Source organism: Sphingopyxis sp. Soil_C_28 (genome assembly GCF_057657055.1).
Genome location: NZ_JBDGJE010000003.1, coordinates 1 through 55,609 on the forward strand (window position 1 = coordinate 1; position 55,609 = coordinate 55,609).

The following is a 55,609-nucleotide window of genomic DNA, read 5'->3' on the forward strand; positions in this document are numbered from 1 at the left end:
GATATCGCATCACCGAGGGCGCCGAAGAAATACAGATGCGAAAGGTCGCAGCTTATCTCTTCGGATATATGGGGCCGCGGAAGGGAAGTTTGGGGTAGATATGAAATTCTCCCTGCCGCGAAGCTGCGGGGAGGGGGACCGATCGCGTAGCGAGTGATGGAGGGGCTGCGGCCCTGCGCCAAAAGCCCCTTCGTCAGCGCTTCGCGCTGCCAACTCCCCAATGGCTTCGCTACAGGGAGGATCATCCGGCTCTCACCGTTTTCGCACAAACTCCGCTCTCAACACCAGCCCCTTGATCCCTTCGTGCCGGCAGTCGATTTCCTGATCGTCGCCGGTCAGGCGGATCGACTTGATCACCGTGCCGACCTTCAGCGTCTGCCCCGCGCCTTTGACGGTCAGGTCCTTGACCAGTACGACCGAGTCGCCGTCGGCGAGCAGATTGCCGACCGCATCGCGCACTTCGGGACCGGCCGACGCGGTGGCATCACGCGCGGCGATATCGCCGGCAGACAGCCATTCGCCGCTGGCCTCGTCATAGACATAATCTTCGTCGTCATTGGTCATCAAATCATCCCGGTTTGCGGAAGCGAAGGGCGAACTGGTCGGTCTTGCCGCGGATTTCCTTGTCGAAAACATTGGTGGTGTGCGGATCGTCGGCGTGCTTGTAGAGGTCGCTTTCCGCTTCAAACTTGAAGCCCGCGCTGGTCAGTGTTGCGACGACGGCGTCCTTGTCGATCCGGTGAAGGCTGTCGGACAAGGTGGTGCCGCTGCCCTTCGCCGCGCTATGATCGATGACGACCAGCGTGCCGCCGGGCCTCAGCGCCGCGAACAAGGCCGCGCTCGCCTTGTCGCCAGTCCCGGCAGGGAAAGGCTTGAGGTACAGGTCGTGGAAATTCTGTACCGTGACGATCGTATCGAGCGGTTCGGGGAAGGCGGGCGCCGCGAACGGCCCGGCGACGGCATCGACATTGACATAGGCGGCGTCGACCGCGGCCTGATCGTCGCCATATTGTTTCTTGAACGCGATGAATTCGGCGGGCTGGAAGCCATAGACCTTGCCCGTCGCGCCAACGGCCGCGGCGAGCAGGCGGGTGACGTAACCGCCGCCCATCACATAGTCGCCGACCTTTTGCCCCGGCTTGATCTGCGCGAAAGCGAGCAGTTCGGCGGGCTTGCGCGACGCATCGCGTTCGCGATCGGTGGCGGGCCGCGCCGGGTCGGCGAGCGCAGCCTTGTAATCGGGGGTTGCAGCTTCCTTCGCGGCAAGCGGGGTCGCCGAAACGGTGAGCAGAAGGGCGAGGGCAAGCGAGCGGATCATGGCAACGACTCCCGATGATTTTGTCGCGCTACCATAGCGCCTCGTTGCCGTCTCTGCGCACTTATTTGCATCTCGTGATTTTGATGATAGGTTTCTTGGTGAAACTAAAAAATCGGGAGAGCGGACATGCATGATCTGGTGATTCGCGGCGGCACTGTCGTCGATGGTTCGGGTGGAGCGCCCTTTGTCGCGGACGTCGCGATTGACGGCGACCGTATCGTCGCGGTGGGCGAAAATCTCGGCACCGGGCGCGAAGAAATCGACGCAAGCGGCAAGATCGTCACCCCCGGCTTCGTCGACGTCCACACCCATTATGACGGCCAGGCGACCTGGGATGCCGAAATGGCGCCGTCGAGCTGGCACGGCGTCACCACCGTCGTGATGGGCAATTGCGGCGTCGGTTTTGCTCCCGCCAAGCCCGACCGCCACGAATGGCTGATTTCGCTGATGGAAGGCGTCGAGGATATCCCTGGCACCGCGCTTGCCGAAGGCATGTCGTGGGACTGGGAAACCTTTCCCGAATATATGGATGCGCTCGAAAAGCTGCCGCGCACCGTTGATGTCGCGTGCCACGTCCCGCACGGCGCGGTGCGCGCCTATGTGCTGGGGGACCGCGAAAAACCCGGTGCGATCCCGACCGATGCCGACATCGCCGAGATGTCGCGGATCGTCGAGGAAGGCGTGCGCGCGGGGGCCTTGGGCTTCTCGACCAGCCGCACCGTCCTCCATAAATCGATCGACGGCGAACTCGTCCCCGGCACCACCGCAACTGCGGAGGAGCTGATCGCGATCGGCCGCGCAATGGGCCGCGTCGGTTACGGCGTGTTCGAAATGGCGAGCGACATGAAGCGCGAGTGGAACGAGTTTCAGTGGATGGGCGACCTCAGCCGCGAAACCGGTCTTCCGGTGACCTTCGCCGCGCTGCAATCGATCGCCAAGGAACTGCCGCTCGAGGAACAGATTTCGGAAATGCGTCGCCAGAATGCGACCGGCGCGAACATCGTCGCGCAGATCGCGCTCCGCGGCAACGGCATCATCATGGCGTGGCAGGGTACCGTCCACCCGTTCCGCTTCAAGCCCGCGTGGAACGAGATCATCGACCTGCCGTGGGACCAGCAGCTCGCGAAGCTGAAGGACCCCGCGTTCAAGGCGCGGATGATCGCCGAAGAAAATGTCTGGCCCGAAAGCGACATCCTCGATTTCCTCAAGATCGTCGCCGAGGGCTGGCCGGTCCATTTTGAAATGGATCCCGACTTCAATTACGAGCCGAAGATGGACGAAAGCATCGCGGGCCGCGCCGCGGCGGCGGGCGTCTCGCCGGCCGAATATGCCTATGAGTTGCTGATGAAGGACGATGGCAAGGGCTTCATCTATTTCCCGATCCTCAACTACCGCGACGGCAACCTCAATTTCCTCGAGGATCTGCAAGCGGCCGACGACACGGTGAACAGCCTCTCCGACGGCGGCGCGCATTGCGGGACGATCTGCGATGCCGCCTCGCCGACCTTCATGCTCCAGCATTGGGTACGCGACCGCAAAGGCCATCGCATCGCGCTCGAACATGCCGTGAAGCGTCAGTGCCGCGACACGGCGTTGCTTTATGGCCTCGAAGATCGCGGCGTGCTCGCGCCGGGCTATCTCGCCGATTTGAACGTCATCGACATGGACGCGATCAAGCTTGGCAAGCCCTGGCTCGCCTTCGACCTGCCCGCGGGCGGCAAGCGCCTGCTACAAAAGGCTGACGGTTATGTCGCGACGGTGAAGTCGGGTGTGGTGACCTTCAAGGACGGCGCGATGCAGGGGCCGACCCCCGGCGGCGTGATCCGCGGCCCGCAGCGCGTTGAGATGGCGATGGCCGCAGAGTGATGCGCAGCGTTCAGCTTCGTTCGCCCGCCTCGCTCGACAATCTGACCCCGACCGACATGGCCGATCCCGGCGATCCGGGGCCGGGTGAAATCCGCGTGCGTCTGAGGGCGTCCTCGCTGAACTTCCACGACTTCGCGGTCGTGGCAGGGATGATCCCCACCGCCGACGGACGCATCCCGATGTCTGACGGCGCCGGAACGGTCGAGGCGGTGGGCGAAGGCGTGACCCAGTTCAAAACCGGCGACCTGGTGGTATCGACCTTCTTCACCGACTGGGACGACGGCCCGGCACCGTCCGCTGCGGCGGCAAAGGGTGTACCGGGCGACGGAATCGACGGCTATGCGCGTGAGGCGGTGGTCGTACCGCAGCATTGGTTCACGCGCGCTCCACACGGTTATTCTGCTGCAGAGGCGGCGACGCTGACCTGCGCGGGGCTCACCGCGTGGCGGGCGTTGTTCGTCGATGGCGTGACCCAGCCAGGGTCGACGGTGCTGGTACAGGGAAGCGGCGGGGTGTCGGTCTTCGCGCTGCAGTTCGCCAAGGCGGCGGGCGCGCGGGTGATCGCGACGAGCTCATCCGACGCGAAACTCGAACGCTTGAAAGCGCTCGGCGCCGATGAACTGATCAATTACAAGGACGTGCCGGCGTGGGGCGCAAAGACGCTCGAGCTGACCGGCGGGCGCGGCGTCGATACCGTGGTCGAGATCGGCGGCGCGGGCACGCTCGATCAGTCGATGGTTGCGACACGCGTGGGTGGCCATGTCGCGCTGATCGGTGTGCTCACGGGAATCGTCGGGCCGGTGAAGACCGCGCTTCTGATGAGCAAGAATCTTCGCGTACAGGGGCTGACCGTCGGCAGCCGCGCGCAGCAATTTGCGATGATCGCGGGGGTCGAGGCGAATGGAATCCGGCCGATCCTCGACCAGCATTTCCCGCTCGAAAATCTCGCCGACGCGTTTCGCCATCAGGCTGCGAACGCGCATTTCGGCAAGATCATCGTCGATATCTAGCGGCTTAGCGTGCGAGCAGGTCCGAGGGCAAAGTCGGTTCGCTGACGATCTTCGCCATGCGCCGCCACATCTCATCGCGGCTGGGTTTGCCGCGCTCGACATAGGCGCGCACCATCGTCTCGCCGAGGCCGTAGTTGATCACATAGCTGCGATACTGGTCGGTGAAGCTGATCGATTGTTCGGCGCGCTGGGCCGAGACGAGCAGATATTTCTGGGTCAGTGCGACGGCCGTCGGGCGGTCGATGACGCCGTCGAGATATTGCTGTGCGATCGTCAGCCGCGCGCCCGATGCGCGCTTGATCGCCGCGAGCAGCTGCCAATAGCGGTCGTTGGACGGCACCGCGATCTCGGCGATCGGCATCAGTATGTCGCGTTCGGTGTCGGCCTTGCTGCTTTCGGGGAAGGCAAGGTCGATGCCGTAATTGGCGCTGCCCTCGGCAATCAGACTTTGCGGGCTGTACAGCGGATAGATGCTGAATTCGGCCCAGCCGCGCTGTTTGACCAGCCCCTCTTCGAGCTTCATGTTGAGCAGATGGTGCCCCGGATACCCCTCGTGGCAACCGAGATCGAGCGCGCGCGACAGGCGGATCGGCAGGTCGGTGTTGACCTGAATCAGGCTGTGATAGCCGCCCTGATAATAATTATAGCCGCTCCAGCTTTTGCCTGTGACGAATTCGAGCCGGAAGCTCTCGCCCCCAGGCATCGGAATATGCGCCATGCTGCGTCCGCGGCAGCGCGCGATCGCGGCGTCGAAGGTTTTTTGCAGCCGCTCCTTCGGGATGGTGAAGGCATCGAGATAGGCTTCGACGCGGTCCGCCAGCGCGCCGTCGCCGGGGACGAGCGCGTCGATCTTCGCGAGTTCGGGGTCGTAACTGGCCAGCGGTTTCAGCCGCGGGCGGACGCCGAACAGTCGCTCGGCTTCGTCGGCGAAGGCGAAGCGCGTGCCCTGCATCATTTGCAATCGCGTTTCGGCGGCGCGGAGCTGCGCGCGGAGGAAGGTCGAGCGGCGGCGTTCGAGCGGATCGGGAAGGCGCCGCGCCGCGAGGTCGATCTGCGCCATCAACGCGCGCACCGCCGTGAGCAGCGCGGCTTTGTCGCGCGGTGCCGCCTCGGCCGCCTTTTGCAGCTCGACCGGGCCATAATAAGCGTCGATATAGCCCGGCTCGTGCGTCCCGATTTCGAGCGTCAGATGCAGATAGTCAGCTGCAATCTCGTCCAGCGCTTTGGTCGACGCGGCGGTGCGGCGAACGTCGATGGTGGCGATGCCCGCCTTGGCGGGCGCTTTGATCTCGCTGGTGGCGCAGCCGGACAGGGCAGCGATCAGCGACAGGGCGATAAGTTTGCGCATCACCCCGACATAGCGCCGTTTTCGGAGGTGTCACGCACGTCGCCATCGGCCGCGATTTCTGCGTCAGACTCGCTTTCGACCGCGGCATGCTGCGGATGGAGCGGCGCGAAACGCAGCACGGCAAAGCCGACGAGCGCGGCGGCGAGCGATCCCATCAGGATGCCGATCTTGGCCTCTTCGACCCGCAATGCGTCGCCCGGAAAGGCAAGCCCGCCGATGAACAGGCTCATCGTGAAGCCGATGCCGCACAGCATCGCGATGCCGTAAACCTGCAACCATGTCGCGCCGCGCAACGTGCCCGCGATGCCGAGTTTGACCGATAGCCAGACGCTGCCGAAAATGCCGACCTGCTTGCCGAGGAACAGCCCCGCCGCGATGCCGAGCGGCAGCGGCGCGAAAATCTGCTCGGCGGTAAGTCCCCCGACGTCGACCCCGGCGTTGGCGAAGCCGAACAGCGGCACGATGGCGAAGGCGACCCATGGGTGGAGGCCATGTTCGAGCCGGTGCAGCGGAGAGTGCTCGCTGTCGGGGGCGCCCGGCGTGCGCTCGAACGGGATCGCCATCGCCGCGAGCACACCGGCGATCGTCGCATGCACGCCCGATAGCAGCATCGCGTACCAGAGGAAGGCGAACATCAAGAGGTAGAGCGGCAGGCTTTTCACGCGCAGGCGCCCCATCGCGAACATCAGGCCAAGGATCGCGGCGGCGGCCCCAAGCGCTAAAAGGTTGATCTTTGCGGTATAGAAAAGCGCGATGATCGCCACCGCGCCCATATCGTCGACGATCGCGACGGTGACGAGGAACAGCTTGAGCGAGGTCGGCGCGCGTTTGCCGAGCAGGGCGAGCACCCCCATCGCAAAGGCGATGTCGGTTGCCGCCGGGATCGCCCATCCCTGCGCCAGCCCCGGTTCGCCGCCCGCGAAAGCCATGTAAAGCAAGGCGGGAACCGCCATGCCCGCCGCCGCGGCGATGAAGGGCAGCCGCCGCCGGTCCCAGCTCGCGAGCCGCCCATCGACGAATTCGCGCTTGATCTCCAGCCCGACAAGCAGGAAGAAGATCGCCATCAGCCCGTCGTTGATCCACAGATGGACCGTCATCGGCCCCAGCTTGTCGGTCAGCACAGGACCGGTCACGCCATGGATTATGTCGTGATAGAGCGTCCCGAGCGACGAATTGGCAATAATCATGGCCAAAATGGCTGCGAAAATCAGCAATATCCCGCCCGCGCTCTCGCTCGCAAGGAACTCGCGCAAGGCGGACCGGGGCGGAAAACTGCGATTCATGAGTAAGCTATTCCCTTAGTTTGTCAGGATATTTGACGATTGTCCCAAGGCCGGGGGCCGTCTTTACAAATTGGACTCATTCACTAGCACTATCGGTGCAGATGACATTAGGTCATCGGTGGGGGCGAGGCTAGCGCATTGGAGCTGTCGACCGCATGGCTGGAATGGCTGGTGCTGGGTGCCAGTCATGAACTGATGCTGTTCGCGTCGGTTGGAATCTTGCTGATCGGGCTCGATGACCTGCTGTTCGACGCCTTGTGGCTGGCAACGCGCCGTCACGCACCATCGTCGGGCCCCGACACGCCCCCGCTAGAGGGACGTCTCGCGGTCTTCGTGCCCGCATGGGATGAGGCCAAGGCGCTTCCCGCAATGCTGCGCCGCACGCTGGCGGCTTGGGTAGACGAGGATTTCCGCCTCTATGTCGGCTGCTATTCCAATGACGCTGCAACGCTCTTTGCTGTCTCCCCGCTGATCGCACGCGACCGGCGGCTGCGGCTGGTCATCGGCGACCGTGAGGGGCCGACGACGAAGGGCGACAATCTCAACCGGCTGTGGTCGGCGCTGGGCGAGGATGAGCGCGCCGAAGGCCTGCGTTTTGCCGCGATCGTCCTCCATGATGCCGAGGACCATGTCCATCCGGGCGAACTCGCGCTCTATCGCCGTCATCTCGGTGAAAATGCGATGGTGCAGATCCCGGTTGTGCCACTGATCAAGCGCGCGGAGCGCTGGGTTGGTGGCCATTATGGCGACGAATTTGCTGAGGCGCATGGCAAGGAACTCGCCGTGCGCTCGCGCCTGGGCATGCCGCTTCCCTCCGCCGGGGTCGGCTGTGCCCTGACGCGCAACGCGCTCGCGTTGCTGGCGATCGAACGCGGTGGCGAGCCGTTCCGCTGCGACAGCCTGACCGAGGATTATGAGATCGGGATGGTGATCGGCGCCTATGGCCTCGGCGCCCGCTTCATCGAGGCGGCGGGGCCGGCGGGCGACTGGGTGGTGTCGCGCGGCGCCTTTCCGGGCGAGGTCGAAGCGGCGGTGCGGCAGAAGGCGCGCTGGGTTGCGGGGATTGCGCTGGCGGGATGGGATCATCTCGGCTGGCCCGGGTCGCGGCGGGATGACGCCGATCTTCCTGCGATCCGCAACTGGCTTGCGCGCTGGATGCTTTGGCGTGACCGCCGTGCGCCGCTCGCCGCACTCGTCCTCCTTGCCGCCTATGCCGGACTGGTCCTGACCGCTCTGGGTTGGGCCGGACAACTATTGCTGGGCTGGAATGCAGCGCTCATCGGCGAGGAGATGCGGCTGCTTCTCGTCTTCAACCTTTTGCTGCTCCTTTGGCGGATGGGGATGCGCGGCCACTTCACCGCGCGCTGGTATGGTCTGCGTGAGGCGGCGATGGCGCTGCCGCGTTCGATAGTCGCAAACATCATTGCCATGCTGGCCGCGCGGCGCGCGATTCTCCTCTATTGGCGCATGCTACGGTCGGGCCAGGTGGTGTGGGACAAGACCGACCACGGCGAAAGCGAAGCCATTCCGGAGGACGCCTTTGCGCGGACGATGGCGCGATGATGGCGCGCCGCATCAATGCGCGCCGCGATGCGCCAGCACTGCGATTCTTGCTCCTGTGCGTCGGCGGGTGGGTTCTTATACGGGCCATGATGGCGTGGAATCCCGCGCCGCCGTTGCCGCCCCACGACGCTATGCCATGGTCCGCGCCGTCGCCCTTCGTCGCGAGTGAAGCGGCTCCTCCAAGCCGTTTCCTCCGCCAGGAAGATTCCGCGACGCGCGCGCGGACAAGCTCACCACTCGCTTTCGCTGAGGCAGCGGCTCCCCTGTCGGACGCGTCCGCCAAGGCGGCGGATGAGCCCGGATATGGCGCGTTGGGCGCCGATCTCCACAGCCTCCGTCTCGCGTTGATGGCACGGCTGTTGCCGTCGCCGCCGGGCGGTGTCGCGCGCTCTGCCGCCGCGACCGGCGGGGCGCTGTGGTTTCCGCTTGCACCCGCCGCGCACGCCGAGCCGGGGCAGGGCAAGCCCTTCTGGATCCGGCGGCAGCTGTCGGGCTGGTCGCTCGGCGGCTGGCTCTATATGCGCGAGGGTTCGGCGCGCGCGCCCGAAGCCATCGGTGCGGCCAGTCAGCTTGGCGGCAGCCAGGCAGGGCTTCGCCTTGGCTATGGCTTTGGCGACGCTGGCCGGGCGCGCGCCTATGGCCGCGCAACGATTGCGGTGCAGCGGCCGCAGCAGCGCGAGATCGCTTTCGGCCTCGCCTTTGCCCCGCTGGCGCATTTGCCGCTCGACGTCGCGATCGAACAACGCTTTGCGGCGGGAAAAGAGGGCCGCACCGCGCTCGCTATGATGGCCAGCGGCGGCGTTTCCGATGTCGCATTGCCCGCCGGCTTTCGGCTCGACGCCTATGCGCAGGCGGGCGTCGTCGGCTTGCATCGGCGCGACGGTTTCGCCGACGGTGCTGTCGTGGTCGATCGCCGCGTCGGCCCAGACGACACGTCGCCGCTGCGCCTTGGCGGGCTCGCCGCCGGCGCGGTCCAGCCCGGCGCCGCGCGCATCGATGTCGGGCCGCGGCTGACGCTTCGCCTTCCGCAAGTGGGGGAGGGCAGCCGGATCGCACTTGATTGGCGCCAGCGTGTTGCAGGCGATGCGCGCCCCGAAAGCGGGTTGGCGCTGACCCTCGCGAGCGACTTCTGAGATTTCCGATAAATTAGCCGCCGCGCAGATTCCCCGTGCCGCAAAAATGGTTTAGGGTCCTTGGAATCGGCGCTGTTCCGGCGCCGCGGACGTTCGTCGGGGCCCATGGATCTTTACCTCCCAGTCGCCAATCTCTCGGTCAATGCGCTGGTTATCATCCTGCTCGGCGGCGGGGTCGGTTTCCTGTCGGGCATGTTCGGCGTCGGCGGCGGCTTTCTGACCACGCCTTTGCTCATTTTCTATGGCATCCCGCCGACGGTCGCCGCGGCATCGGCGGCGACGCAGGTGACGGGGGCGAGCGTGTCGGGGGTGATGGCGCATCTCGAGCGCGATGGTGTCGATCTGCGCATGGGCGGCGTGCTCGTTGCGGGCGGCCTGCTCGGCTCGCTGATCGGGGCCGGCCTGTTCGAACTGCTCACCGCCTGGGGGCAGATCGATACCGTGATCAACATTCTTTATGTCGCGCTGCTCGGGACCGTCGGCACCTTCATGGGCCGCGAAGCGTGGGGCAGTTTCCGTGCCGCGCAGGCCGGATTGCCGGCGCCCGCGCGCAAGCGTCGCCACCATCCGATGGTCGCAAATCTGCCGATGCGCTGGCGCTTCTATCGTTCGGGGCTCTACATCTCGCCGCTCGCGCCCTTGCTGCTTGGCATGGCGGGGGGCGTGCTGACCATGCTGCTCGGCGTCGGTGGCGGTTTCATCATGGTTCCCGCGATGCTCTACCTGCTCGGCATGGGAACGCAGGTCGTCGTCGGCACGTCGCTGTTCCAGATCCTGTTCGTGACGATGGCGACGACGATGGTCCACGCGCTGACCACCGGCGCGGTCGATATCGTGCTCGCGGGCCTGCTGTTGCTCGGCAGCGTCATCGGCGCGCAGTTCGGCGCCCGTTTCGCGCAAAAGGTGAAGCCCGAATATCTGCGGATGGCGCTCGCGGCGATCGTCCTGCTCGTTGCGCTGCGCATGGGCGTTGACCTGTTCATCCGCCCCGACGAAATCTATACGGTGCAATGACGCGCGCGGGCACCCTGCTGCTTTGGCTCGCGGCGCTGTTGATGCCCGCCGCGGCGCGCGCCGCCGATCCGCGGCTGGTGCCCGACGTGTCGAGCCGCGCGATCGACATCCAGTACAGCTTTACCGGCGAGGAACTGCTGCTGTTCGGCGCAATCCTCTATCCCGGTCAGCGCCTTCCCGATGAACGCGCCGACATTGTGGTCGTGCTCAAAGGCCCGATGCGGCCGATCGTTCTGCGCGAAAAACGGCGGGTCGCAGGTATCTGGGTCAACGCTTCCAGCATCCGCCTGCGTACATCGCCCGGCTTTTACGCGATCGGTTCCTCGCGCCCGATCGACAAGCTGGTCGACGAACGGACCGCCGCGATTTTCGAACTCGGCCTTGCCAATCTGTCGATGTCGCCGACGGGGTTTTCGGGGGCGAAGAAGCTCGAACGCTTCGAAGCGGGGTTGATCGACCTCTATCGCCGCATCGGCCTGTTCTATGAAAATCCGGCGGCGGTCGAAATTACCGAAGGGGTCCTCTATCGCGCGCGGATTCCGGTTCCGGCGCGCGTTCCCGTCGGCACCTACCGCGCCGAGACCTATCTCATCAGTCGCGGTCGCGTGCTCGCGGTCGCATCGCGCGACGTCCAGATCCGCAAGGCCGGATTCGAACGCTTCGTGGCGCTCGCGGCGCAGAGGCATGGCTTTCTCTACGGCCTGGCTGCGGTGTTCCTGTCGCTGGTGCTCGGCTATGGCGCGTCGGCAATTTTCCGCCGCCGTTAAGCCTTATGTTTCGATCCTAAGTTCACGGCCTATTTACCCTCGTCTGCGATAGCCCAAGCCGGGACCACAAAATAGGCGGGGCGGATACATGGACATGCAGGGTGGCGGCTTCAGCGCCGGAGACTCGACGGCGGCACAGCACGTCCGGCTCGCGGGCGGCGGCGTTGCCGCTTCGGTGGCGCCGGTGATCAATCATCATCGCGACGATCTGATGATCGGCGAAGTCATCGATATTTCGGGCTCGGCCTCGCGCATTCTGCTCGACGCCGCCGCAATCGGCAAATTATCGACGTCGGGCGATGCCGCCGTGGCCATGGCCGGACAGGTCGGCGCGCAGGTCAAGGTTCGCGTCGGCAACATCTGGCTGATCGCCAGCATCCGCGACCAGCAACTGCACGAACGCGGCGAAGGGCTGATCCTTGCGACGATCGATTTTCTCGGCGAAGGCGAAGAGGAAAAAATCACCGGCCGCATCCACAATTTCCGCCGCGGCGTCACGCGCTATCCGATTCCGGGCAGCCAGGTCTTCGCCGCGACCAGCGCCGACCTCAAGCAGATCTACGCCGCCGACGAGCGCGCGCATGTCGAAATCGGCACCGTCTATCCGACCAAGGATATTCGCGGCTCGCTCTATGTCGATGCCATGCTGGGCAAGCATTTCGCGCTGCTCGGATCGACCGGTACGGGCAAGTCGACGAGCGCGGCGCTGATCCTCCACAAGATCTGCGAACTCGCGCCGCAGGGTCATATTCTGATGATCGATCCGCACGGCGAATATTCGGCGGCGTTCAAGGGCATCGGCGCGCTGTTCGACGTCGACAATCTCGCCATGCCCTATTGGCTGATGAATTTCGAAGAACATTGCGAAGTGTTCGTCACCGCGGAAGGCCGCGACCGGCAGGCCGATTGCGACGTGCTTTCGCGCTGCCTGCTCCAGGCGCGGACGAAGAACCGGCTTGCCGAAGGCATGACCAAGATCACCGTCGATTCGCCGATCCCCTATCTGCTTTCCGACCTGCTGGGCATCCTCACGAACGAGATGGGCCGCCTCGACAAGGCGACGTCGACCGCGCCATTCATGCGCATCAAAGGCAAGATCGAGGAAATGCGCGCCGATCCGCGCTATAATTTCATGTTCTCGGGTATGCTGGTCGCCGATACGATGACCAGCTTTCTCGCCAAGATTTTCCGTCTGCCGTCGGACGGCCGGCCAATCTCGATCATCGACGTCTCGGGGGTGCCTTCGGATATCACCGGCGTCGTCGTCGCAGTGCTGTCGCGCCTGACCTTCGACTATGCGATCTGGTCGCGCGGCGAACCGCAGCGTCCGATCCTGCTCGTCTGCGAGGAAGCCCATCGTTACATCCCGTCGAAGGACACCGGCCAGGGTCAGGCGGTGCGCAAGATCCTTGAGCGGATCGCAAAGGAAGGCCGTAAGTACGGCGTGTCGCTGGGCCTTATCACCCAGCGCCCGTCCGATCTGGCCGAAGGCGTGCTGTCGCAGTGCGGCACGATCATCTCGATGCGCCTCAACAACGAACGCGATCAGCATTTCGTGAAGGCCGCGATGCCCGAAGGCGCGCGCGGTTTCATCGATTCGATCCCGGCGCTGCGCAATCGCGAATGCATCGTCTGCGGCGAAGGCGTGTCGATCCCGATCCGCGTCTATCTCGACACGCTCGATGAAGACAAGCGGCCGGCATCGAGCGATCCGCTGTTTTCGAAACTGTGGCGCGAAACTGGCGGCGAGGCCGAAATCCTCGAGCGCGTGGTCAAGCGCTGGCGCAGCCAGGGCCGATAAGATTTCTCCCCTCCCTTGCAGGGAGGGGAGGCTTAGCCTTTCGGCGGTTCCCACAATTCGATCGGATTGCCCTCGAGGTCGTGCACACGCGCGAAGCGGCCGATGGCCGGGTCGTTCCATTCGTCCTTGGTGATCACCGCATCGCCCGCCGCATGAAATGGCGCCAGCACGGCGTCGAGGTCATCGACGCGCAGGTTGATCATATACTGGCGATCGGCGGAGAAATATTCGGTGTCGGCCTTGAACGGCGCGAACACCACCGGACCCGCGGCGACATTCCACGTCCATTCGTCGATCGGGCCGGTGTCGTCGGCGTTGCAGCCGGCGCCGATACCCAGCCGTTCCTTGTACCAGGCGTTGAGCGCGTCGGGATTGCGTGCCCGGAAAAACAGCCCGCCGATGCCTTTGACATGTCCCATATCTGCCTCCCTGCCATGTTGCAGGCAGGCTAGCTCGATTGGGTCAGCGTTTCCACTCTCCGCTGCCGCGGAATTCTTCGCGGATCTGACCCGACTGGTTGAGCCGCGGGTCGGCGTAGGTCGGCGCCGGGGTTGGGGCGGCGATGGGCGACGACATGATGGGCGCGGCCGGCGCCATGGCGGCGGGCAGCGGCGCCGCAGCGACATCGGGCAGCGGCGTGCCGGGACCGCCGAGCATTGGCGCGGGGCCGGCGCCGGGGGCGATGCCCTGCCCCTTCAGTATCGCGAGTTGCTGCGCGAGCGGCAGATAGGGGCCGGGAACAGGTTCGCGGCCAAGGTATGGCGCGCGGAACGCGTCGGGCATGCCCCAGCGGCCGCGCCAGCGGTGAAAGATATGCGCACCGACGATGTTGGTCATCACCAGGCTTTTGCCCCAGCGCGGCCAGATCGCCTGCGTGTGATAATGGGTGGCAAGTCCAACCTTGGGGAACACATAGCCGCCCAGCGCTGCCGACGCGACGCGGCTGGCGCGCAGCCAGTTCGGCCGGCTCGGGGCGCGCGCCATCGCGCCGTCGCAGCTGAAGGTGAACTGGCACACGCCCGCGCGCTGCGACCCTTGAAAGACGACTCCGCACACGGTGTTCGGAAAGCTCGGGTGGCGGACGCGGTTGATCACCGTCTGTGCGACGCCGCGCATTCCGTCGTCGGTTTCGGAGGCGGCTTCATAATAGATGGCTGCGGTCAGGCAATAATGCGCGCGCTCGCGGTCAAGCGCGGTGACCCCGCGAAAGACATAGCTTTTGGCGGGCGGGCCGACGAAGGCTTCGTCGCGGAGCAGCGCGGGATCGGCGGGCGGCAGTGCCGCGGCGTCGCCATAACCGACGCTGTCGGGATTGGGCAGGCTGGGGTCGATCTTCAGCGCGTCGGCATAATCGTCGGCATTCATGATCGCCCAGCGTTCGGGGTCATAGGCGCGGAAGTTCAGCGGTATCGAGACGCTGTACGGTCCAAAGACCGCGGGCGCGCGGAGCTGCCCGCTCGACAGCAGGAACGCAAGACACGCCACGGCCATCACCCCGGCGATCGCCGCCCAAAAGGCGCGGCCCGGCCCCGCCGGCTTTTCCGGCGCCGGGTCGCGCCACGTCGAGCGGGCGGTCAGGTTCAATTCGGGCTTCATGCGTGTGTCTAAATTCCATGGCGCCGGCCGCGCACGATTCGCGCAAATGGGGCCAGTCCGCCTTATACGCGGAAACGCCAACAAAATGTTGCTATCGATCCGGGTGTTTCCCGCGGGTGCGAAACCGCATGACGGGCGTTATCCAAAAATTTGGAACAGGGGCTTAGGATTATGCGCGATGACCGACGCCATCCCCCCCTATCGGCGCAGCGCGCGCACCGATTACCGGATGTGGCTGTTGCTCGCTTTCGGTCTGTTTTTCCTCTGGGCCGGGTCGACGATCGACCCCGCCGACAACTGCAGCGAGGATCGCAGCGAATGCGCGCCGTGGCTGGTGCCGCTGGCGCAGGGTCTCGGGGCGCTCGTCGCGCTCGGGGCGGGGCTCAACATGCTCGCCAACCCGAACCGCGGCAGCTTGATCGACCCCGCGACGGGCGAACTTGTGTGGTGGCAGGGCCGCATCGGTACGAGTGGAGGCGACGAAGGGCGCATCCATCCCACGCAGATCGGGAAGGTCCGCATCGTCCGGGAGGACGAAAGCGACGACGCGGTGCATCTCTATGATCTGGAAGGGAGCCGTCTCTTCTGGTTCGACCAGGAGGTGATCCCATGGCCTTATGACAGTTGGGCGGAGCGGCTGGCGGCGCGCTGGCCGCACATCGAGGTCGAACGGGTGGGTTAGGCGCCGATGACCGGTGCCGTTTCGGAGCGGGCCGCTTTGGGAAAATATCTGCTCATGCCGCGGCGCGCGCGATAGGCGTCGATGCGGTCGGCATAATGACCCGAAAGGTCGAAATCGGCATGGCGCGCGCTGGCGCCGCGTCGGCGGGTGACAGCCATCAGGGCCATCTGGTGCCGGTAGAAAAGCTCGTTCATATCCATAGGAAGCTCCCTTGGTAGCTGCACGAGCCTATGTGCCGAATGGATCGGCGGATGGTCCGGCCCGGCGCCCCGAAAGACGCCAGGCCGGATATCACTTATGCAGGCTGGAGGTTGACAGCCGACGTCTTGCCGCGCTGGTCGGTTTCCAGCTCGTAAGAAACGCGCTGTTCCTTGTTCAGCGTCGCCATTCCGGCGCGCTCGACAGCGCTGATGTGGACGAAGCTGTCGCCCGAGCCATCTTCATTGGCAATGAAACCATAGCCTTTGTCGCTGTTGAAGAATTTTACGGTGCCGATGGGCATGGGGTGTTTCCTTTCACGAAAACAGATAATCAACCGGCAAAAGCACCGGAGGAGCTGGTAGCGCGTGAAGGGAAGTATCCGCCGGTAGGCATCAAATTTCCGTCGCAGGCGACGTTAGCCGGAGAATATTGGAATAAATTTGCCGAAAAGTCAAGGTTTCTGGGAATATCCGTAATTCTCGCACGTTTGCTGGGGAAATAATCGGGCCGAATTGCCGTATCGCGCCGGATGGCGATCGATCCTGGCACAAAGCGGACTCAGCGTATCTCGACCGTCAGATGTTCGATCCCATGCACGGGTTTGACCCGGGCGCAGATCGCTTCGCGCGTTGCGCCGACGACGCTGATGATCGCCGAATGCGCGGCGGGGCCGACGCGCCAGACGTGCAGGTCGATGATCCTTGCATCGCCCGGTTCCTCGACGCGGGTGCGGATTTCGGTTTCAAGCGCGGCGTCGGTGGCGTCAAGCAGCACCGCCCCGGTATCGCGCATCAGCGACCACGCCCAGACCGCGATGACGATCGACCCGACGACACCCATCGCGGGGTCGAGCCACACCCAGCCGAGATAGCGCCCGCCGAGCAACGCCGCGATTGCGAGCACCGAGGTCAGCGCATCGGCGACGACATGCAGATAGGCCGAGCGGAGGTTGTTGTCCTTTTCCGGTGGGTGATCATGGTCGTGATCGTGCGTGTGGCCATGATGGTCATGGCCATGGTCATGGCTATGCCCATGGCCGAGGAGCAGCGCGCTCGCGATATTCACCCCCAGCCCGATCACTGCGATGATCGTCGCCTCGGCAAAGGCGACGGGGCTTGGGTCGAATAGCCGCGTCAGCGATTCATAGGCGATGCCGAGTGCGAAAAGCCCGAGCACGAGTGCCGAGGCGAAACCCGCAAGATCGCCGACCTTGCCGGTGCCAAAACTATATCGGCGCCCATGGGCATGGCGCTTCGCATAGGCATAAGCGATCGCCGCGATGCCGAGCGCGCCCGCATGCGTCGCCATGTGAAAGCCGTCGGCGAGAAGGGCCATCGAATTGAACGCGATCCCCGCGGCAATCTCGCCGACCATCATCACCGCGGTCAGCGCGACGACCCACAAGGTGCGCCGCGCATTCTCGTCGTGCCGCTTGCCCAAGAAGACATGGTCGTGGGTCAGCGTATCGATTTCGGTATCGAACGACATGAATACTGCCCTTATTTTGCGTAACGGCGGATCGCGGCGAGGAGTTCGTCGGCACCCGCGGCGCGCTCGGTGTCGGAGAGGGCGGGGGCGATGACATGCTCGCGCATATGATCTTCGACCAGTTCGTTCATCAGCCCCAGCACCGCGCCGCGCACCCCCGCCACCTGATGCAGGATCGCCGCGCATCCGGCTTCCCCGGCAATCGCGCGTTCGATCGCGCCGACTTGCCCGGCGATGCGCCGGACGCGGGCGAGGAGTTGCTCCTTATTCTTCAACGTGTGGTCCATAGGGTACCCCCCTATACTATAATGGTAGCTGGAGCAATCGATGAGAAAGGCAAACTATCTTCCCTTGAGCGTTTGCCGTGCTATTTGTCGCGGCACGGGCAACGCGGACGCCCGTCCAGACGGCTTGCCGTCCAAGATCCGCTCCACACGCCGCATTTGCGGCAAGGAGCGCGCTTGCCATGACCACCCTTGAACCTTCGCCGCCACCCCTTTCGCTTTTCCAGCTTTTCCTGCGGTTCCTCCGCTTCGGTTTCTTCGCCTTCGGCGGGCCGGTCGCGCAGATTGCGATGGTGAAGCAGGCGCTCGTCGAAGAAGATCGCTGGATATCGCCCGCGCGCTTCAACCGGCTGCTCGCGGTGATGCAGATCTTGCCGGGGCCGGAGGCGCATGAATTGTGCGTCCATCTTGGCATGGTCGCGCGCGGGCGGATGGGCGGGCTGCTCGCGGGGCTCGGCTTCATGCTGCCGGGTTTTGTGCTGATGCTCGCCGCGGCCTGGCTCTATAAAGACTGGATCGTCGGCCATCCTGCGATGGCGACGGTTTTCCTGGGTGTGCAGATCGCCGTACTCGTGATCATCCTGCGTGCGGTGCAGCGGATCGGGGCGCACATCCTCGAAGACCGGCTGTTGTGGTCGCTCGCCGCGGTGTCGCTCGGCGCGACGCTGGCGGGCGTGCCGTTCTGGATCCCGCTGATCGCGGCGGGGCTGATCTATAGCTTTGCCGCGCGGCCGGTCGTGGCGGCGTCGGTGTTTGCTGTCGCGGTCGCGCTGGCCTTTCTCATATCGGGCGCTGTACCCTCAGAAAATGTGAGGGTTGCCACCAGCGAAGCAGGCATCGTTACCCTGTTCATCGCCGGGCTGAAGGGCGGGCTCCTGACCTTTGGCGGTGCTTATACCGCCATCCCATATGTGCGTACCGACACTGTCGGGCGCGGCTGGCTGTCCGACGCGACCTTCCTCGACGGGGTCGCGCTGGCGGGGATGCTGCCTGCGCCGCTCGTGATCTTCGCGACCTTCGCAGGCTATGTCGCCGGGGGGCTTCCGGGCGCGGTGGCGATCACGGTCGGCATGTTCCTCCCGGCTTTCGCCTTTTCAATGATCTTCTTCGAGCGGCTGGAAGCGGTAGTCGAGAATCCCGCGCTGCACCGCGTCCTTGCCGGCGTGGCTGCGGCGGTCGTCGGGGTGATCGCCGCGACTTTGTTGCAACTCGGTTGGGCCACGGCGCTGCGCGTTTCGAACCCGATCGCTGGTGCGCTGATCTTTGGCGGCGCGATCGCAGTGGTCATGCTTCTCAAAGGGAAATGGGTCGCCCCCGCGCTGGTGATCGGCGCCGGCATCGCGGGATGGCTGCTCAATCCATAAAGAGCGCTGGCCATAAAGCGCGCGGGGCCAGCATTCCCCCTTGCCGACTCACCTGCCAAAGCCTATATGCCGCCTACTTCTTGACATGGTTAGCCAGTTGGGACGTCGGGGCCGCGGGCCGCGGCGGCTGTACCCACATGCTTTCCTGTCATCCGAAACGGGAAATTTCTTTGGCCGATCTCGACGTCCTAAATGCGATCATCGCGCCTGAAGCGGAGGCTTTGGGCCTCGCGCTCGTGCGCGTCGCCTTCTTTGGCGGCGAGAGCGATCCGACGCTGCAGGTGATGGCCGAGCGCCCTGACACACGCCAGCTGACGATCGACGATTGCGCCAATCTGTCGCGCCGCATCTCGGAGCAGCTCGACGCGCTCGAGGAAGCGGGCAAGGACCCGATCGACCAGGCGTATCGGCTGGAAGTGTCGTCGCCGGGCATCGACCGACCGCTGACGCGCCCGACCGACTTCGCCGACTGGGCGGGGCACGAGGCGAAGATCGCGCTCAAGGAAAAGCGCGACGGTCGTCAGCGCTTTAACGGCGAGCTGATCGGCATCGAGGGCGATGTCATTATGATTTCGGATAAAGAGGGTGTGGAGCACAAGCTGCCGTTCGATGCGATCGACACGGCGAAACTGGTTCTCACCGACAAATTGATTGCCGCAACCGTCCCGCTTTCAGCCGAAGGCGCCGACGAAATGGAAGAAGAAGGACAGGACTGATGGCCACTGCCATTTCCGCCAACCGCGCCGAACTGCTGGCGATTGCCAACAGCGTCGCCAGCGAGAAGATGATCGACAAGGGCATCGTTATCGAGGCCATTGAAGAAGCGATCCAGCGCGCCGCGCGCGCCCGCTATGGCGCCGAGAACGACATTCGTGCGAAATTGGACGTCCAGACCGGCGATCTTCGCCTGTGGCGCGTCGTCGAAGTCGTCGAAACCGTCGAGGATTATTTCAAGCAGGTCGATCTGACTGCCGGTCAGAAGCTGCAGAAGGACGCCCAGCTCGGCGACTTCATCGTCGATCCGCTGCCCGCGGTCGACCTCGGCCGCATCGACGCCCAGTCGGCGAAGCAGGTGATCTTTCAAAAGGTCCGCGAAGCCGATCGCGAGCGCCAGTTCGAAGAGTTCAAGGATCGCGGCAACGAGCTGATCACCGGGGTCGTGAAGTCGGTCGAATTCGGCCACATCGTTGTGAACCTTGGCCGCGCCGAGGGCGTGATCCGCCGCGACCAGCAGATTCCGCGCGAATTGATGCGCGTCGGTGACCGCGTCCGCGCACTGATCCTGTCGGTGCGCCGCGAAAATCGCGGCCCGCAGATTTTCCTCAGCCGTGCGCACCCCGACTTCATGAAGAAGCTGTTCGCGCAGGAAGTGCCCGAAATCTACGACGGCATCATCGAGATCAAGGCCGCCGCCCGCGACCCGGGCTCGCGCGCCAAGATCGGCGTGATCAGCTACGACAGCAGCATCGACCCCGTCGGCGCCTGCGTCGGCATGAAGGGCAGCCGCGTTCAGGCGGTCGTCCAGGAAATGCAGGGCGAAAAGATCGACATCATTCCCTGGTCCGAAGATACGGCGACCTTCGTCGTCAACGCGCTCCAGCCCGCAACGGTCCAGCGCGTCGTGATCGACGAGGATGACAGCCGCATCGAAGTCGTCGTTCCCGACGATCAGCTGTCGCTCGCCATCGGTCGCCGCGGCCAGAATGTCCGTCTCGCGAGCCAGCTGACCGGCAGCCAGATCGACATCATGACCGAAGCCGACGCCAGCGAAAAGCGCCAGCGCGAATTCGTCGAACGCTCGTCGATGTTCCAGGAAGAACTCGACGTCGACGAAACGCTTGCGCAGCTGCTCGTCGCCGAGGGCTTCAGCGAACTCGAAGAAGTCGGCTATGTCGGCATCGAAGAACTCGCCGGGATCGAAGGGTTCGACGAGGAACTGGCGCAGGAACTGCAGAGCCGCGCGCTCGAAGGTCTCGAGCGCCGCGAGGAAGCCTCGCGCGTGCAGCGCCGCGAACTCGGCGTCGAAGACGCTCTGGCGGAAATCCCGCACCTGACCGAAGCGATGCTCGTGATCCTCGGCAAGGCCGGGATCAAGACGCTCGACGACCTCGCCGATCTCGCGACCGACGAGCTGATCGCCAAGAAGCGCACCGACAACCGCCGCGGCCCGCCGCGCAGCGAACGCGCCGAGGACAAGGGCGGCGTGCTGGGCGAATATGGACTGAGCGAAGAACAGGGCAACGAGATCATCATGGCGGCGCGCGCCCACTGGTTCGACGATGAAGAGTCGAGCGAACCGGCAGAAGTTGCGCCTGAAGCTGGGCCCGCGGCAGAGCCGCAAACCGGGGAGGCCGCCGATGCGGACCCCGCACAATGATCAGCTGAGCGAACCAGACCGCGCTGGACGGCGCGGCCAGCATGTGCCCGAGCGGCGCTGCGTAATTACCGGCGAGGTTGCGCCGGCCGAACGGCTCGTGCGCCTTGCGCTCGGGCCCGACGGCACAATCGCGCCCGACGTTCACGGCAAGGCGCCCGGGCGCGGGGCGTGGATCGGTGTCGATCGCGCTACCCTCGAAGCCGCGCAGGCAAAGGGTAAGCTCAAGGGCGGCCTTGCGCGCGCGCTTCAGGACAGCAATTTCACCATCCCCGACGACCTTGGCGCGCGCATCGAGGCGCAGCTGGAGCGTGCGACGCTCGACCGGCTGGGGCTGGAGTCGCGGTCGGGCAGTCTGCTCAGCGGCAATGAAAAGATCGAAACCGCGGCGCGCAAAGGCCAGGTTCGTTTGCTCCTCCATGCCAATGATGCGGGCGAGGATGGGCGCAAGAAATTGGCGCAGGCGTGGCGCGTCGGCGAGGACGCCGAAGGATCGGGCCGCGAAGGCAAAGTCTTGCCGGTGGACCGAAGCACCCTATCTATGGCATTGGGGCGAGAGAATGCGGTGCATCTGGCGATTATTGACGCCCGCGCCGCAAACCGGGTGCTGGCGCATTTGAGCCGCTGGCAGTTTTTCACAGGATGGAGTAGGGACGCGGCCAACCGCGATTCCGACCCGCATGCCGCGCCCGTTTCTGGCGAGGAAAAAATGGGGGCGTTGCCGACCAGCGACGCCGCTTCGGACGCGTTTTGAAGGAATGATAAGTTTCGATGAGTGACGAACAGGACAAACCGACCCTTACCCGCAAGCCCCTGGGGCTGAAGCGGACGGTCGAGGCCGGGCAGGTGCAGCAGCAATTCAGCCACGGACGCCGGAATACGGTGGTGGTCGAGGTGAAGCGGCGCCGCGTGCTCGGTCGTCCGGGCGAAACCGCGCCGGTCGAGGTCGAAGAGGTCGAGGCCGCTCCGGCGCCCGCTCCGGTCGCCGCTCCGGCACCTGCGCCCGCTCCGAAGCCGGCCGCGCCCCGCGTCAGCGAGAACGACAGCCTGATGTCGCGTCAGGAACGCCAGGCACAGCTGCTGCGCGAGGCCGAAGAGTCGCGCATGAATGCGCTTGAGGACAATCGCCGCCGCGACGAGGCTGCGCGCCAGCGCGCCGTCGAGGAAGAAAAGGCGCGGGCCGAAGCCAAGGTCGAACAGGCGACCCCCAAGGCCGCCGAACCGGCTGCCCCGGCCGCCGTCGAAGCGCCCGCTGCGGCTGCTGCACCTGCCGCCGAAGCGCCTGCCGCCGCTGCGCCACAGAGCGCAGCCGCGCCCACGCCGGCGCCGCGCGCGACGACCAGTGCCGCTCCCGCACCGCGCCGCTTCACTCCGGTCGCGGCTCCGCAGCGCCCCGAACCCAAGCGTCCCGAGCCGAAGGCAACCCGTGGCGGCGATAGCCGCCGCCAGTCGGGCAAGCTGACCGTCACGCGTGCGCTGAACGAAGACGAAGGCGCGCGTGCGCGCAGCCTCGCAGCGCTGAAGCGCGCCCGCGAAAAGGAAAAGCGTTCGCACACCGCATCGTCGGGTCCGCGTGAGAAGCAGATCCGCGAAGTCGTCGTGCCCGAAAGCATCACGGTTCAGGATCTCGCCAACCGCATGGCCGAAAAGACCAGCGATCTGGTCAAGGCACTGTTCAAGATGGGCGTCCCGTCGGCCAGCACCGACACGATCGATCAGGACACCGCCGAATTGCTCGTCACCGAGTTCGGGCACGAGATCATCCGCGTCAGCGAAGGCGATATCGACATCCGTCATGATGAAGATGTCGACGATGCCGAACATCTGAAACCGCGTGCCCCGGTCGTCACGATCATGGGTCACGTCGATCACGGCAAGACGTCGCTTCTCGACGCGCTGCGCGGTGCGAATGTGCAGGCGGGCGAAGCCGGCGGCATTACGCAGCATATCGGTGCCTATCAGGTAAAAACCCCCGACGGCTCGCTCGTCACCTTCCTCGACACCCCGGGCCACGAAGCCTTTACCGAGATGCGTCAGCGCGGTGCCAATGTCACCGACATCGTTATCCTGGTGGTCGCGGCCGACGATGGGCTGAAGCCGCAGTCGATCGAGGCGATCAAGCATGCGAAGGCGGCCGGCGTGCCGATCATCGTTGCGATCAACAAGGTCGACAAGGAAGGCGCCAATCCGCAGCGCGTCCGCGAACGCCTGCTCGAACATGAGCTGGTGGTCGAGGAAATGGGCGGCGACGTCCAGAATGTCGAAGTGTCGGCGCTCAAGAAGACCGGTCTCGACAAGCTGCTCGAAGCTATTGCGGTGCAGGCCGAAATCATGGAGCTGAAAGCCAACCCCGATCGCGCCGCCGAAGGCACGGTGGTCGAGGCGAAGCTGGACAAGGGCCGCGGTCCGGTGGCGACGATCCTCGTTCGCCGCGGGACGCTGAAAGTCGGCGACATCTTCGTCTGCGGCGCCGAAAGCGGCCGTGTCCGTGCGCTCATCGACGATCAGGGCAAGCAGATTAAATCGGCGACTCCGTCGATGCCGGTCGAAGTGCTGGGCCTTGGCGGCGTTCCGATGGCGGGCGACACGCTCACCGTCGTCGAGAATGAAGCCCGCGCTCGCGAAGTCGCGACCTATCGTCAGGAACAGGCAACGCGCAAGCGCACCGTTCAAGCGCCGGTTAGCCTGGAAGGCATGTTCGAGGCGCTCGCCGACAAGACGAACGTCATCCAGTTCCCGGTGATCATCAAGGGCGATGTGCAGGGATCGGTCGAAGCGATCGTCAATGCGCTGAACAAGCTGTCAACCGACGAGATCCGCGTCCGTGTGCTCCAGTCGGGCGCCGGCGCGATCACCGAGAGCGACGTGACGCTGGCGGCGGCGACGAAGGCGCCGATCATCGGCTTCAACGTCCGCCCGAACTCCAAGGCGCGCGACATCGCGAAGCGCGAAAACGTCCGGTTCATGTATTATGACGTCATCTATCACCTGACCGACGAAATCCGGAAAGAGATGGCGGGCGAGTTGGGTCCGGAACGCGTCGAAACCGTCGTCGGCCGCGCCGAAGTCAAGGACGTCTTCCCCGCCGGCAAGCGCGACAAGGCCGCTGGTCTGCTCGTACTCGAAGGCTCGATCCGCAAGGGGCTGCACGCCCGTCTCACGCGCGCCGACGTCATCGTTTCGGCAACGACGATCTCGTCGCTCCGCCGCTTCAAGGACGACGTCGCCGAAGTGCGCGCCGGTCTCGAATGCGGTGTGGTCCTCGCCGACACCAACGACATCAAGGCGGGCGACCACCTCGAAGTCTTCGAAGTCGAACTGCGCGAACGGACGCTGTAAAAAGCGTCCGCTCCGCGCGGATCAGGAGGCGCCGGCATGGCTCGCTATGTGGCATTGTTCGGCAGCATCAACGTAGGTGGCAACCGACTGAAGATGGTCGATCTGCGCGCGGCGTTCGAGGCTGAGGGATTCAGCGACGTCGAAACCGTCGTTGCCAGCGGTAATGTCATCTTCTCGCACCCCGCGCGGCCAACGCGCGGGCTGGAGGAGAAGCTGACGCTGATGGTCGACGACCGGTTCGACATGAGCTGTGCCGCGTTGGTGCGAAGCCGTGACGAGTTGGCCGCGGCGATCGCCGACAATCCTTTTGCGAGCACCAACGAGGACAAGTTCGTCCACACCATGTTCCTCGACGGGCAGCCGACCGCGGAACAGTTCGAGGCTTTGGCCAGCGACAAATGGATCAAGCCGAACGAGCGCGTCGCGCTGGGCGACCGGGCGCTTTTTATCGATTATGGCGACGGTGTCGGCGACAGCAAATTGACCGCGCGGATGATCGAACGCCGCCTGGAACACAAGGGCACCGCGCGCAACATGCGCTCGATCGCCCGGATTATCGACAAGCTCGACCAGTTGGAGAAAGCGGAGCCATGAAAACCGAAAAGGACAAGGGCCCGACGGTCCGTGCGCTGCGCGTTGGCGAACAGGTGCGCCATATCCTGTCGGATATCCTCGCGCGCGGGGACGTGCACGACGATTTGCTGGCGAAGCATCCGGTGAGCGTCACCGAAGTCCGCATGTCGTCGGACCTGCGCCACGCGACGGTGTTCGTGAAGTCGCTGCTCGGCAAGGAAGAGGAGGCGGTGCTGAAGGCGCTGCGCACCAACACCGCCTGGCTGCAAAAGAGCGTCGCTGGAAAGATGACATTGAAATATGCCGCGAAGCTGAAGTTCCTGTCGGACGAAAGCTTCGATGAGGCGAGCCATATCGACAAATTGCTGCGCGACCCGAAGGTCGCTCGGGATTTAGAGAGCGGCGAGGGCGAACCCTGATCCGGCCCTACTTCCCCCCGATCCCCGCCGCTTCCTCCAGCTCGACCAGCGCATCCTCCAGATAGTCGATCAGCCGCTGGACATGCGGCACGCTGCGCCGGCACGCCGTAATCCCGAAATCGATATTCTTGTTGTTCGACACCTGCGTGATGTTCATCGCCATGCCGTCGACCGGGATGCTCGCGGGGTACATGCCGTCGAGCCGCGCGCCATTCCAGTAAAGCTGCTCGCGCGGGCCGGGGACGTTCGAGATGGTGACGCTATACGCCGGGAATTTGTCGGCGGTGCGGGTCAGCGCGGTCAGCATCTGCGGCATCTGCGTGATCGCGGTATAAATCTGGATTTGCTGCGCGGTCATTTCGCGCAGCTGCGCCTTCGCGGCGTTCATCGATGCCTGAATCGTCGCCATGCGCAGCGCGGGATCGTCGATATGCGTCGCGAGGTTTGCGGTCACCGCCGCGACCGAATTGCCCGAATCGATATCGTCCTTCGCCCGGATCGACACCGGTGCCATCGCTTTCAGCGGCTTGTCGGGCAGCTCGTTCAGCGACTGCAGATATTTGCGCATCGCCCCCGAACACATCGCGAGCACCGCGTCGTTGATCGTGCCGTCATAGGCTTTGCCCATCGCCCGCACGCGTTCGAGCGACCAGCTTTGCGCGACGAAGCGCCGCGCGCCGGTGATGTTGCGGTTGAAGCTGGTGCGCGGCAATCCGCCCCAAGGGGTCGCAAGATCGCTGCCGCCCAGCCCGAACATCGCCGCGGCATATTGGTTGAGCGCCTTGGTTACCCCGACGCTGTTGCCCCATTGCTCCTTCAGGAAGCCGCCGATCGCCTTCAGGTCGGTGAGGCTGGGGGTCGGCGTTTTCTTCGGTGCCGGGAATTTACGCTTATAGGCTTCATAGGCCTCGACCGACATCGGCGAATAGCTGCGCCGTTCGGTCTTGTCGGCGCTGAGCATCGCATTGGTGAAGTGCATCGACGATGCGCCATCCATCAGCGCATGGTGGATCTTGAAATAGGTCGCGATCTGCCGGTCGGGCAGGCCTGAGATCAGCGTGATTTCCCACATCGGCCGCGTCCGGTCGAGCAAGGTGCCGTGCAGACGCGAGACAAGCTCGAACATCTCGCGGTAGCGGCCCGGCTTGGGCAAGGCGGCGCTGCGGACATGGTAGTGCATGTCGATGTCGCGGTCGGGTTCGAGCCGTATCGGCCCGTACTGGCCGAGCGGCGTGAGCTTTAGCACTTCGCTGAACGGCCGCCGCAGCCCTTCGGACTGGCGCAACATCGCCAGCTGCTCGTTCAGCCACTCGGTCTCGTCGACCTTGTCGGGCAAGGTATAAAGATTGACCCCACCGACATGCATCGGCGTCTCGCGCGTTTCCGCGACCAGGAACATCGCGTCGGTCACCGGCATCAGCCGCATGGCAGCTCTCCCCACTCAAATTGCTGCATCTTTTGTTGCGCAGCATGCGAGGGGGGTAGGGGCGAGTCAAGCAATGGCAGCGAGCGCAATAAATAGGGACAGTCCCTATTTATTGCAGGGCCCAGCGCGCCCGTTAACGATCGCTTCGGTTAAATAGGGACTGTCCCTATTTATTGCGGGCACTGGAGAGGATTGGCGAACCCTTGTTGACGCGGTATCGCCGTCCCCATGGCCAAACTCTATTTCTACTATGCCAGCATGAACGCGGGCAAATCGACGACGCTGCTCCAGGCGGATTTCAACTATCGCGAGCGCGGAATGGAAACGATGCTGTGGACCGCGGCGCTCGACGATCGTTATGGCGCGGGGCAGGTGACCAGCCGCATCGGGCTGATCGCCGAGGCGCATAAATTCGATCCCGACAGCAATCTGTGGGCCGCGGTCAACGCCGAGAACGCCGAACGGCCGCTAGCGTGTGTGCTTGTCGACGAGGCGCAGTTCCTGACCCGGGCGCAGGTGCTCGATCTCGCGCGTCTCGCCGACGAAACCGGCATTCCCGTGCTCTGCTATGGCCTTCGCACCGATTTTTCGGCCGAGCTCTTCCCCGGATCGGCGGCGCTGCTCGGCATCGCCGACGCGCTCGTCGAACTCAAAGCCGTGTGCGAATGCGGGCGTAAGGCGACGATGAACCTGCGCGTCGACGAAAGCGGCCGCGCGGTGGTCGAGGGCGCACAGACCGAGATCGGCGGCAACGACCGCTATGTCGCGATGTGCCGGCGCCACTTCATGGCGAAACGGCGCGAAGCCGCGGAAGCACTCACCCATGCTTGACCGTCTCTATGTTGACCTCGCCGACGGCGATCTCAAACTCGTCAAGCTGACCGAGGCGCATCGCGAAGATCTGCGCGCCGTCTGCGCTGCCGATGCCGACGTCTGGCCGATTTATTCGTCGAGCTTCGGCCCCGAGCATTTCGACAAGAGCTTCGACGTATTGGTCGGCGGCGCCGGCCGCATGCCCTACGCCATCATGGACGGCGACACGCTCGTCGGCATGACTGCGTGGCTGCGCCCCGACTGGCCGGCGCAGACCGTCGAGATCGGCAACAGCTTCATTCATCCGGCCGCGCGCGGCACCGGTTTCAACGGCCGGGTCAAGCGCCTGATGCTCGATCACGCCTTCGCGGTAGGCATCCGCCGCATCGAATTCCGCATCGACGAGCGCAACAAGCGCAGTCAGGCCGCGGTTGCAAAGCTCGGCTGTAACAAGGATGGCGTACTGCGATCGGAACGCATCACCTGGACCGGCTACACCCGCGACACGGGCCTCTGGTCGCTACTCGCCGACGAGTGGGCGGGCCGATCCTAGGGTCAGCCCCGGTTCAGCCTGCCTTCGCTACACGATCCGCCATGAAGAATCTCGCACTCTCCCTGGCCGCCGTGCTGCTTCCCCTTTCTGCGGCCGCGGCGGCCAACGAGTCTGCTCCGGAGTCTGCAAAGGAAGCGCGCGCGCGCGGCGTCGAATCGAGCATCGTGTTTCCGAGCGACAGCTCGATCCGCAACTGGCAGGCCGACCGCGAACGCGGCATCTGGATTCAGGGCCGCGACAACGACTGGTACTACGGCACCTTCGCCGGCCTTTGCCGCGACCTCGACTTCGCGCAGGCGATCGGCTTCGAAACGCGCGGCGCCGGGCGGCTCGACAAATTTTCGTCGATTATCGTGCGCGGCGAACGCTGCCAGCTCTCGTCCTTCGTAACCTCGGCCCCGCCGCCGTCGAAGGAAGAGCGCAGGGCGGCCCGCGAAGCCGAAAAGGCCGCGCAAAATTGACAGCCGCCTCTCGCCGCCATAGCGGCGCGGAATGAACGGCTGGATCATCCTCGACAAACCCTTGGGCCTGGGCTCGACGCAGGCCGTCGGCGCGGTAAAGCGCGTGTGCCGCGAGGCGGGGCTGGGCAAGGTCAAGGTCGGCCATGGCGGCACGCTCGATCCGCTGGCGACGGGAGTGCTCCCGATCGCGCTCGGCGAGGCGACGAAGCTCTGCGGCCGAATGCTCGATGCGAGCAAGATTTACGATTTTACGGTGAAATTCGGAACCCAAACCGACGGGCTCGATGCCGAGGGTGAAGTCGTCGCGACCAGCGATGTGCGGCCGACGCTGGCAGAGGTCGAAGCGGTGCTGTCGCGCTTCACTGGCCCGATCGAACAAATCCCGCCCGCTTTTTCAGCGATCAAGATCGACGGCCAGCGTGCCTATGACCTCGCGCGCAAGGGCGAAGCGGTCGAGATGAAGTCGCGGAGTGTAACCATTTACGCCCTTCGTCATGCCGGACTTGATCCGGCATCCATGCGGACCGACGAAGAGTGGACCCCGGATCAAGCCCAGGGTGACGAAGTGGGCGAGGGGCGCATGGACTCGATCACCCTCACCGCCCATGTCTCCAAGGGAACCTATATCCGCAGCCTCGCACGTGACATCGCCCAAGCCGTTGGAACCGTTGGTCATGTCATAATGCTCCGCCGTACCAGGGCCGGACCGTTCGATCTGGAACAGGCGATTTCGCTGGACAAATTGAACGCATTCGGCCAAGGCGCCGCCCAATCAGAATTCATTCTGCCGCTCGAGGCAGGGCTGGTCGACATCCCGGCTCTGAACCTTTCCCCGGAAGCGGCAGGGGCGATCCGTCAGGGTCGTGTCTGGACCGGGGTAGCTTCGGATGACGGGCTCTATTGGGGAAGGGACAGCGAAATGCGTCCCGTTGCCCTGATCGAGGCTTTGGCGGGAACGCTGAAGGTCGTCCGCGGCTTCAATCTTTAAGCAAGATGTTCGAGGAAAAACGAATATGTCGATTACCGCCGAGCGCAAAACCGAAGTCATCAAGGACAATGCGCGCCAAGAGGGCGATACCGGTTCGCCGGAAGTGCAGGTCGCAATTCTGACCGACCGCATCAACACGCTGACCAACCATTTTAAGGCGAACCACAAGGACAATCACAGCCGCCGTGGCCTCTTGATGATGGTCAACAAGCGTCGCAGCTTGCTCGACTATCTGAAGAAGAAGGACGAGGGTCGTTATCAGGCTCTCATCGCGAAGCTGGGTCTTCGTAAGTAAGAATTTCTGGCGGCCCCGGACTTCCGGGGCCGCTGTCATATTGGTCCCGCGCGATTTGCCGGACCACAGGGCCGCTCCCGCATCCGGCGGGACCGCCATTGGGGCAGACAGACGCCCCGCACCGCCCCGGGTCGGATTACCCGGAACTAGAGGCCCCGCCCGGCATCGGGCCCGGCGGGCGAAGGAAACTCCATGTTTGACGTGAAAAAAGTATCGATCGAGTGGGGCGGTGAAACGCTGACTCTCGAAACGGGCAAGGTTGCCCGTCAGGCCGACGGCGCGGTTGTCGCGACGCTCGGCGAAACAATGGTTCTCGCGGCCGTGACGGCTGCCAAGACGGTCAAGGAAGGGCAGGACTTCTTCCCGCTTACCGTCCATTATCAGGAAAAATATTCGGGCGCAGGCCGCATCCCCGGCGGCTTCTTCAAGCGCGAGCGCGGCGCGACCGAAAAGGAAACCCTGGTTTCGCGTTTGACCGATCGTCCGATCCGTCCGCTGTTCCCCGAAGGTTTCTATAACGAAATCAACGTCATTGCCCAAGTTCTGAGCTATGATGGCCATAACGAGCCCGACGTCCTCGCGATGGTCGCCGCGTCGGCCGCGCTCACCATTTCGGGCGTTCCCTTCATGGGTCCGATCGGCGCCGCGCGCGTTGGCTATGTCGATGGCGAATATATCCTGAACCCGACCGACGCACAGGTTGCCGAAGGCGACCTAGATCTGGTCGTTGCTGCGACCTATGACGCGGTGATGATGGTCGAATCCGAAGCCAATGAGCTGTCGGAAGAGATCATGCTCGGCGCCGTGCTGTTCGCGCACGACGCGTGTAAGGACGTCGTCAAGGCGATCGTCAAGCTGGCCGAACAGGCTGCCAAGGATCCCTGGGACATGGCCGAGCAGAGTGATCTGACCGCGGCCAAGGACAAGCTGAAGAAGCTGATCGGCAAGGACATTGCCGCCGCTTACAAGCTGACCGACAAATCGGCCCGCTCGAACGCGCTGAACGTGGCACGTGCTGCCGGCAAGGCCGCTTTCGCCGACGCCGCGCCGCAGGACCAGATGGCCGCCGGCAAGCTGATGAAGAAGCTCGAAGCCGAAATCGTTCGCGGCGCCATCCTCAAGGACGGCAAGCGTATCGACGGACGCACGACGACGCAGATTCGTCCGATCGTTGCCGAAACGCACTTCCTGCCCCGCGCCCATGGCTCGGCGCTGTTCACCCGCGGCGAGACGCAGACGATCGCGACCTGCACCCTGGGCACCAAGGACAGCGAGCAGATGATCGACGGCCTCAACGGCCTGTCGTACTCGAATTTCATGCTGCACTATAACTTCCCGCCCTATTCGGTCGGCGAAGTCGGTCGTTTCGGGGCGCCCAGCCGCCGCGACATCGGCCATGGCAAGCTGGCATGGCGCGCGCTGCACGCGGTGCTGCCGACGAAGGACGAGTTCCCCTACACGATCCGCATCACCAGCGACATCACCGAGTCGAACGGCTCGTCGTCGATGGCGTCGGTCTGCGGCGGTTCGCTCGCCATGATGGATGCCGGCGTTCCGCTGAAGCGTCCGGTTTCGGGCATCGCGATGGGCCTGATCCTCGAAGGTAAGGATTTCGCGATCCTGTCGGACATCCTCGGCGATGAAGATCACCTCGGCGACATGGACTTCAAGGTGGCGGGCACGTCCGAGGGCATCACCACGATGCAGATGGACATCAAGATCGCGGGCATCACGCGCGAGATCTTCGAAGCCGCGCTGAACCAGGCGAAGGAAGGCCGCGCGCACATCCTCGGCGAAATGGCGAAGGCGCTGGGCGAAGCCCGCACCGAGCTGTCGGCGCATGCACCGCGTATCGAGACGATGCAGATCGACAAGGCAAAGATCCGCGACATCATCGGCACCGGCGGCAAGGTGATCCGCGAGATCGTCGCGACCACCGGCGCCAAGGTCGACATCGACGACGAAGGTCTGATCAAGATCTCGTCGAGCGATCCCGAGCAGATCGAAGCCGCTCGCAAGTGGATTTCGGGCATCGTTGAAGAAGCCGAAGTCGGTAAGGTCTATGACGGCAAGGTCGTGAACCTCGTCGATTTCGGTGCGTTCGTGAATTTCATGGGCGGCAAGGACGGTCTCGTCCACGTCAGCGAAATCGCCAACGAGCGCGTCGAGAAGGTCGCCGACGTCCTGAGCGAAGGCCAGGAAGTCAAGGTCAAGGTCCTCGAGATCGATCCGCGCGGCAAGGTTCGCCTGTCGATGCGCGTCGTCAATCAGGAAACCGGCGAAGAGCTGGAAGACACGCGCCCGCCGCGTGAAGCCCGCGAACCGCGTGGCGATCGCGGCCCGCGCCGTGATGGCGGCGGCGGCGACCGTGGCCCGCGTCGCGAAGGCGGCGGTGGCGGTCGTGACCGTGGTCCGCGCCGTGACGGCGGCGGCGAACCCCGCGGCGACCGTGGCCCGCGCCGCGAACGCAGCGAAGGTCCGGAAGATCAGGGCCATGTGCCCGACTTCCTGAAGGACTAAGTCTTTCGCTATCGGAAACGGAAAGGGGCCGCGAAAGCGGCCCCTTTTTTGTTACGGCGTGCGCGGCCGTTCTTTCTAAATCTCGTCATTCCCGCGAAAGCGAGAACCCGGCGAGGGAGGAGCCAACGTCCGCAACCGGCCGTCAGCCGCCGTCCGCCCCCAACTCCGTCTTCAAAAACGCCCTGATCTTCGCCCAGCTATCCGCGCGTGCCGCCGCGTTGCCCGCCTCGGTCCCGCCGAGCTTGGCCCAGTATCGCCGCGCCTTGTCGTCGGCAAAAGGCGCGCCCATCACACCATGTCCCGCGTCCTTGTAGCGCAGCACTACGGGCGCCGCGGCCCCCGCCTTCGCCGCGCGTGCGACGATCTGGTCGGTCATCGGGCAACTCGGCCACAGTTTCTCGGCCTCGCCGCACACGAGCAGCAGCTTGCCCTTATACCTCTCGACCGGGATGATCGCATCGGGGTTCTTGTCGAGTTCCTTGAGCCCGTTCACGAACACCGGCATCAGCCCGTCGCTTCCCGGCTGGCCCTTGTAGGCGAGGTGGGGGAGGGGATTGCCGCCTTTGCTCCACGATGAGCTGAACGACCCGAACATATAATTCTCGCCGGTCATCCCGTCCCACACGACACTTGACGGCATGCCGAGCACCGCGGCGCGTACCCCCGGATACACCGTCGCGACGATCAATCCCGCCTCGGCGCCCTTCGAATAGCCGACGATACCGAGCCGGCTGCCATCGACTTCGGGCTGCGTCTTCAGCCAGTCGAGCCCCCTCGCGAAATCCTCTATCGGAATGTTTTTGAGCTTCGCCGACTTGCCCGGCGCGTTGTGATAGGCGAGCTGAAGCGTACTATATCCCTCGGCTTGAAGGAGCAGCGCCAGCGCACGCATATCCTTGCTCAGCCCGCCTTCGGACCCGCCGAGCAACAGGATCGCCGGATGCGGCCCGTCACCCTTGGCCGGGAAATAATTGGCGAAAATGCCGCTCGCATTGATCCGCTGGCCGGTCGGCCCTGCCTCGACGATCTTCGCGGGCGCCGGCGGCTGTGTGATCATCCACGCCATGCCGCCTGCGCCGACGACGACCAGCGCGCCCAACACGCCCCATACGATCTTCCATTTCCGCTTCACGGCCACCCTCCATGCCCAACTGTATTATTAAAATAGTACACTAGCGCGACGCCACAAAAAAGAAAAGGGGCCGCTTTCGCAGCCCCTTCCCCGCCCGATGCGGGCAGGGTCAGCCGAACAAACGCTCGGCATAAATACCGCGCAATGCCGTCCAATTGTCCCAATGCGGCGCTGGAGTGCGCCCGCGCAGCCGCGCTTCGAGCACATCGATATGCGCGTGCCAGCCCGCGCTGACATTGAGCCGGACGGCAGGATCCTCGATCCGGCGATGCACGACGGTGAGCAGCACCTCGTCGCCCTTTTCCTTAAGCGTGAAGGTCACCCCGCCCGTGCTGCCCCAGCTGATTGCCAGCAGATGTGGCGCGTCGATCGCGACGACTTCGCAAATCATCCTATGCTCGGCGTCAAAGCCCTCGGGGCGCACGCCGGGTGGGTCGGTCAGTTCGTCGTTGCGCCAGGTGAATTCGACCGCCGCGCCGACCTTTTCCTCCATCGCGCCGGCGGCCATCCACTGACGACGCAATTCGCTATCGGTCAGGTAAGACCAGATACGCTCGACCGGGCCGGGGAGCAGGCGCTCGATTGTCAGCGTTGCGGGTTCGGTGAGCACCCCATAATTGCCTTCGGTAAGCATCGTCGTCATCGTTATTCTCCTTCTTTCCCGGGGAGGGGGTTCTTCGGTGGGGGTGGGGACGCGGCGTCCTGCGCCCGCAGGATGCGTTCGAGGGTGTCGAGCCGGTCGGTCCAGAAGCGGCGATACATGCCGATCCACTGGTCGGCGCTCATCAGCGGCACCGGATCGAGGCTACAGACATGGGTGCGCCCGCGCACGTCGCGGCGGACCATTCCCGCATTTTCCAGCACCTTGATATGCTTCGACGCCGCAGCGAGCGACATCGCGAACGGCTCTGCCAGTTCGCCGACCGTCCGTTCGCCGGTGGCCAGTTCACCCAGCATCGCCCGGCGCGTTGCGTCGCCGAGAGCGTGAAAGATTGTGTCGAGCGCGTGCGAATCATGTTCAACCATGGGGTTGAATATGAGGCATCCAATTTTATTGTCAACCGATTGGTTTAATTATTTCGCGTCCACCCCGGCGATCCGGTTTCCCGCATCCTCGCGATAGAGCGACCAGTTGGCGGGGCATTTATTTACGGCCTTCGGCAACCCCTGCATGCCTTCGGTGATCCAGCAATCGTTGAAGATAGAACAATAGCAGGAGCGGACCTTGAGTTTCCAACGCTCCTTGTTGAGCGTCTGCCAGACTTTTTCGGATGCGGGGGTGCGCGGAAAGCTAACGAATTCGATCGTCTCGCCGGGCCGCACGGCGATTCCGGTTGAAGGCGAGGTGGAAAAGCGCAAGGCGCGCGCACCGGCTTCGGTGCAGCATGCTTCGAGCAAGTCGATCGGTGTGTTTATCGTCTTGCCTTCATAACGGATTTCGATGGGGCCGAGGATCGCGGGGCCGACGCCATTGTTCGTTAGCGTCAGCGCAATATCCTGATTGCCTTCCTCGTCCCCGTTGCTTGTTCCGAAGGTGACGAACGGCATAACCCCGCCACTCTGCATCTTCTGCGTCGCGTCGGCCTGCACAAAAGCGAAATAGGCGAGCGCGAGCGATGCGATCAGTGCTGGCAGTCCAATCAGGAAATGCGCAATCGTGATCAGCGGTAAATAGCGCAGGAACCGTGATCCGATGGCTGCGGCGTCCGGTGAAGATGCGCCATGCTCGGGCGTGGTATCACGGTTCGGCGTTTCGCTCATCATGTCCTCTCTAGCTTGGTCGGTGCGTATGACTAGGCCGGCTTTCGGGTTTTTCCAATCTGGGCTGTTGCCAGCCAGCGCTCTGAATCCACTCGCTTCGATCGGCGCATTGCGTTTATGATCGGCGCCATGCTGACCATCCTCACCGCGCTCGCGCTCGCCGCCCAATCGACCGTCGTTCCGCCGCAGGCGACGCAATTGCCGCCGCCCGCCCCGGCCATTCCCGCGCCGGTCACGCCGGTGATCGAGGCCGATACGCGGCCCTATGTGGCGCTGGCCACCGATCTCGGGACGATCGTCGTGCGGGTCGAAAACAAGCGCGCACCGATCACCGCCGCGAATTTCCTCCGCTATGTCGATGCGAAGCGGATGGACGGGTTCAAATTCTATCGCTCGACGAAAAGCTGGGGGGCGGCCAGCCAGCTGATTCAGGCGGGCAATCGCGGCGATCCGCGCAGGAATTTTCCGCCGATCGCGCATGAGCCGACGAAGGCCAGCGGCCTGACCAACTGCAAGGGTGCGCTGTCGATGGCGCGGCTCAATCCCGGTGACGCGACGACAGATTTCTTCCTGCTCCTGTCCGACATCAAGGGGTTCGACAGCGATGCGCCCGGCGGCGACGGCGTCGGTTTCGCGGTGTTCGGTGAAATCGTCGCGGGCACCGACATCGCCGAGGCGATCTTCAACGCGCCCGTTTCGCCGACCGCGGGCCAAGGCGTAATGGTGGGCCAGATGTTGGAGCCCCAAGTCACGATCAAAACCGCGCGGCGCGTGCCCGCACCTGCCGACGCGCCAAAAGGTTGTGTCGTCAAAGCGCCGTAAAGCTGCGCCGGGACCCCATCATTTATTTTGCGTTCATCCGCGCTGTGGCTATACCGCGCGCATGACTCAATATGCCCCCTCGCGCGCGACCATGCGCCTGCTCGCCGCCGCACTCGTGATCACCCCCATGCTGGCGGCTTGTGCCGGGGGCGGCAATGTGAAGAAGGACACGCGTTACGTTGCACGCGACGTCAACACGCTGTACCGCGCGGCGCAGGATCGGCTCGACCGCAAGCAATATGGTCTCGCCGCGGCGCTGTTCGACGAAGTCGAACGCCAGCACCCCTATTCGCCCTGGGCACGCCGTGCGCAGCTGATGAGCTCGTTCAGCTATTATATGGACCGCGAATACACCCCGGCGATCGAGGCCGCGCAGCGGTTCCTCGCGATCCACCCGGGCAACAAGGACGCGCCCTATGCCTATTATCTGATCGGCCTGTCCTATTATGAGCAGATCAGCGACGTCACGCGCGACCAGAAGATCACCCAGCAGGCGTCGAACGCGCTGGGCGAAGTGATCCGCCGCTATCCCGACAGCCGCTATGCGTCGGACGCGCGCCTCAAGATCGACCTCGTCCAGGATCATCTCGCGGGCAAGGAAATGGAAATCGGCCGTTTCTATCAGCGCAGCTCGAACTGGCTCGCGGCATCGATTCGCTTTCGCGAGGTCGTCGACAAGTTTCAGACCACCAGCCACGCGCCCGAGGCGCTCTATCGCCTGACCGAATGCTATCTGGCGCTGGGTATCCCGGCCGAAGCGAAAAAGTCCGCCGCCGTGCTCGGCGCCAACTATCCCGGCAATGAATGGTATGAGCGCGCGTACAAGCTGATGCAGAAGAACGCCCCGAGCGCTTGATACTGCGCGTAGATTCTGCCTTTGTTCTGCGGTAAGGGCAGGGCATGCTGACGGCGCTTTCCATCGCCAACATCGTTCTGATCGAACGGCTCGACCTCGATTTCGAGGCCGGGCTGGGCGTGCTGACGGGCGAGACGGGGGCGGGCAAGTCGATCCTGCTCGACGCGCTCGGACTCGCGCTCGGCGCGCGCGCCGACAGCGCGCTGGTACGTCAGGGCAGCGACAAGGCGCAGGTCACCGCGAGCTTCGCTGCGCCCGCATCGGGCACACCGCTCGCCGCGCTGCTCGCCGACAACGAGATTGGACTCGAGAGCGGCGAAGCTTTGCTCATCCGCCGCACGCTGAAAGCCGATGGCGGCAGCCGCGCCTTCCTCAATGACCAGCCGTGCTCGGCGGCGCTGTTGCGCGAAGTCGGCGGTCATCTGGTCGAAATTCATGGCCAGCACGACGACCGCGGCCTGCTCGCCCCGACGGGCCACCGCGCGCTGCTCGATGCTTATGCGCGCGCCGATACGCGCGGCGTGGACACCGCCCACGCCGCATGGCGGGCGGCCGAAGACACGCTCGCCGCTGCGCGCGCCGCGCTGGACGAGGCCACGCGCGACCGCGAATGGCTCGAACATTGCGTCGCCGAACTCCAGACACTCGCGCCCCAGCCGGGGGAGGATGCCGAACTCGCCGAAGCGCGCGCGGCGATGCAAAAGGGTGAGAAGATCGCGGGCGACCTCGGCGCGATCATGGAGGCGTTCGAGGGCAGCGACAGCGGTCCTGCGAAACTGCGCGGTGCCGCGCGGCGGCTCGACCGGCTCGCGGGCGATCACGCATTGCTCGCCGAGGCGCTCGCGGGCCTCGACCGCGCGATCATCGAGGCCGACGAGGCCGAGACCAAGCTGCACGAAGCCGCGCGCGCGATGGAATATGATCCCGAACGGCTCGAGGCGACCGAAACGCGCCTGTTCGAGCTGCGCGCGATGGCGCGCAAACATAATGTCCAGCCCGACGATCTCGCCGACCTCACCGGAACGCTGGCCGCGCGGCTCGATGCGATCGAGGGCGGCAGCGCGGGGCTCGCGAAACTCGAGACTGCCGTGGCTGAAACCGCCGCCGCATACACCCACGCGGCGTCCGCGCTTTCCGATCAGCGCAGCAAGGCCGCGACCCGGCTCGACGCCGCGGTCGCGGGCGAACTCGTGCCGCTGAAACTCGACGCCGCGCGCTTCCAGACGCTGGTCGAACGCCTCCCCGCCGAACGCTGGGGACCCGAGGGCATGGACCGTGTCGAATATCTGATCTCGACCAATCCCGGCGCGCCCTTCGCCCCGCTCGCCAAGATCGCGTCGGGCGGAGAGCTCTCGCGCTTCATCCTCGCGCTGAAGGTGGCGCTCGCCGAAGAGGGCGGCGCCGACACGATCATCTTCGACGAAATCGACCGCGGCGTCGGCGGCGCGGTGGCGTCGGCGATTGGCGAGCGGCTGGCGCGATTGGCGGGCGCGGGCAAGCAGTTGCTCGCGGTGACGCACAGTCCGCAGGTCGCCGCAAAAGGCGCCGCGCATTTCATCATCGCCAAATCGAGCGAAGGTACAGTGACGCGCACCAGCGTTCACGCGCTCGACGAGACGGGCCGCCGCGAAGAAATCGCGCGGATGCTGTCGGGCGCCGAAGTGACCGCCGAAGCCCGCGCACAGGCCGAACGATTGCTGGAGACGACATGACCGACCAGGCGCAACTTTATCGCGCGCAGGGCTATCTCGCGCTTCCGGGCTTCGTGCCCACCGACGTTACCCATGCGCTCCTTGGCATGATGAAGGGCGACCTGATGCGCGGCGGCGTGTCGTTCGACAAGCTGAAGCGCAAGCATGCGCTGCTCGCGAACGAGGCGGTCGAGGTTTATGGCCGGCATTATCTGCCGCTTTCGACCTTCCTGTGGGGTATGACCCCGGCGGTCAGCGCGCTCGTCGGGACCGAACTCAAGCCCTCCTATTGTTATTTCCGCATGTACCGCGCGGGTGACGTCTGCCACGTCCATTCGGATCGTTACGCCTGCGAACACAGCCTGTCGCTGCTGCTTGCGGCGAGTGATGACCGGGCCTGGCCGCTTGAGGTCGGGGCGCAGCATATCGAAACCCCGCGCGAGCGCGCCGACGCCGATTTCGGCGACGACGCCTATGGTTCGGTGCCGATGCTGCCCGGCGACGCGGTGCTTTATCAGGGCGTCCACCGGCTGCACGGAAGGACGACACCGAACCCCAATCGCTGGTCGGCGCATCTGTTCCTTCATTGGGTCGATCCCGCCGGCCCCTATGCCGAGCACGCGATGGAAGGCGTGAAAATCCCCGCGACCGAAACGCTCGCTATGGAACGGGCCTGACCCATGGGGGCGGCGCATCCGCTCGACCGGCCGGTCTGGAGCATGCTGACCGGGCGGCAGGCGCATCTTGCCGAGGGTGACGCGCGCGCGTTTCGGATCGACCGCGGCTATGGCGTTTTCGGGGTCGCGGCCGACACAGGCGATGCGGCGCAGGCTGCGCTTGCCGCACTCGTCCCGGAAGCAGGCGAAATCTGGATCGTCGAGGGTGAACCGTGGCCGGTCCCTCCCGGCACGCGTGAAGTGAAACGCGCCATCCTCGCGCAGATGGTCGCCGAGGGCGCGCCGCCGCCCCCTCGCGCAGGCGAACCTGCGATCCTCGCGCTGGGCGATGACGACGTACCCGAAATGGCGGCGCTCGCCGAGCACGCCAAACCTGGGCCATGGGGGCCGAAGACGCATCGTTATGGCCCGTTCTATGGTGTCCGCGAAAACGGCCGGCTGCTCGCGATGGCGGGGCAACGCATATTGGTCCCCGGCATGGCCGAAGTCAGCGGCGTCTCGACGTGGGCGGATTGCCGCGGTCGCGGCTATGCCCGGACACTGATCGGCCATGTCATGCGCGAAATGGTCGCGCGCGGCGAACAGCCCTTCCTTCACAGCTACGCCGATAACGCCGGGGCGATCGCGCTTTACGAATCGCTCGGTTTTCGTATCCGGCGCGAGGTGCATGTGCTGGCGATCGCGAAATGACGGACCGGCGCGACCATATCGCAGGATTTCGCACTCGCGCCGGGTTCGAGCCGATGGCAAAGACCGGTGCATGACCGAAATCGAATCCCTGTCGCAGGCCGAGGCCGCCAATGAACTGATGCGGCTGGCAAAACTGATCGCCTATCACAGCAAACGCTATCATGCCGAGGATGCGCCGGAGATCGATGACGCCGATTATGACGCGCTCGTCCGCCGCAACAACGACCTCGAAGCCGCCTTTCCGCAGCTGATCCGCGCCGACAGCCCGAACAAATCGGTCGGCGCCGCGGTCGAGGCGTCACCGCTCGCCAAGGTCACGCATGCGCAGCGCATGATGAGCCTCGACAATGCGTTCGCCGCCGAGGATGTCGAGGAGTTCGCGGCGCGCGTGCGCCGCTTTCTGAACCTCGGAGCCGATGCCGTGGTCGCGATGACCGCCGAGGACAAGATCGACGGCCTCTCCTGTTCGCTGCGCTACGAAAAGGGCAAGCTGGTGCAGGCCGCGACACGCGGCGACGGCAGCGTCGGCGAGGATGTGACTCCGAACGTCGCCACCATTGCCGACATTCCGCAGGAGTTGAAGGGCGAAGCGCCCGACGTGTTCGAGATCCGCGGCGAAGTCTATATGGCAAAGGCCGACTTCACGGCGCTCAACGAACGATTGATGGAAGAGGGCCGGGTACTTGCCGCGCAGCGCGAACAGGAGTTTGACCCCGCCACCGTCCGCCAGTTCGCCAACCCGCGCAACGCCGCCGCAGGCTCGCTGCGCCAGAAGGACGCGAGCGTCACGGCCTCGCGTCCGCTGCGCTTCCTCGCGCACGGCTGGGGCGAGGTCAGCGCGCTTCCCGCCGAAACGCAATATGATGTGATGAAGGCGATCGAAAGCTGGGGCGTGCCGGTCTCGCCGCTCCTGGAACGCTTCGAAAACGTCGCCGAAGTCCTCGCCCATTATGCCGAAATCGAGCGCCGCCGCGCCGACATGGATTATGACATCGACGGCGTCGTCTACAAGGTCGACAGCCTCGCTTGGCAACATCGCCTCGGCTTCGTCGCCAAGGCGCCGCGCTGGGCGATTGCGCATAAATTTCCCGCCGAACGCGCGCAGACGACTTTGGAGGCCATCGATATCCAGGTCGGCCGCACCGGCAAGCTGACCCCTGTCGGGCGGCTCGTCCCCGTCACCGTCGGCGGCGTCGTCGTGTCGAACGTCACGCTCCACAACCGCGACGAGATCGGTCGCCTTGGCGTCCGCCCCGGCGACCGCGTCGTCATCCAGCGCGCCGGCGACGTCATCCCGCAGGTCGTCGAAAACCTGACCCGCGACGAGGACCGCGCTCCCTATGTTTTCCCCGACCATTGCCCCGTCTGCAACAGCGAGGCGGTGGCAGAGGAAGGCGAGGTCGATGTGCGCTGCACTGGTGGCCTGATCTGCAACGCGCAGAAGTTCGAGCGTCTGCGCCACTTCGTCAGCCGCGGCGCGCTCGACATCGAGGGGCTCGGCGAGAAGAGCATTCAGGAATTCCTCGACCTCGGCTGGCTCGACAAGGGCCCGGCGGATATCTTCCGGTTGAAAAGTCACCGTGCAGAATTGATCGAGCGCGAAGGCTGGAAGGAAAAGTCGGTCGACAATCTCTTCGCCGCGATCGAAGCGAAACGCAGCCCCGACGCCGCGCGCCTGCTCTTCGGGCTCGGCATCCGCCACATCGGTGCAGTGACCGCGCGGGACCTTCTCAAGGGTGTCGGCGATATCGCCCTGCTTCCCGAAAAAGCAACCGGGATTCAGGGCTATCTCGACGCGAACCCACAGGGCGAGGGCGAATCCGAGGGCAAATTCGTCACGCGCAAGATGGACGCAATCAAAGCGATTCTCGAAGTGCGCGCCGACGGCATCGGTCCGGCGGTCGCCGAGGCGCTCACCGATTTCTTCCACGAACCGCACAACCGCGACCTGTGGAACGACCTCCTCTCCGAAGTTTCGCCGCCGCCCTTTGTCGTCGAGACGCGCGAGAGCGAAGTGTCGGGCATGACGGTGGTGTTCACCGGAAAGCTCGAGACGATGAGCCGCGACGAGGCCAAGGCGCAGGCCGAAGCGCTTGGAGCCAAGGCGGCGGGATCGGTGAGTGCGAAGACCGACCTCGTCGTGGCGGGCCCCGGAGCCGGGTCGAAGCTCAAGCAGGCCAGCGCTCTCGGTATCCGCGTGATCGACGAGGCCGAATGGGCGGAGATCGTCGCCGCGGCGGGTTAGCGTGATATAGTGCCGTGCGCGCCATCACAGACGGCGCGGCGGAAATGCTGTGAGGGGGCCACATGGCAAAGCGTGATTATCTGAACAATCTGATGCGCGATCTCGAATCGCATACCGAAGTGCGGCGATTCGGCAGTGGGTGGTTGTCGGGCTTCTTCGGCCTGCTCTTCGCAATCGCCGGTTTCTTCATGGTGATTGCGCTGCGCTTCCCCGACTGGTTTGCGACGCCCGAGCTTGAAATCATCAAAAATTGGGGCGGCTTTCGCGGGCTCGTCCACGCGATCCTGCTCGTGAGCTACGGCCTCTCGCTGCTCAGCCTGCTGCTCCGTCCGCGCAAGGCGCTCGGGCTCACCGCGCTGATGATCGGGCTTGCCGCGATTCTCGTCGGCGGCTCGAATGTCCAGCCGCAGGAAACGCGCGACTGGGGCATCTTTTTCGGGCTCGACTTCTTCGTCGTGAACCTGCTCGTCACCGGCTTCATGTTCGCGCCGCTCGAACGCGCCTTCCCGCATCGCCGCACGCAGCGCCTGTTCCGCATCGAATGGCGCGAGGATCTTTTCTATTATCTGGTCAGCACGATGTTCGTGCAGGTGCTCGGCTTCCTCGCGCTCGCGCCGTCGACGATCATCAACGAGAATACGAGCAATTGGGAAGCATTCCGCGCCGGTGTCGCCGCGCTGCCATGGATCGTGCAATTCCTGATCGTCATCGTCGCGTCGGACATGGCGCAATATTGGTTCCACCGCACCTTCCACCGCTATCCGTTCCTCTGGGGGTTCCACGCGGTGCACCACAGCGCGAAATCGATGGACTGGCTGGCGGGATCACGGATGCATTTCGTCGAGATCGTCCTGCTCCGCTCGATCACCTCACTGCCGCTGTTCACCCTCGGCTTCGCGCCGTCGGTGATGCAGGCCTATATCGGCTTCGTCTATGTCTGGTCGTCGCTGCTCCACGCGAATGTCGGGGGCAATTTCAATCGGCTGGGCCACTGGATCGCGACTCCCCGCTTCCACCATTGGCACCACGGGCTGGAGCGCGAGGCGTTCGACGTCAATTTCGCGATCCACTTCCCGTGGATCGACAAGCTGTTCGGCACCTTCCATTTGCCGAAAGACCGCTGGCCCGACAATTACGGCATCCCCGAAGATGTCCCGCGCAGCTATTGGGGCCAGTTCCTCTACCCCTGGACGCGCACCGGCAAGAAGATTGACGAGACGCCCGCCGAATAGGGCAATCTGTCCGCTTGCCACCCGCACGGGCAGGTCATAAGGCGCGCGGCGTGAGCGTGCTCGCCGCCTTTCGCCGTCCCGGCATCCTGCTGCTTTTGCCGCTGCTGCTCGCGCTCGCCGCGCGGGTGCTCGTCGCGCCGGGGTGGATGATCGAGAGCGACTCGGGCGGTTCGATCACCGTGCGTATCTGTTCGGACCCCGGCAATCCGGGCGGCACGACGACGATCCCGGTTGAAAAGGTCGGCGATCATAATGCCGGCGAAGCGCAGCAGCATTGCCCGTGGGGCGCGCTCGCCAATGCGCCGATCGTCCCCGGCCTGCCGGTGCTCGCCGCGGCGCCAATGGCCGCCGATCCCATCCCGGTCGCGGTCCGATCGCTCGGATTCGCGCCGGGCATCGCCTCGCCGCTCCCGCCGAGTACCGGACCACCTGCCTTCGCCTGATCCAGCCAAACCGGCTGCCCGCGCTTTTGCGCGGTGCGGCCCGCGACTGCATTCAGCGAAGGAAAATCTATGAAAACCCGTATCCATGGGGCGGCGCCGTTGCTGGCGCTCGCGACCTGTCTCGTCGCCGCTCCGGTCCGTGCCGAAGAGGCCGACGCGACGATTATCGTCACGGCGCCGACCGCCATCGACGCCGCCGAGGAACGCGCATCGCGTACCGCCGGTGGCACCGATGTCGTTTCTTACGAAGACTATGCCGACAAGTCGGTCGTGAGCCTGCGCGATACGCTCGCCTTCTCGCCCGGGGTGTATCTCCAGCCGCGCTACGGGCAGGAAGTGCGCATCTCGATCCGCGGATCGGGCCTGTCGCGCGGTTTTCACATGCGCGGACTCACGCTCTTGCAGGATGGCGTCCCGATCAACCTCGCCGACGACAATGGCGATTTCCAGGAACTCGAACCAATCTTCTTCGACCATCTCGAAGTCTATCGCGGCGCCAATGCGTTGCGCTTCGGCTCGGGCACGCTCGGCGGGGCGATCAACGGGGTGACTCCCAGCGGGCGTACCGCAAAAGGGATTTATCTACGCGCCGACGTCGGTAGCTTCGACAGCGTACGCGGGCTCGTCTCGGCGGGGGTTGCGGGCGAACGCGTCGATGCATGGGGCGCGATCGGCGCCGACACGTCGGACGGCGATCGCAACCACGCGAAACGGCGCAGTCTGCGCTTTCGGGGCAATGTCGGGCTGAAGATCAGTGATGTGATCAGCACGCGCTTCTACGCAAGCGTCGACAATATCGATCAGCAGTTGCCCGGTGCGTTGACGCGGATCGAGGCACTCACCACCCCGCGAAAGGCCAGTGCGAGCGCGGTCGCCGGCGATCAGGCGCGCGACATCGACTCGCTGCGCCTTCAGAACCGGACAACCTTCGATTGGGGCGCTTTCACGCTCGACGTCGGCGGTTTCGTCAATGCGAAGTCGCTGCATCATCCGATCTTCCAGCTCATCGATCAGAAGTCGGTGGATATCGGCACCTTCTTCCGCGCCGATTATGCGAGTGGTCCGGTCGAAGTGACGCTCGGCGGCGAAATCCGCCGCGGCAGCACCGATGCGCGCCAGTTCGTAAATAATGGCGGCCGACGCGGCGCGCTGACCTTCGACGCCGACCAGAAGGCGCAGACCGCGACGCTCTATGGCGAGGTGCGCGTTCGGCCGGTCGAGGCGCTCACGTTGATTGCAGGCGGGGTCTACGCCGATGGTTGGCGGAAACGCCAGGTGAATTTTTCGAGCACCCCCGCGACCGACGGACGGATCGATTTCGACGTCTTTTCGCCCAAATTCGGCCTGCTGTTCGAACCCGCCGCCGATATCCAGATCTTCGCCAACTACAGCCGCTCGACCGAATTTCCCGGCTTCGGTGAAGTCTTCCAGACGATCGGCACCCCGCCGACCAGCACGCTGGTTTCGGACATCCGTCCGCAGCGCGCCTGGACCGCCGAGATCGGCACGCGCGGCAAGCTCGGCTTCGCAAGCTGGGACGTCGCATTCTACCGCTCGACGCTGAAGGGCGAGCTGCTCCAGTACACGACCAACAGCAACATCCCCGCCGCGACCTTCAACGCCGATCGCACGCTGCATCAGGGCGTCGAGGCCGGGCTCGATATCGCGCCCACTGACTGGCTGCGCTTGCGCCAAATCTACACCTACAGCGACTTCCGCTTCCGGAACGATAGCCAATTCGGCGACAACCGCCTGCCGGTCGTGCCAAAGCACACCTATCGTGCCGAGCTGCGCCTCGGTACCGACGCGCTGCATATCGCACCGAACGTCGAATGGGTCCCTGACGGTCCGTTTTCCGATTACCGCAATCGGGTGCGGACACCCGGCTATGCGTTGATCGGAGTGACCGGCGGCGCCACGATCGCCAATGGCATCGATGCCTTCGTCGACGTCCGCAACATCACCGGCAAAAAGGCGATCGGCGACGTCAGCGCGGCGATCACCGTCACGCCCGCCTCGGCGATCTATTACCCGGTCGAACGCCGCGCGGTCTCCGCCGGTATCCGGGCGCGGTTCTAAAGGGGGCAGGGGGTGACCGAAATCAACCGGGTTCCGCTCTATCGCACGATCTGGCGCTGGCATTTCTATGCCGGGCTGTTCGTCATCCCCTTCGTGCTGGTCCTTTCGGCGACCGGCGCCGCCTATCTGTTCAAGCCGCAGATTGATCGGTGGGAGGAGCGCGCGTGGCGCGGTCTTCCCACGCAGGGCGCGGTCGAAGCCGACGCACAGGTTGCCGCCGCGCTGGCCGCCAATCCCGGCGCCAGCTTTCATTACTACCGCATTCCCGAGGCCCCGGGAGATGCAGCGGTGATCCATATCGGCCTGCCGGGCGGCGCAATGCGCGACGTCGCTGTGTCGCCGCAGGGGCGGGTGATCGCCGCCGCAGATCCCGACCAGCGCATCTCGGCGTGGCTGTCGCGCATCCACGGCACGCTGCTCATCGGCCGCACCGGCCGCCTGCTCGTCGAACTCGCCGCGAGCTGGGCGATCGTGATGATCCTGACCGGCCTTTACCTCTGGTGGCCGCGCGGTCGCGGCGCCGCCGGGGTCGTCTGGCCGCGCCTGTCGCTTGGTGGCCGGGCGGCGCTGCGCGATCTCCACGCCGTCACCGGTTTCTGGGTCTCAGGCCTCGCGCTGATCCTGCTCTTCACCGCGCTGCCATGGACCGAGGTGTGGGCAAATGGGTTTCGCACCGTCCGCGCCGAAATGGGCTGGGTGTCGGGGGTGCAGGACTGGAAGGGCGGCGCCAATCCGCATGCCGCGCACGATCATCATGCGATGGCGGCCACGCAGCCAGCCGGACCGCCGCCGCGCGCGCGCCTTGAATATATCGTGCTCCGCGCCCGCGCCGAACATATGCCCGCCCCCGCGATCATCCAGCCGCCCGGCGCGCCCAACGCCTTCGGTCCGCCCAATGGCAATGTCTGGACGCTGACGACGCTGACGCAGAACCGCCCGCAGGTGCGCAAGGTCAGCTACGATCCCGAAACGAGCCTCGAAGTCGCGCGCGCCGGTTTTGCTGAAAAACACGCCATCGACCGTGCCATTGGCTATGGCATCGCGTGGCACGAAGGCCAGCTCTTCGGCCTTGGCAATCAGCTCGTCGGTGTCGCGACCGCACTTGCGCTTTTCACCCTCGCCATTTCGGGATTTTTGATGTGGCGTCGGCGCAGGCCCGACGATGCGCTCGGTGCACCGCCCGCCGCACGCGATCCGGCCAAGCTCAAGGGCGTCGCAGCGCTGATCCTGATCCTCGCCGCGCTGTTACCATTGCTTGCCGCCTCGCTGATCCTCCTCTGGATCGTCGAGCGTCTCGTTCTGCCGCGCCTCCCGCGTGTCGCGCATTGGCTCGGCGTTGCGGCTAGGGCCCGGCCGCGCCTATAGGTTACCGCATGGACCGTATCCTCCACCTGTTTGTCGCGCTCCTCGCGCTGCTCCTTGCCCCTGCCGCGATCGCAAAGGAACGCGGCCCGGTAGTCCTCGCGGCCGCAAGCTTGCAGGAATCGCTGACCGAGGCGGCGAACGTCTGGGCGGCAAACGGCCATGCCAGACCTGTGCTATCGTTCGCCGCCTCGTCGGCGCTGGCGCGGCAAGTCATCGCGGGCGCTCCCGCAGACCTGTTCCTATCGGCCGATGAGGAATGGATGGACGCGGTGGCAAAGGCGGGGCTGCTGCGCCCCGGCACCCGCACGACCCTGCTCGGCAATCGACTCGTGCTGATTGCCCCCGCGTCGAGCAAAGTCCGGCTGGCGCCCGCACGCGGTTTCGCGCTGGCAAAAGCGCTCGGCACCGGCCGCCTCGCGCTCGCCGATCCCGATGTCGTGCCTGCCGGAAAATATGCGAAAGCCGCGCTGATCGCGCTCGGCGTCTGGACGGGCGTCGCGACAAAAACCGCCCCCGCCGAAAATGTCCGCGCCGCGATGGCACTCGTCGAACGCGGTGCCGCACCGCTCGGGATCGTCTATGCCACCGATGCGCGGGCATCGAAAGCCGTCCGCGTCGTCGGCATTTTTCCCGCATCGAGCCACCCGCCGATCCGCTACCCGGTCGCTTTGCTCAAGACGTCGCGCAGCGGGGGCGCTGCGGGCTTCCGCGCCTTCTTGCTGTCGAAACAGGGCCGCGCGATCTTTGCGCGCCACGGGTTTGCAAACCCTTGAGGTCAGGAGCAGTTCATGACGCCTGTGATCTCGAACCTCTGATGCTCTCCGCCGAAGAATGGGGAATCGTCGCCTTGTCGCTGAAGGTCGGTGGCGTCGCTGTGCTTGCCACGCTTCCTGTCGCCTTTGCTATCGCCTGGCTTCTCGCGCGCTATCGCTTCCCCGGCCGGATGCTGCTCGACGCACTTGTCCACCTGCCGCTCGTCCTGCCGCCCGTCGTCACCGGCTGGCTGCTGCTCATCGCTTTCGGTCCCTTTGGCCCCGTCGGGCGCTGGCTCGAAAGCTGGTTCGGGGTGAGTTTGATGTTCCGCTGGACCGGCGCCGCGCTGGCCGCCGCGATCATGGCGCTGCCGCTGATGGTGCGCGCGATGCGGCTGTCGATCGAGGGGATCGACCGGCGGCTGGAGGGCGCGGCGCGGACGTTGGGGGCGACCCCATGGCACAGCTTCTGGACGATCAGCCTGCCGCTGGCGCTGCCGGGCGTGCTCGCCGCATTGGTGCTCGGCTTCGCGCGCTCGATCGGCGAGTTTGGCGCGACGATCACCTTCGTCTCGAATATCCCGGGCGAAACGCGCACCTTGCCTCTCGCCATCTATTCGGCGCTGCAGGTGCCCGGCGGCGAGGCGATGGTCACGCGTCTTGCGCTTCTATCGGTTGCGCTGTCGCTCGGTGCGTTGATCCTGTCAGAATATCTGGTGCGGCGCAGCCCTGGCGAAAGGCAGCGGGATGGCGATTGATATCGACGTCGCCAGGCGGCTTGGCGAGCGGACCATCGCCGCGTGCTTCACTGCAGGGCCGGGGCTGACCGCGCTTTTCGGACCGTCAGGCGCGGGCAAGACCAGCATCCTCAACATGGTCGCCGGGCTGATCAAGCCCGACCGCGGCCATATTCGCATCGGCGATCGAACTTTGTTCGATGGCGCCACCAACCTGCCGCCCGAGACGCGCCGCGTCGGTTACGTCTTCCAGGATGGCCGGCTGTTCCCGCACCGCCGTGTGCGCGCGAATCTGACCTACGGCCACGACCTCGCCGATCCCGCAAACCGCTGGATGAGCTTCGACGAAGCTGCGGCGTTTCTCGGCATTGGCCATCTTCTCGATCGCTGGCCGCACGGCTTGTCGGGCGGCGAAGCCCAGCGCGTCGCTATCGGTCGCGCGCTGCTCGCGGCCCCCGAAATCCTGCTCATGGACGAGCCGCTGTCGTCGCTCGACGCCGCCCGGCGCGGCGATATCATGACGGTCATCGAACGGATTCGCGACGAGCTGAAATTGCCGATTCTTTACGTCAGCCACGATCGCGCCGAGGTCGACCGGCTTGCGACGTCGGTGGTGGAGGTTGGCGAATAAAGTTTCACTTGAAACCATTTTGATGATAGAAGCGGTCGTATGGAAAGCCAGTTTACCCACGTCCATGACACGCCGCCGCCGGGTGCCGCGGCCGACTGGACGATTTCGCAAAATTGGGACGCCTTCACTGCCGACGAGCATGCGATGTGGGACCGCCTTTTCGCGCGCCAGTCGGACATGCTGCCCGGCCGCGCTGCCGACGCCTTCCTGCGCGGTATCGACGTTTTGCGCCTCGAAAAGCCCGGCATTCCCGATTATCGCGAGCTCAATGCCCGCCTGATGGCCGCGACAGGATGGCAGGTGATTGCGGTCCCGGGACTCGTCCCCGATGATGTGTTTTTCGACCATCTCGCAAACCGCCGTTTTCCCGCGGGCAATTTCATCCGTACGCCGCAGCAGCTCGATTACCTCCAGGAACCCGACGTCTTCCACGATGTTTTCGGTCATGTCCCGATGCTCGCCGACCCGGTGTTCGCCGACTATATGGTGGCTTATGGCGAAGGCGGCCTGCGCAGCCTCAAGTTCGATGCGCTCAAACAGCTGGCGCGGCTTTACTGGTATACGGTCGAATTCGGGCTGATCCGCGAAGCGGGCGGCCTGCGCATCTATGGCGCCGGCATCGTCTCCTCCTTTGCGGAAAGCGTCTTCGCGCTCGATTCGGACAGCCCGAACCGCATCGGCTTCGACCTCGCGCGCGTGATGCGCACCGATTACCGGATCGACGATTTCCAGCAGAATTATTTCGTGATCGACAGCCTCGACCAGCTGCTCGACACGACGGTGAATACCGATTTCGCGCCGCTCTATGCTCAGAATGCCGCGCTGCCGCCGATCCCGATCGCCGACTTTTTGCCGGGGGATCAGGTGATCACACGCGGCACGCAGGACTATGCGTTAAGCAAGCAAACCGTCTGAATCTGCTCGCGTCGAGCGGGAATTGTTGGCCGTCGCTACCAGCTTCCGAAACTCGCGTCCGACGGGTTCGCGCGGTGGAACGCGCGTTCCTTGCGGCGCCAGCCGTAACGGCGGCGTTTGATCAGCAACAGGCACGGCCATTCGGCGCTGCCGCTGCGCGCTGCAAGGCGGAATCCCTGTGCCCGGTACGCGGCGAGCACGGGCTCCATCTGGCGTGCAATCAGGCCCGCAAGGATGGCATGACCGCCGGGCGCGGTTGCGGCGGCGATATCGGGGGCCAGCGTGATCAGTGGCCCCGCAAGGATGTTCGCAATGACCAGGTCATAGGGAGCGCGATGCTTGATCGACGGGTGATTGGTCCCAGGCGCGACCGCCAGCGCGAGCCGTCCGCCGCCGCGCCCAAGCCGCACGCCATTGATGTCCGCATTGTCGCGCGTCACGAAAATGCTCGCAGGGTCGATATCTGACGCGATCGTCTTCGCACGCGGCCAAAGCGCCATGGCGGCAAAGGCGAGCAGGCCCGTCCCGGTCCCGATATCGGCGATATTGCGCGGGCTCGCGCCGCCGCGTGCGAGCCGGTCGAGCATGGCAAGGCAGCCTGCCGTGGTGTCGTGTCCGCCGGTGCCGAACGCCTGGCTCGCGTCGATCAGAAAGGACGTCGTTCCCACAGGGACGCGGTCGGCATAGCTGCTTGTATGAACGAAAAAGCGGCCCGCCTGCACGGGCTCCAGCCCCTGTTGGCTCAGTGTCAGCCAATCTTCCTCGGGCAGTTGCTCGACGATCGGCTTCTTGCCTCCGGCGCTTGGAACCAGCGCCTGCAAGATTTTCAGCAGCGCGGCGCTGGGTTTCTCCTCGACATACGCGTCGAGTTGCCATTCGCCGGCATCCTCGTCGATCTCGCGCGTGACCACCACCGGCGCTTCGGGCGAGGCATCGAGCTGCGGCATGTCGCCCGACAAGGCTTCGGCCTCGGCGCGGGTGCAGGGGAGGGAGACGATCCAGCTCATGCTCTAACGCACATAGCTCGCGCCATTCACATCAAGCACCGCGCCGGTCATCGATGCCGGCGCGTCTAGCGCGCACCACCGTGCCATCTCGCCGACCTCATCGGGCATCGCGACGCGGCCGAGCGGGATGTCGGCGAGCAGTTTATCGCCGCCGCGGCTGGACAGATACTCCTCGGCCATCCCGGTCATCGTAAAGCCGGGGCAGATCGCAAAGGCGAGGATACGATCCTTCGCATAGGCGCGCGCGATCGTCTTGGTCATCGCGACCATGCCCGATTTCGACGCGGCATAATGCCAGTGCGCCGGGCTGTCGCCGCGATAAGCGGCACGGCTTGCGATATTGACGATGCGGCCTTCGCATTTGCGCGCTTGCCAATGCAGCACCGCGCGGCGGCACAGCAACGCGCTCGCGGTCAGATTGACCTGCATCGTGCGGTTCCAGTTCGCGAGCCAGTCGGCGTCTTCGCTGCCCAGCGGGTTATCCTCGAACACCCCGGCATTGTTCACCAACACGTCGATGCGGCCATCAAGGCGGTCCAGGCTGGTCTGCCACAGTCTTTCTGGGGTTTCGGGGTTGGCGAGGTCGCCGTCGGCGCTCGATAACGCGACGACCTTTGTCCCATCGGTCGTCAGGGCTTCGGCGATCGCGGCGCCAATGCCGCGGCTCGCGCCGGTAATCAGGATATGCGTGCTCATGCCCTCGCCTTAGGCAGCGGGGCAGGGCTTGCCAAGCGGAGGAAGCTGGTGGTCTTACGCGACCCGGCGGCTGAACTCGCTCGCAGCTTGCTCCAGCTGTTGCAACCGGCCGCCCATCTTGGCGAATTCCTGGCTCAGCACACTGATTTCGCTCGCGACCATCCCCGAATCGTTGCGGATGCTTGCGATCGTCGACGACATCGAATCGGCGGCGAGCGCGGTTTCGTCGACCGCGGCGGTGATCGAGGTGACCGTCTGCGCCTGCGCATCCATCGCATCGCGGATGCGCTGTGCCGACCGCTGGACTTCGACGATTGTCTGCTGGATCGACTGGTTGGCCGAGACGGATCCGCGTGTCGCCTGCTGGATCGCAGTGATCTTGCCCGCGATATCGTCGGTCGCTCGCGCGGTTTCGTTGGCGAGGCTCTTTACCTCCTGCGCAACGACGGCAAAGCCGCGCCCCGATTCGCCCGCGCGCGCGGCCTCGATCGTGGCGTTGAGCGCGAGAAGGTTGGTTTGTCCCGCGATCTCGCGGATCAGGCCCAATATGGATTCGATCGATTCGGCGTGGTGCGACAGCGTCGCCGACATCGCGACCGCTTCGCCCGCCTGCTCCGACGCGCGCGTCGCGACGGTGGCGGAAGCTTCGACCTCGCTGCGTGCATCCTCGATCGCGCGGATCAGGCCCGCAGCGGTCGAGGCGGCTTCGCGCATCGCCATCGCCGATTGCTCGGACGCTGCGGCGACTTCGCTCGTTTTGGCGATCATGCCCTTCGCCGCCTGATCGGCCGAGGCGGCCTGTTTGGCGAGCTGTTCGCGCACCCCGTCGGTGTCCTGCACCAGCGAGGCGATCGAGCGGTCGAAATCGCCCGCGAGCGTCAGCCGCTCGCTCGAAATGATCGCGCGGTCGAGCTTTTGCGCATAGCGGTGCATGATATCGAATTCGAGCAGGCCAAGCCGGTTGATCGCGCTTGTCAGCCGCGCCAGACGTTCGGCATCGCCGATGCACGCCTCGACCACATATTCGATCGTCAGCCGCTGGCTTTCGGCGATGCACGACATCACCGATGCGAGCGGCAGTTTTACGCGCCGCGCCATATGGGTGTTCTGGCATGCGATCGTCGCCACTTCCTGACCCGCGGCGTCGGCATATTTGGTGAAGGTGTGCCGCGCGCTGCCGCGAATATAGGAGTCGAGCAATTCGCCCTCGACCTGCCGGTCGACGCTGGGGAGCGCATTGAATGCGTCCCAATAGGCGGTCGCGACCGCGTCTTCGCGACCGGCGATGATCGCATGAATCTCCGCAGCATTGGCGGCAAGGCGGCCGTCGAGATCGTAAAGGGGAAAGCGATCGGCCATCGGCACCGGATCGATCTGCTGCTTATGAATCGGATTTTCCTTCACCATGATCCTGCTTCCCTGATCGATCCCGTAAAGACGCTAAGGATCTGTCGTCCGCATGCGTCTGCTAAACTGGTGAACGGGATATGCGGCGGAAGTGGTAAATTCGTCGTTAACCAGCAGCGGCAGGAACGGGATAGCCCTCGAACGCCTTGATCGTGCGCAGGGCAAAGGCGCTGTGCATCGCCGCGACCCCCGGCAGGCGCGACAGGCAATGGCGGTGCAGCCGGTCGAAATCGGCGACGTTGCGCGCCGCGACACGCAGCCGGTAATCCGACGCACCCGAGAGCAATTGGCATTCGAGGATTTCGTGGAAACTCTTCACCGCGCTCTCGAACGCCGTCAGCGCTTCCTCGCTCTGCGACGTCAGGCTGATATCGACGAAGACGTCGAGCCCAAGCCCGATGCTCTCAGGGTTCAGCCGCGCGGTGTAGCCGGTGATGATCCCCGCCGCCTCCAAAGCACGGATGCGCCGGTGGCACGCCGATGCCGAGAGGCCTACCGCTTCACCAAGTTCGGCGGCCGGGCGCGGGCCGCCGCGTTGCAGCAGGTCGAGCAACTTCACGTCAATCCGGTCAATCATTGTGCGCCCTTGGTCCATTTCACGCCAAAATCATGCGAGATTGTCGCGAAACCGGGAAGGATATGCAAGCACCTCTCGCGTCAAAACTGCTATATCTTCACCATGAGGCCGCGGCGATGCAAAGGCGCGACCGGCGGCAACGCAATGGAGAGCGAAGCATGATCATCGGCACCCCCAAGGAAATCAAAAACCACGAATATCGCGTTGGGCTCACCCCCGAAAGCGCGCGCGAGCTGCACGCCCACGGCCACCGCGTGCTCGTTCAGACCGGCGCCGGCGCAGGCATCGGCGCGCACGACCGTTATTATGTCGAAGCGGGCGCCGAGATCGTCCAGACGGCAGAAGAAATCTTCGCGCAGTGCGACATGGTCGTGAAGGTGAAGGAACCCCAGCCGGTCGAACGCGCGATGCTGCGCGAAGGACAGATCCTCTACACCTATCTCCACCTCGCACCCGATCCCGACCAGACGCGCGACCTGATGGCATCGGGCGCGGTGTGCATCGCTTATGAAACCGTCACCAGCCCGCACGGCGGTTTGCCGCTGCTGAAGCCGATGAGCCAGGTCGCAGGACGCATGTCGATTCAGGCCGGCGCAACCGCGCTCGAAAAGGCGCATGGTGGCCGCGGCGTGCTGCTCGGCGGCGTCCCGGGCGTCGCGCCGGGCAAGGTGTGCATCATCGGCGGCGGCGTTGTCGGCTTCAACGCGGCGCAGATGGCGGCGGGCCTCGGCGCCGATGTCACCATCCTCGACCGCGACCCCGAAGTGCTCGAACGCGTCGGCACCTTCTTCGAGGCGCGCGCCAAAACGCGCTTCTCGAACCGCGCCAACCTCGCCGAATGCGTGGCGGAGGCCGATCTGGTCATCGGCGCGGTGCTGATCCCCGGGGCCGAAGCGCCGAAGCTCGTCACCCGCGACATGCTCGGCACGATGCAGGCGGGCTCGGTCCTTGTCGACGTCGCGATCGATCAGGGCGGTTGTTTCGAGACCAGCCATGCGACCACCCACGCCGAACCCACCTATGTGGTCGACGGCATCGTCCATTATGCGGTCGCCAACATGCCCGGCGGGGTCGCGCGCACCAGCACCTATGCCCTCAACAACGTCACCCTGCCGCACGCGCTGCGCATCGCCGATCTGGGGTGGAAAGAGGCGCTCCGCCGCGACGTGCATCTTTCGCAGGGCTTGAACGTATGGAATGGTAAGGTAACGTTCGAAGCCGTGGCACAAGCCATTGGAACCGATTATGTGCCTGTCGAACAGGCACTCGCCTGACAACAAGGACATAAGAGAGACGATGACCGACCAAGCGCCACCTCCCCCGCCGCCGCAGGACGGCGACGAACAGGAAGAAAATGAAGTGCTGCGCGCCGCGCGCGAGCGTCGGCAGCAACAGGAAGCTGCCGATGCCGCCGA

56 protein-coding genes (1 of these 56 cut by a window edge) are annotated in these 55,609 nt (G+C 64.7%); 37 read left to right on the forward strand and 19 right to left on the reverse strand.

The features are described from left to right. Positions 1-252: 252 nt before the first annotated feature. Together AC3A43_RS13410 and AC3A43_RS13415 are read right to left on the reverse strand one after the other, a co-directional pair. Positions 253-564, reverse strand: a complete 312-nt coding sequence (locus tag AC3A43_RS13410; protein WP_487793056.1) for an alkylphosphonate utilization protein — start codon at positions 562-564, stop codon at positions 253-255. A gap of 4 nt (positions 565-568) precedes the next feature. Further along, positions 569-1,318: a class I SAM-dependent methyltransferase gene (locus tag AC3A43_RS13415; protein ID WP_487793057.1), complete on the reverse strand. Its 750-nt coding sequence runs from the start codon at positions 1,316-1,318 to the stop codon at positions 569-571. Positions 1,319-1,444: 126 nt separating this feature from the next. Between AC3A43_RS13415 and AC3A43_RS13420 the strand changes: the two genes are divergently transcribed. Then, positions 1,445-3,184: an N-acyl-D-amino-acid deacylase family protein gene (locus tag AC3A43_RS13420; protein WP_487793058.1), complete on the forward strand. Its 1,740-nt coding sequence runs from the start codon at positions 1,445-1,447 to the stop codon at positions 3,182-3,184. Continuing rightward, on the forward strand, positions 3,184-4,194 hold the full coding sequence (locus tag AC3A43_RS13425; protein WP_487793761.1) for a zinc-dependent alcohol dehydrogenase family protein: 1,011 nt from the start codon (positions 3,184-3,186) through the stop codon (positions 4,192-4,194). The genes AC3A43_RS13420 and AC3A43_RS13425 overlap by 1 nt, the downstream gene beginning before the upstream one ends. A 4-nt stretch (positions 4,195-4,198) precedes the next feature. Here the strand turns inward: AC3A43_RS13425 and AC3A43_RS13430 are convergent, their stop codons facing one another. Further along, on the reverse strand, positions 4,199-5,542 hold the full coding sequence (locus AC3A43_RS13430) for a hypothetical protein (protein ID WP_487793762.1): 1,344 nt from the start codon (positions 5,540-5,542) through the stop codon (positions 4,199-4,201). Next, positions 5,542-6,825, reverse strand: coding sequence for a Na+/H+ antiporter NhaA (nhaA, locus tag AC3A43_RS13435; RefSeq protein WP_487793059.1), 1,284 nt, complete (start codon positions 6,823-6,825; stop codon positions 5,542-5,544). Before nhaA ends, AC3A43_RS13430 begins: the two co-directional genes overlap by 1 nt. Before the next feature lie 138 nt (positions 6,826-6,963). Here nhaA and AC3A43_RS13440 point away from each other — a divergent pair, with 138 nt between their 5' ends. From AC3A43_RS13440 to AC3A43_RS13460, 5 genes are all read left to right on the forward strand, one after another. Further along, entirely contained in the window at positions 6,964-8,388 is a 1,425-nt protein-coding gene (locus tag AC3A43_RS13440; protein WP_487793060.1) for a glycosyl transferase family protein, read from the forward strand. Then, complete coding sequence (locus AC3A43_RS13445) at positions 8,385-9,521, forward strand: hypothetical protein (RefSeq protein ID WP_487793061.1); 1,137 nt, start codon at positions 8,385-8,387, stop codon at positions 9,519-9,521. Before AC3A43_RS13440 ends, AC3A43_RS13445 begins: the two co-directional genes overlap by 4 nt. 105 nt (positions 9,522-9,626) lie before the next feature. Further along, positions 9,627-10,535: a sulfite exporter TauE/SafE family protein gene (locus AC3A43_RS13450; RefSeq protein ID WP_487793062.1), complete on the forward strand. Its 909-nt coding sequence runs from the start codon at positions 9,627-9,629 to the stop codon at positions 10,533-10,535. Beyond that, positions 10,532-11,302, forward strand: a complete 771-nt coding sequence (locus AC3A43_RS13455) for a TIGR02186 family protein (RefSeq protein ID WP_487793063.1) — start codon at positions 10,532-10,534, stop codon at positions 11,300-11,302. Before AC3A43_RS13450 ends, AC3A43_RS13455 begins: the two co-directional genes overlap by 4 nt. Positions 11,303-11,390: 88 nt before the next feature. Beyond that, positions 11,391-13,103, forward strand: coding sequence for an ATP-binding protein (locus AC3A43_RS13460; RefSeq protein WP_487793064.1), 1,713 nt, complete (start codon positions 11,391-11,393; stop codon positions 13,101-13,103). A 32-nt stretch (positions 13,104-13,135) separates the two neighbouring features. Here AC3A43_RS13460 and AC3A43_RS13465 read toward each other — a convergent pair whose 3' ends face one another. Further along, positions 13,136-13,522 carry a VOC family protein gene (locus AC3A43_RS13465; RefSeq protein ID WP_487793065.1) on the reverse strand — a complete coding sequence of 129 codons (387 nt, stop codon included), beginning with the start codon at positions 13,520-13,522 and terminating at the stop codon, positions 13,136-13,138. 43 nt (positions 13,523-13,565) lie between these two features. Beyond that, complete coding sequence (locus AC3A43_RS13470) at positions 13,566-14,699, reverse strand: cell wall hydrolase (protein WP_487793066.1); 1,134 nt, start codon at positions 14,697-14,699, stop codon at positions 13,566-13,568. A gap of 178 nt (positions 14,700-14,877) precedes the next feature. On the opposite strand from AC3A43_RS13470, the gene AC3A43_RS13475 reads away from it, so the two are divergent. Then, positions 14,878-15,381, forward strand: a complete 504-nt coding sequence (locus AC3A43_RS13475) for a hypothetical protein (protein ID WP_487793067.1) — start codon at positions 14,878-14,880, stop codon at positions 15,379-15,381. Here the strand turns inward: AC3A43_RS13475 and AC3A43_RS13480 are convergent. From AC3A43_RS13480 to AC3A43_RS13495, 4 genes are all read right to left on the reverse strand, one after another. Beyond that, positions 15,378-15,581, reverse strand: coding sequence for a hypothetical protein (locus tag AC3A43_RS13480; RefSeq protein WP_487793068.1), 204 nt, complete (start codon positions 15,579-15,581; stop codon positions 15,378-15,380). The genes AC3A43_RS13475 and AC3A43_RS13480 overlap by 4 nt on opposite strands. A 95-nt stretch (positions 15,582-15,676) precedes the next feature. Further along, a complete protein-coding gene (locus AC3A43_RS13485) occupies positions 15,677-15,883 on the reverse strand; it encodes a cold-shock protein (RefSeq protein WP_037514749.1) in 207 nt (68 codons plus the stop codon). Positions 15,884-16,140: 257 nt separating this feature from the next. Continuing rightward, positions 16,141-17,070 carry a CDF family Co(II)/Ni(II) efflux transporter DmeF gene (dmeF, locus tag AC3A43_RS13490; protein ID WP_487793069.1) on the reverse strand — a complete coding sequence of 310 codons (930 nt, stop codon included), beginning with the start codon at positions 17,068-17,070 and terminating at the stop codon, positions 16,141-16,143. An 11-nt stretch (positions 17,071-17,081) separates the two neighbouring features. Further along, entirely contained in the window at positions 17,082-17,357 is a 276-nt protein-coding gene (locus AC3A43_RS13495) for a metal/formaldehyde-sensitive transcriptional repressor (RefSeq protein ID WP_487793070.1), read from the reverse strand. A gap of 179 nt (positions 17,358-17,536) precedes the next feature. Between AC3A43_RS13495 and chrA the strand changes: the two genes are divergently transcribed. From chrA to rbfA, 7 genes are all read left to right on the forward strand, one after another. Then, positions 17,537-18,718: a chromate efflux transporter gene (gene chrA / locus AC3A43_RS13500; protein WP_487793071.1), complete on the forward strand. Its 1,182-nt coding sequence runs from the start codon at positions 17,537-17,539 to the stop codon at positions 18,716-18,718. Between the two features lie 170 nt (positions 18,719-18,888). Continuing rightward, positions 18,889-19,434: a ribosome maturation protein RimP gene (rimP, locus tag AC3A43_RS13505; RefSeq protein WP_487793763.1), complete on the forward strand. Its 546-nt coding sequence runs from the start codon at positions 18,889-18,891 to the stop codon at positions 19,432-19,434. Beyond that, entirely contained in the window at positions 19,434-21,095 is a 1,662-nt protein-coding gene (gene nusA, locus AC3A43_RS13510) for a transcription termination factor NusA (protein ID WP_487793072.1), read from the forward strand. Before rimP ends, nusA begins: the two co-directional genes overlap by 1 nt. After that, complete coding sequence (locus AC3A43_RS13515; protein WP_487793073.1) at positions 21,076-21,846, forward strand: DUF448 domain-containing protein; 771 nt, start codon at positions 21,076-21,078, stop codon at positions 21,844-21,846. The genes nusA and AC3A43_RS13515 overlap by 20 nt, the downstream gene beginning before the upstream one ends. Positions 21,847-21,863: 17 nt before the next feature. Then, a complete protein-coding gene (gene infB / locus AC3A43_RS13520) occupies positions 21,864-24,431 on the forward strand; it encodes a translation initiation factor IF-2 (RefSeq protein ID WP_487793074.1) in 2,568 nt (855 codons plus the stop codon). Positions 24,432-24,467: 36 nt separating this feature from the next. Further along, positions 24,468-25,025: a DUF1697 domain-containing protein gene (locus AC3A43_RS13525; protein WP_487793075.1), complete on the forward strand. Its 558-nt coding sequence runs from the start codon at positions 24,468-24,470 to the stop codon at positions 25,023-25,025. Next, positions 25,022-25,423 (forward strand): 30S ribosome-binding factor RbfA, encoded by a 402-nt coding sequence (gene rbfA / locus AC3A43_RS13530; protein ID WP_487793076.1) that lies wholly within the window; start codon positions 25,022-25,024, stop codon positions 25,421-25,423. The genes AC3A43_RS13525 and rbfA overlap by 4 nt, the downstream gene beginning before the upstream one ends. A gap of 7 nt (positions 25,424-25,430) precedes the next feature. On the opposite strand, the gene AC3A43_RS13535 is transcribed toward rbfA, so the two are convergent. Next, positions 25,431-26,849: a WS/DGAT/MGAT family O-acyltransferase gene (locus AC3A43_RS13535; protein ID WP_487793077.1), complete on the reverse strand. Its 1,419-nt coding sequence runs from the start codon at positions 26,847-26,849 to the stop codon at positions 25,431-25,433. A gap of 228 nt (positions 26,850-27,077) precedes the next feature. Between AC3A43_RS13535 and AC3A43_RS13540 the strand changes: the two genes are divergently transcribed. From AC3A43_RS13540 to pnp, 6 genes are all read left to right on the forward strand, one after another. Next, positions 27,078-27,680 carry a thymidine kinase gene (locus AC3A43_RS13540; protein WP_487793078.1) on the forward strand — a complete coding sequence of 201 codons (603 nt, stop codon included), beginning with the start codon at positions 27,078-27,080 and terminating at the stop codon, positions 27,678-27,680. After that, on the forward strand, positions 27,673-28,215 hold the full coding sequence (locus tag AC3A43_RS13545) for a GNAT family N-acetyltransferase (protein WP_487793079.1): 543 nt from the start codon (positions 27,673-27,675) through the stop codon (positions 28,213-28,215). The genes AC3A43_RS13540 and AC3A43_RS13545 overlap by 8 nt, the downstream gene beginning before the upstream one ends. A gap of 41 nt (positions 28,216-28,256) precedes the next feature. Then, complete coding sequence (locus AC3A43_RS13550; protein WP_487793080.1) at positions 28,257-28,676, forward strand: DUF6491 family protein; 420 nt, start codon at positions 28,257-28,259, stop codon at positions 28,674-28,676. Between the two features lie 31 nt (positions 28,677-28,707). Then, entirely contained in the window at positions 28,708-29,664 is a 957-nt protein-coding gene (truB, locus tag AC3A43_RS13555; RefSeq protein ID WP_487793081.1) for a tRNA pseudouridine(55) synthase TruB, read from the forward strand. A gap of 25 nt (positions 29,665-29,689) precedes the next feature. Beyond that, positions 29,690-29,959, forward strand: a complete 270-nt coding sequence (gene rpsO, locus AC3A43_RS13560) for a 30S ribosomal protein S15 (RefSeq protein WP_487793082.1) — start codon at positions 29,690-29,692, stop codon at positions 29,957-29,959. A gap of 192 nt (positions 29,960-30,151) precedes the next feature. Further along, positions 30,152-32,479, forward strand: coding sequence for a polyribonucleotide nucleotidyltransferase (gene pnp, locus AC3A43_RS13565; RefSeq protein WP_487793083.1), 2,328 nt, complete (start codon positions 30,152-30,154; stop codon positions 32,477-32,479). Positions 32,480-32,621: 142 nt separating this feature from the next. Here pnp and AC3A43_RS13570 read toward each other — a convergent pair whose 3' ends face one another. The 4 genes from AC3A43_RS13570 to AC3A43_RS13585 all read right to left on the reverse strand — a co-directional run bounded on the left by AC3A43_RS13570 (position 32,622) and on the right by AC3A43_RS13585 (position 35,375). Beyond that, a complete protein-coding gene (locus AC3A43_RS13570) occupies positions 32,622-33,611 on the reverse strand; it encodes an acyl-CoA thioester hydrolase/BAAT C-terminal domain-containing protein (RefSeq protein ID WP_487793084.1) in 990 nt (329 codons plus the stop codon). A 109-nt stretch (positions 33,612-33,720) separates the two neighbouring features. Next, complete coding sequence (locus tag AC3A43_RS13575; protein WP_487793085.1) at positions 33,721-34,254, reverse strand: SRPBCC family protein; 534 nt, start codon at positions 34,252-34,254, stop codon at positions 33,721-33,723. A gap of 2 nt (positions 34,255-34,256) precedes the next feature. Next, the gene (locus tag AC3A43_RS13580) at positions 34,257-34,637 is read right to left on the reverse strand and encodes an ArsR/SmtB family transcription factor (protein WP_487793086.1); all 381 of its coding nucleotides are present in this window, start codon (positions 34,635-34,637) and stop codon (positions 34,257-34,259) included. A gap of 48 nt (positions 34,638-34,685) precedes the next feature. Beyond that, entirely contained in the window at positions 34,686-35,375 is a 690-nt protein-coding gene (locus AC3A43_RS13585) for a hypothetical protein (protein ID WP_487793087.1), read from the reverse strand. Positions 35,376-35,501: 126 nt separating this feature from the next. Between AC3A43_RS13585 and AC3A43_RS13590 the strand changes: the two genes are divergently transcribed. The 14 genes from AC3A43_RS13590 (at position 35,502) to phhA (ending at position 50,507) form a co-directional block, all read left to right on the forward strand. Then, a complete protein-coding gene (locus tag AC3A43_RS13590) occupies positions 35,502-36,194 on the forward strand; it encodes a peptidylprolyl isomerase (protein WP_487793088.1) in 693 nt (230 codons plus the stop codon). Between the two features lie 61 nt (positions 36,195-36,255). After that, positions 36,256-37,050 (forward strand): outer membrane protein assembly factor BamD, encoded by a 795-nt coding sequence (locus AC3A43_RS13595; RefSeq protein ID WP_487793089.1) that lies wholly within the window; start codon positions 36,256-36,258, stop codon positions 37,048-37,050. 44 nt (positions 37,051-37,094) lie between these two features. Continuing rightward, positions 37,095-38,762: a DNA repair protein RecN gene (gene recN / locus AC3A43_RS13600; RefSeq protein WP_487793090.1), complete on the forward strand. Its 1,668-nt coding sequence runs from the start codon at positions 37,095-37,097 to the stop codon at positions 38,760-38,762. Then, complete coding sequence (locus tag AC3A43_RS13605; protein WP_487793091.1) at positions 38,759-39,418, forward strand: hypothetical protein; 660 nt, start codon at positions 38,759-38,761, stop codon at positions 39,416-39,418. The genes recN and AC3A43_RS13605 overlap by 4 nt, the downstream gene beginning before the upstream one ends. Positions 39,419-39,421: 3 nt before the next feature. After that, positions 39,422-40,108, forward strand: a complete 687-nt coding sequence (locus AC3A43_RS13610; RefSeq protein WP_487793092.1) for a GNAT family N-acetyltransferase — start codon at positions 39,422-39,424, stop codon at positions 40,106-40,108. A gap of 70 nt (positions 40,109-40,178) precedes the next feature. Beyond that, entirely contained in the window at positions 40,179-42,353 is a 2,175-nt protein-coding gene (gene ligA, locus AC3A43_RS13615; RefSeq protein ID WP_487793093.1) for an NAD-dependent DNA ligase LigA, read from the forward strand. A 62-nt stretch (positions 42,354-42,415) separates the two neighbouring features. Next, positions 42,416-43,585, forward strand: coding sequence for a sterol desaturase family protein (locus AC3A43_RS13620; protein WP_487793094.1), 1,170 nt, complete (start codon positions 42,416-42,418; stop codon positions 43,583-43,585). A 50-nt stretch (positions 43,586-43,635) separates the two neighbouring features. Beyond that, positions 43,636-44,028, forward strand: a complete 393-nt coding sequence (locus tag AC3A43_RS13625; RefSeq protein WP_487793095.1) for a hypothetical protein — start codon at positions 43,636-43,638, stop codon at positions 44,026-44,028. Between the two features lie 69 nt (positions 44,029-44,097). Next, positions 44,098-46,107: a TonB-dependent receptor family protein gene (locus tag AC3A43_RS13630; protein ID WP_487793096.1), complete on the forward strand. Its 2,010-nt coding sequence runs from the start codon at positions 44,098-44,100 to the stop codon at positions 46,105-46,107. Between the two features lie 12 nt (positions 46,108-46,119). Continuing rightward, on the forward strand, positions 46,120-47,472 hold the full coding sequence (locus AC3A43_RS13635; RefSeq protein WP_487793097.1) for a PepSY-associated TM helix domain-containing protein: 1,353 nt from the start codon (positions 46,120-46,122) through the stop codon (positions 47,470-47,472). An 8-nt stretch (positions 47,473-47,480) separates the two neighbouring features. Further along, on the forward strand, positions 47,481-48,245 hold the full coding sequence (gene modA, locus AC3A43_RS13640) for a molybdate ABC transporter substrate-binding protein (protein ID WP_487793098.1): 765 nt from the start codon (positions 47,481-47,483) through the stop codon (positions 48,243-48,245). 41 nt (positions 48,246-48,286) lie between these two features. Next, on the forward strand, positions 48,287-48,982 hold the full coding sequence (modB, locus tag AC3A43_RS13645; RefSeq protein ID WP_487793099.1) for a molybdate ABC transporter permease subunit: 696 nt from the start codon (positions 48,287-48,289) through the stop codon (positions 48,980-48,982). After that, complete coding sequence (locus AC3A43_RS13650; RefSeq protein ID WP_487793100.1) at positions 48,972-49,592, forward strand: molybdenum ABC transporter ATP-binding protein; 621 nt, start codon at positions 48,972-48,974, stop codon at positions 49,590-49,592. The genes modB and AC3A43_RS13650 overlap by 11 nt, the downstream gene beginning before the upstream one ends. 39 nt (positions 49,593-49,631) lie before the next feature. Further along, entirely contained in the window at positions 49,632-50,507 is an 876-nt protein-coding gene (phhA, locus tag AC3A43_RS13655; RefSeq protein WP_487793101.1) for a phenylalanine 4-monooxygenase, read from the forward strand. Between the two features lie 35 nt (positions 50,508-50,542). Here phhA and AC3A43_RS13660 read toward each other — a convergent pair whose 3' ends face one another. From AC3A43_RS13660 to AC3A43_RS13675, 4 genes are all read right to left on the reverse strand, one after another. After that, positions 50,543-51,514 carry a 50S ribosomal protein L11 methyltransferase gene (locus tag AC3A43_RS13660; protein ID WP_487793102.1) on the reverse strand — a complete coding sequence of 324 codons (972 nt, stop codon included), beginning with the start codon at positions 51,512-51,514 and terminating at the stop codon, positions 50,543-50,545. A gap of 3 nt (positions 51,515-51,517) precedes the next feature. Continuing rightward, the gene (locus tag AC3A43_RS13665; protein ID WP_487793103.1) at positions 51,518-52,210 is read right to left on the reverse strand and encodes an SDR family NAD(P)-dependent oxidoreductase; all 693 of its coding nucleotides are present in this window, start codon (positions 52,208-52,210) and stop codon (positions 51,518-51,520) included. Between the two features lie 54 nt (positions 52,211-52,264). Then, positions 52,265-53,617 (reverse strand): methyl-accepting chemotaxis protein, encoded by a 1,353-nt coding sequence (locus AC3A43_RS13670; RefSeq protein ID WP_487793104.1) that lies wholly within the window; start codon positions 53,615-53,617, stop codon positions 52,265-52,267. Between the two features lie 106 nt (positions 53,618-53,723). Continuing rightward, complete coding sequence (locus AC3A43_RS13675; protein ID WP_487793105.1) at positions 53,724-54,194, reverse strand: Lrp/AsnC family transcriptional regulator; 471 nt, start codon at positions 54,192-54,194, stop codon at positions 53,724-53,726. 158 nt (positions 54,195-54,352) lie between these two features. Between AC3A43_RS13675 and ald the strand changes: the two genes are divergently transcribed. Further along, positions 54,353-55,468, forward strand: a complete 1,116-nt coding sequence (ald, locus tag AC3A43_RS13680) for an alanine dehydrogenase (protein ID WP_487793106.1) — start codon at positions 54,353-54,355, stop codon at positions 55,466-55,468. A gap of 22 nt (positions 55,469-55,490) precedes the next feature. Next, positions 55,491-55,609, forward strand: partial view of a hypothetical protein gene (locus AC3A43_RS13685; RefSeq protein ID WP_487793107.1) — the 5' end (the start) only. The gene runs 136 nt beyond the window's last position; the window shows 119 of its 255 coding nt (coding positions 1-119); the start codon lies at positions 55,491-55,493; its stop codon lies off the right edge, out of view.

Bases quoted from the DNA above. Each gene is read 5' to 3' on its own strand.
- AC3A43_RS13410 (WP_487793056.1), bottom strand. From the start codon at position 564: ATGACCAATGACGACGAAGATTATGTCTATGACGAGGCCAGCGGCGAA.
- AC3A43_RS13415 (WP_487793057.1), bottom strand. From the start codon at position 1,318: ATGATCCGCTCGCTTGCCCTCGCCCTTCTGCTCACCGTTTCGGCGACC.
- AC3A43_RS13420 (WP_487793058.1), top strand. From the start codon at position 1,445: ATGCATGATCTGGTGATTCGCGGCGGCACTGTCGTCGATGGTTCGGGT.
- AC3A43_RS13425 (WP_487793761.1), top strand. From the start codon at position 3,184: ATGCGCAGCGTTCAGCTTCGTTCGCCCGCCTCGCTCGACAATCTGACC.
- AC3A43_RS13430 (WP_487793762.1), bottom strand. From the start codon at position 5,542: ATGCGCAAACTTATCGCCCTGTCGCTGATCGCTGCCCTGTCCGGCTGC.
- nhaA (WP_487793059.1), bottom strand. From the start codon at position 6,825: ATGAATCGCAGTTTTCCGCCCCGGTCCGCCTTGCGCGAGTTCCTTGCG.
- AC3A43_RS13445 (WP_487793061.1), top strand. From the start codon at position 8,385: ATGATGGCGCGCCGCATCAATGCGCGCCGCGATGCGCCAGCACTGCGA.
- AC3A43_RS13450 (WP_487793062.1), top strand. From the start codon at position 9,627: ATGGATCTTTACCTCCCAGTCGCCAATCTCTCGGTCAATGCGCTGGTT.
- AC3A43_RS13455 (WP_487793063.1), top strand. From the start codon at position 10,532: ATGACGCGCGCGGGCACCCTGCTGCTTTGGCTCGCGGCGCTGTTGATG.
- AC3A43_RS13460 (WP_487793064.1), top strand. From the start codon at position 11,391: ATGGACATGCAGGGTGGCGGCTTCAGCGCCGGAGACTCGACGGCGGCA.
- AC3A43_RS13465 (WP_487793065.1), bottom strand. From the start codon at position 13,522: ATGGGACATGTCAAAGGCATCGGCGGGCTGTTTTTCCGGGCACGCAAT.
- AC3A43_RS13470 (WP_487793066.1), bottom strand. From the start codon at position 14,699: ATGAAGCCCGAATTGAACCTGACCGCCCGCTCGACGTGGCGCGACCCG.
- AC3A43_RS13475 (WP_487793067.1), top strand. From the start codon at position 14,878: ATGACCGACGCCATCCCCCCCTATCGGCGCAGCGCGCGCACCGATTAC.
- AC3A43_RS13480 (WP_487793068.1), bottom strand. From the start codon at position 15,581: ATGGATATGAACGAGCTTTTCTACCGGCACCAGATGGCCCTGATGGCT.
- AC3A43_RS13485 (WP_037514749.1), bottom strand. From the start codon at position 15,883: ATGCCCATCGGCACCGTAAAATTCTTCAACAGCGACAAAGGCTATGGT.
- dmeF (WP_487793069.1), bottom strand. From the start codon at position 17,070: ATGTCGTTCGATACCGAAATCGATACGCTGACCCACGACCATGTCTTC.
- AC3A43_RS13495 (WP_487793070.1), bottom strand. From the start codon at position 17,357: ATGGACCACACGTTGAAGAATAAGGAGCAACTCCTCGCCCGCGTCCGG.
- chrA (WP_487793071.1), top strand. From the start codon at position 17,537: ATGACCACCCTTGAACCTTCGCCGCCACCCCTTTCGCTTTTCCAGCTT.
- nusA (WP_487793072.1), top strand. From the start codon at position 19,434: ATGGCCACTGCCATTTCCGCCAACCGCGCCGAACTGCTGGCGATTGCC.
- AC3A43_RS13515 (WP_487793073.1), top strand. From the start codon at position 21,076: ATGCGGACCCCGCACAATGATCAGCTGAGCGAACCAGACCGCGCTGGA.
- infB (WP_487793074.1), top strand. From the start codon at position 21,864: ATGAGTGACGAACAGGACAAACCGACCCTTACCCGCAAGCCCCTGGGG.
- AC3A43_RS13525 (WP_487793075.1), top strand. From the start codon at position 24,468: ATGGCTCGCTATGTGGCATTGTTCGGCAGCATCAACGTAGGTGGCAAC.
- rbfA (WP_487793076.1), top strand. From the start codon at position 25,022: ATGAAAACCGAAAAGGACAAGGGCCCGACGGTCCGTGCGCTGCGCGTT.
- AC3A43_RS13535 (WP_487793077.1), bottom strand. From the start codon at position 26,849: ATGCGGCTGATGCCGGTGACCGACGCGATGTTCCTGGTCGCGGAAACG.
- AC3A43_RS13540 (WP_487793078.1), top strand. From the start codon at position 27,078: ATGGCCAAACTCTATTTCTACTATGCCAGCATGAACGCGGGCAAATCG.
- AC3A43_RS13545 (WP_487793079.1), top strand. From the start codon at position 27,673: ATGCTTGACCGTCTCTATGTTGACCTCGCCGACGGCGATCTCAAACTC.
- AC3A43_RS13550 (WP_487793080.1), top strand. From the start codon at position 28,257: ATGAAGAATCTCGCACTCTCCCTGGCCGCCGTGCTGCTTCCCCTTTCT.
- truB (WP_487793081.1), top strand. From the start codon at position 28,708: ATGAACGGCTGGATCATCCTCGACAAACCCTTGGGCCTGGGCTCGACG.
- rpsO (WP_487793082.1), top strand. From the start codon at position 29,690: ATGTCGATTACCGCCGAGCGCAAAACCGAAGTCATCAAGGACAATGCG.
- pnp (WP_487793083.1), top strand. From the start codon at position 30,152: ATGTTTGACGTGAAAAAAGTATCGATCGAGTGGGGCGGTGAAACGCTG.
- AC3A43_RS13575 (WP_487793085.1), bottom strand. From the start codon at position 34,254: ATGACGACGATGCTTACCGAAGGCAATTATGGGGTGCTCACCGAACCC.
- AC3A43_RS13580 (WP_487793086.1), bottom strand. From the start codon at position 34,637: ATGGTTGAACATGATTCGCACGCGCTCGACACAATCTTTCACGCTCTC.
- AC3A43_RS13585 (WP_487793087.1), bottom strand. From the start codon at position 35,375: ATGATGAGCGAAACGCCGAACCGTGATACCACGCCCGAGCATGGCGCA.
- AC3A43_RS13590 (WP_487793088.1), top strand. From the start codon at position 35,502: ATGCTGACCATCCTCACCGCGCTCGCGCTCGCCGCCCAATCGACCGTC.
- AC3A43_RS13595 (WP_487793089.1), top strand. From the start codon at position 36,256: ATGACTCAATATGCCCCCTCGCGCGCGACCATGCGCCTGCTCGCCGCC.
- recN (WP_487793090.1), top strand. From the start codon at position 37,095: ATGCTGACGGCGCTTTCCATCGCCAACATCGTTCTGATCGAACGGCTC.
- AC3A43_RS13605 (WP_487793091.1), top strand. From the start codon at position 38,759: ATGACCGACCAGGCGCAACTTTATCGCGCGCAGGGCTATCTCGCGCTT.
- AC3A43_RS13610 (WP_487793092.1), top strand. From the start codon at position 39,422: ATGGGGGCGGCGCATCCGCTCGACCGGCCGGTCTGGAGCATGCTGACC.
- ligA (WP_487793093.1), top strand. From the start codon at position 40,179: ATGACCGAAATCGAATCCCTGTCGCAGGCCGAGGCCGCCAATGAACTG.
- AC3A43_RS13620 (WP_487793094.1), top strand. From the start codon at position 42,416: ATGGCAAAGCGTGATTATCTGAACAATCTGATGCGCGATCTCGAATCG.
- AC3A43_RS13630 (WP_487793096.1), top strand. From the start codon at position 44,098: ATGAAAACCCGTATCCATGGGGCGGCGCCGTTGCTGGCGCTCGCGACC.
- modA (WP_487793098.1), top strand. From the start codon at position 47,481: ATGGACCGTATCCTCCACCTGTTTGTCGCGCTCCTCGCGCTGCTCCTT.
- modB (WP_487793099.1), top strand. From the start codon at position 48,287: ATGCTCTCCGCCGAAGAATGGGGAATCGTCGCCTTGTCGCTGAAGGTC.
- AC3A43_RS13650 (WP_487793100.1), top strand. From the start codon at position 48,972: ATGGCGATTGATATCGACGTCGCCAGGCGGCTTGGCGAGCGGACCATC.
- phhA (WP_487793101.1), top strand. From the start codon at position 49,632: ATGGAAAGCCAGTTTACCCACGTCCATGACACGCCGCCGCCGGGTGCC.
- AC3A43_RS13660 (WP_487793102.1), bottom strand. From the start codon at position 51,514: ATGAGCTGGATCGTCTCCCTCCCCTGCACCCGCGCCGAGGCCGAAGCC.
- AC3A43_RS13665 (WP_487793103.1), bottom strand. From the start codon at position 52,210: ATGAGCACGCATATCCTGATTACCGGCGCGAGCCGCGGCATTGGCGCC.
- AC3A43_RS13670 (WP_487793104.1), bottom strand. From the start codon at position 53,617: ATGGTGAAGGAAAATCCGATTCATAAGCAGCAGATCGATCCGGTGCCG.
- AC3A43_RS13675 (WP_487793105.1), bottom strand. From the start codon at position 54,194: ATGATTGACCGGATTGACGTGAAGTTGCTCGACCTGCTGCAACGCGGC.
- ald (WP_487793106.1), top strand. From the start codon at position 54,353: ATGATCATCGGCACCCCCAAGGAAATCAAAAACCACGAATATCGCGTT.